At 68.5% G+C, this 57,409-nt stretch carries 53 protein-coding genes (2 of these 53 only partly in view); 20 read left to right on the forward strand and 33 right to left on the reverse strand.

What is annotated here, in order from left to right; translation table 11 throughout:
- On the reverse strand, positions 1–632 hold the 5' portion of the coding sequence (gene dnaG / locus B840_RS08900) for a DNA primase (protein WP_042621855.1). It extends 1,276 nt beyond the left edge of the window; 632 of the gene's 1,908 nt are visible here — the first part of the coding sequence; it begins with the start codon at positions 630–632; the stop codon falls past the left edge of the window.
- A gap of 63 nt (positions 633–695) precedes the next feature.
- Here dnaG and B840_RS14060 point away from each other — a divergent pair, with 63 nt between their 5' ends.
- On the forward strand, positions 696–1,211 hold the full coding sequence (locus tag B840_RS14060; RefSeq protein WP_425304731.1) for a ribonuclease domain-containing protein: 516 nt from the start codon (positions 696–698) through the stop codon (positions 1,209–1,211).
- 282 nt (positions 1,212–1,493) lie between these two features.
- Positions 1,494–2,033, forward strand: coding sequence for a hypothetical protein (locus B840_RS08910; RefSeq protein ID WP_042621856.1), 540 nt, complete (start codon positions 1,494–1,496; stop codon positions 2,031–2,033).
- A 95-nt stretch (positions 2,034–2,128) separates the two neighbouring features.
- Here the strand turns inward: B840_RS08910 and B840_RS08915 are convergent, their stop codons facing one another.
- Together B840_RS08915 and B840_RS08920 are read right to left on the reverse strand one after the other, a co-directional pair.
- Positions 2,129–2,461 carry an ArsR/SmtB family transcription factor gene (locus B840_RS08915; protein ID WP_042621857.1) on the reverse strand — a complete coding sequence of 111 codons (333 nt, stop codon included), beginning with the start codon at positions 2,459–2,461 and terminating at the stop codon, positions 2,129–2,131.
- The gene (locus tag B840_RS08920) at positions 2,458–3,669 is read right to left on the reverse strand and encodes an MFS transporter (protein WP_052491149.1); all 1,212 of its coding nucleotides are present in this window, start codon (positions 3,667–3,669) and stop codon (positions 2,458–2,460) included. The genes B840_RS08915 and B840_RS08920 overlap by 4 nt, the downstream gene beginning before the upstream one ends.
- 335 nt (positions 3,670–4,004) lie before the next feature.
- Here B840_RS08920 and B840_RS08925 point away from each other — a divergent pair, with 335 nt between their 5' ends.
- Complete coding sequence (locus B840_RS08925; protein WP_084602923.1) at positions 4,005–5,408, forward strand: plasmid pRiA4b ORF-3 family protein; 1,404 nt, start codon at positions 4,005–4,007, stop codon at positions 5,406–5,408.
- 147 nt (positions 5,409–5,555) lie between these two features.
- On the opposite strand, the gene B840_RS08930 is transcribed toward B840_RS08925, so the two are convergent.
- Positions 5,556–6,821, reverse strand: a complete 1,266-nt coding sequence (locus tag B840_RS08930; protein ID WP_042621858.1) for a deoxyguanosinetriphosphate triphosphohydrolase — start codon at positions 6,819–6,821, stop codon at positions 5,556–5,558.
- A 6-nt stretch (positions 6,822–6,827) separates the two neighbouring features.
- Entirely contained in the window at positions 6,828–7,496 is a 669-nt protein-coding gene (locus tag B840_RS08935; RefSeq protein WP_229676656.1) for a YdcF family protein, read from the reverse strand.
- A gap of 24 nt (positions 7,497–7,520) precedes the next feature.
- Between B840_RS08935 and B840_RS08940 the strand changes: the two genes are divergently transcribed.
- Together B840_RS08940 and B840_RS13520 are read left to right on the forward strand one after the other, a co-directional pair.
- Positions 7,521–9,557, forward strand: a complete 2,037-nt coding sequence (locus tag B840_RS08940; RefSeq protein WP_042621859.1) for a TPM domain-containing protein — start codon at positions 7,521–7,523, stop codon at positions 9,555–9,557.
- Between the two features lie 204 nt (positions 9,558–9,761).
- Positions 9,762–11,354 carry a hypothetical protein gene (locus tag B840_RS13520; RefSeq protein ID WP_156971884.1) on the forward strand — a complete coding sequence of 531 codons (1,593 nt, stop codon included), beginning with the start codon at positions 9,762–9,764 and terminating at the stop codon, positions 11,352–11,354.
- Between the two features lie 139 nt (positions 11,355–11,493).
- Here the strand turns inward: B840_RS13520 and B840_RS08950 are convergent, their stop codons facing one another.
- The 3 genes from B840_RS08950 to B840_RS08960 are packed head-to-tail and all read right to left on the reverse strand — an operon-like array spanning position 11,494 to position 13,841.
- Complete coding sequence (locus tag B840_RS08950; RefSeq protein ID WP_042621860.1) at positions 11,494–11,949, reverse strand: hypothetical protein; 456 nt, start codon at positions 11,947–11,949, stop codon at positions 11,494–11,496.
- A gap of 3 nt (positions 11,950–11,952) precedes the next feature.
- Positions 11,953–12,459 carry a hypothetical protein gene (locus B840_RS08955; protein WP_042621861.1) on the reverse strand — a complete coding sequence of 169 codons (507 nt, stop codon included), beginning with the start codon at positions 12,457–12,459 and terminating at the stop codon, positions 11,953–11,955.
- Between the two features lie 2 nt (positions 12,460–12,461).
- Positions 12,462–13,841 carry a glycine--tRNA ligase gene (locus B840_RS08960; RefSeq protein ID WP_042621862.1) on the reverse strand — a complete coding sequence of 460 codons (1,380 nt, stop codon included), beginning with the start codon at positions 13,839–13,841 and terminating at the stop codon, positions 12,462–12,464.
- Between the two features lie 306 nt (positions 13,842–14,147).
- On the opposite strand from B840_RS08960, the gene B840_RS13170 reads away from it, so the two are divergent.
- Both B840_RS13170 and B840_RS08970 read left to right on the forward strand, forming a co-directional pair.
- Complete coding sequence (locus B840_RS13170) at positions 14,148–14,627, forward strand: ArsR/SmtB family transcription factor (protein ID WP_084602927.1); 480 nt, start codon at positions 14,148–14,150, stop codon at positions 14,625–14,627.
- Between the two features lie 80 nt (positions 14,628–14,707).
- A complete protein-coding gene (locus B840_RS08970) occupies positions 14,708–15,127 on the forward strand; it encodes a Fur family transcriptional regulator (protein WP_042622669.1) in 420 nt (139 codons plus the stop codon).
- On the opposite strand, the gene B840_RS08975 is transcribed toward B840_RS08970, so the two are convergent.
- Genes B840_RS08975 through era form a run of 4 tightly spaced genes read right to left on the reverse strand, consistent with a single transcriptional unit; the run spans position 15,124 to position 18,678 of the window.
- Entirely contained in the window at positions 15,124–16,212 is a 1,089-nt protein-coding gene (locus B840_RS08975) for a VIT1/CCC1 transporter family protein (RefSeq protein ID WP_042621863.1), read from the reverse strand. The two genes, B840_RS08970 and B840_RS08975, sit on opposite strands and share 4 nt — an antisense overlap.
- Positions 16,213–16,226: 14 nt before the next feature.
- A complete protein-coding gene (locus B840_RS08980) occupies positions 16,227–16,985 on the reverse strand; it encodes an isoprenyl transferase (RefSeq protein ID WP_042621864.1) in 759 nt (252 codons plus the stop codon).
- 16 nt (positions 16,986–17,001) lie between these two features.
- Positions 17,002–17,751, reverse strand: coding sequence for a DNA repair protein RecO (recO, locus tag B840_RS08985; protein ID WP_042621865.1), 750 nt, complete (start codon positions 17,749–17,751; stop codon positions 17,002–17,004).
- Positions 17,752–17,757: 6 nt separating this feature from the next.
- Positions 17,758–18,678 carry a GTPase Era gene (era, locus tag B840_RS08990; RefSeq protein WP_042621866.1) on the reverse strand — a complete coding sequence of 307 codons (921 nt, stop codon included), beginning with the start codon at positions 18,676–18,678 and terminating at the stop codon, positions 17,758–17,760.
- Between the two features lie 345 nt (positions 18,679–19,023).
- On the opposite strand from era, the gene B840_RS08995 reads away from it, so the two are divergent.
- Positions 19,024–19,974, forward strand: coding sequence for a hypothetical protein (locus B840_RS08995; RefSeq protein ID WP_052491152.1), 951 nt, complete (start codon positions 19,024–19,026; stop codon positions 19,972–19,974).
- 127 nt (positions 19,975–20,101) lie between these two features.
- On the opposite strand, the gene pdxY is transcribed toward B840_RS08995, so the two are convergent.
- The 11 genes from pdxY to B840_RS09050 form a co-directional block, all read right to left on the reverse strand.
- Complete coding sequence (gene pdxY, locus B840_RS09000; protein ID WP_195826146.1) at positions 20,102–20,953, reverse strand: pyridoxal kinase PdxY; 852 nt, start codon at positions 20,951–20,953, stop codon at positions 20,102–20,104.
- 37 nt (positions 20,954–20,990) lie between these two features.
- Positions 20,991–22,319 carry a hemolysin family protein gene (locus tag B840_RS09005; protein ID WP_042621868.1) on the reverse strand — a complete coding sequence of 443 codons (1,329 nt, stop codon included), beginning with the start codon at positions 22,317–22,319 and terminating at the stop codon, positions 20,991–20,993.
- Positions 22,319–22,945 carry an rRNA maturation RNase YbeY gene (gene ybeY / locus B840_RS09010; RefSeq protein WP_042621869.1) on the reverse strand — a complete coding sequence of 209 codons (627 nt, stop codon included), beginning with the start codon at positions 22,943–22,945 and terminating at the stop codon, positions 22,319–22,321. The genes B840_RS09005 and ybeY overlap by 1 nt, the downstream gene beginning before the upstream one ends.
- Entirely contained in the window at positions 22,942–23,910 is a 969-nt protein-coding gene (locus tag B840_RS09015) for a PhoH family protein (protein WP_042621870.1), read from the reverse strand. The genes ybeY and B840_RS09015 overlap by 4 nt, the downstream gene beginning before the upstream one ends.
- Positions 23,911–23,953: 43 nt before the next feature.
- Positions 23,954–24,676: a 16S rRNA (uracil(1498)-N(3))-methyltransferase gene (locus B840_RS09020; protein WP_042621871.1), complete on the reverse strand. Its 723-nt coding sequence runs from the start codon at positions 24,674–24,676 to the stop codon at positions 23,954–23,956.
- Positions 24,673–25,809: a molecular chaperone DnaJ gene (gene dnaJ, locus B840_RS09025; RefSeq protein WP_042621872.1), complete on the reverse strand. Its 1,137-nt coding sequence runs from the start codon at positions 25,807–25,809 to the stop codon at positions 24,673–24,675. Before dnaJ ends, B840_RS09020 begins: the two co-directional genes overlap by 4 nt.
- Before the next feature lie 45 nt (positions 25,810–25,854).
- Positions 25,855–26,883 (reverse strand): heat-inducible transcriptional repressor HrcA, encoded by a 1,029-nt coding sequence (gene hrcA, locus B840_RS09030; protein WP_042621873.1) that lies wholly within the window; start codon positions 26,881–26,883, stop codon positions 25,855–25,857.
- Between the two features lie 71 nt (positions 26,884–26,954).
- A complete protein-coding gene (locus B840_RS09035; RefSeq protein ID WP_084602931.1) occupies positions 26,955–27,884 on the reverse strand; it encodes an AbiEi antitoxin N-terminal domain-containing protein in 930 nt (309 codons plus the stop codon).
- A 65-nt stretch (positions 27,885–27,949) separates the two neighbouring features.
- Positions 27,950–29,074, reverse strand: coding sequence for a radical SAM family heme chaperone HemW (gene hemW, locus B840_RS09040; protein WP_042621875.1), 1,125 nt, complete (start codon positions 29,072–29,074; stop codon positions 27,950–27,952).
- 10 nt (positions 29,075–29,084) lie between these two features.
- Entirely contained in the window at positions 29,085–29,759 is a 675-nt protein-coding gene (locus tag B840_RS09045; RefSeq protein WP_042621876.1) for a hypothetical protein, read from the reverse strand.
- 88 nt (positions 29,760–29,847) lie between these two features.
- The gene (locus tag B840_RS09050; RefSeq protein ID WP_042621877.1) at positions 29,848–31,677 is read right to left on the reverse strand and encodes an AMP-dependent synthetase/ligase; all 1,830 of its coding nucleotides are present in this window, start codon (positions 31,675–31,677) and stop codon (positions 29,848–29,850) included.
- A 142-nt stretch (positions 31,678–31,819) separates the two neighbouring features.
- Here B840_RS09050 and malQ point away from each other — a divergent pair, with 142 nt between their 5' ends.
- Positions 31,820–33,958, forward strand: a complete 2,139-nt coding sequence (malQ, locus tag B840_RS09055; protein ID WP_042621878.1) for a 4-alpha-glucanotransferase — start codon at positions 31,820–31,822, stop codon at positions 33,956–33,958.
- A 160-nt stretch (positions 33,959–34,118) separates the two neighbouring features.
- On the opposite strand, the gene B840_RS13525 is transcribed toward malQ, so the two are convergent.
- Genes B840_RS13525 through B840_RS09065 form a run of 3 tightly spaced genes read right to left on the reverse strand, consistent with a single transcriptional unit; the run spans position 34,119 to position 36,523 of the window.
- Positions 34,119–34,259: a hypothetical protein gene (locus tag B840_RS13525; RefSeq protein ID WP_042621879.1), complete on the reverse strand. Its 141-nt coding sequence runs from the start codon at positions 34,257–34,259 to the stop codon at positions 34,119–34,121.
- Positions 34,260–34,304: 45 nt separating this feature from the next.
- Positions 34,305–34,478, reverse strand: a complete 174-nt coding sequence (locus tag B840_RS13530; protein ID WP_156971885.1) for a hypothetical protein — start codon at positions 34,476–34,478, stop codon at positions 34,305–34,307.
- Positions 34,475–36,523, reverse strand: a complete 2,049-nt coding sequence (locus tag B840_RS09065) for a M3 family metallopeptidase (protein WP_188656958.1) — start codon at positions 36,521–36,523, stop codon at positions 34,475–34,477. Before B840_RS09065 ends, B840_RS13530 begins: the two co-directional genes overlap by 4 nt.
- Between B840_RS09065 and B840_RS09070 the strand changes: the two genes are divergently transcribed.
- Positions 36,522–37,823 carry a carboxylesterase family protein gene (locus B840_RS09070; RefSeq protein WP_042622671.1) on the forward strand — a complete coding sequence of 434 codons (1,302 nt, stop codon included), beginning with the start codon at positions 36,522–36,524 and terminating at the stop codon, positions 37,821–37,823. The genes B840_RS09065 and B840_RS09070 overlap by 2 nt on opposite strands.
- Positions 37,824–37,835: 12 nt before the next feature.
- Positions 37,836–39,041, forward strand: a complete 1,206-nt coding sequence (locus B840_RS09075; RefSeq protein ID WP_042621881.1) for a hypothetical protein — start codon at positions 37,836–37,838, stop codon at positions 39,039–39,041.
- A gap of 6 nt (positions 39,042–39,047) precedes the next feature.
- Here B840_RS09075 and idi read toward each other — a convergent pair whose 3' ends face one another.
- The 4 genes from idi to B840_RS09095 form a co-directional block, all read right to left on the reverse strand.
- Positions 39,048–39,605, reverse strand: coding sequence for an isopentenyl-diphosphate Delta-isomerase (idi, locus tag B840_RS09080; RefSeq protein ID WP_042621882.1), 558 nt, complete (start codon positions 39,603–39,605; stop codon positions 39,048–39,050).
- A gap of 30 nt (positions 39,606–39,635) precedes the next feature.
- Positions 39,636–41,243 carry a hypothetical protein gene (locus tag B840_RS09085; RefSeq protein ID WP_156971886.1) on the reverse strand — a complete coding sequence of 536 codons (1,608 nt, stop codon included), beginning with the start codon at positions 41,241–41,243 and terminating at the stop codon, positions 39,636–39,638.
- An 88-nt stretch (positions 41,244–41,331) separates the two neighbouring features.
- On the reverse strand, positions 41,332–41,934 hold the full coding sequence (locus tag B840_RS13175) for a DUF3558 domain-containing protein (RefSeq protein WP_084602934.1): 603 nt from the start codon (positions 41,932–41,934) through the stop codon (positions 41,332–41,334).
- Between the two features lie 113 nt (positions 41,935–42,047).
- Positions 42,048–42,578, reverse strand: a complete 531-nt coding sequence (locus B840_RS09095) for a hypothetical protein (RefSeq protein WP_052491154.1) — start codon at positions 42,576–42,578, stop codon at positions 42,048–42,050.
- Positions 42,579–42,785: 207 nt separating this feature from the next.
- Here B840_RS09095 and B840_RS09100 point away from each other — a divergent pair, with 207 nt between their 5' ends.
- From B840_RS09100 to B840_RS09120, 5 genes are all read left to right on the forward strand, one after another.
- Positions 42,786–44,669 (forward strand): ABC transporter ATP-binding protein, encoded by a 1,884-nt coding sequence (locus B840_RS09100; RefSeq protein WP_042621884.1) that lies wholly within the window; start codon positions 42,786–42,788, stop codon positions 44,667–44,669.
- Between the two features lie 10 nt (positions 44,670–44,679).
- Positions 44,680–45,819: a MalY/PatB family protein gene (locus B840_RS09105; protein ID WP_042622674.1), complete on the forward strand. Its 1,140-nt coding sequence runs from the start codon at positions 44,680–44,682 to the stop codon at positions 45,817–45,819.
- A 168-nt stretch (positions 45,820–45,987) separates the two neighbouring features.
- A complete protein-coding gene (treS, locus tag B840_RS09110; RefSeq protein WP_042622675.1) occupies positions 45,988–47,790 on the forward strand; it encodes a maltose alpha-D-glucosyltransferase in 1,803 nt (600 codons plus the stop codon).
- A gap of 2 nt (positions 47,791–47,792) precedes the next feature.
- The gene (locus tag B840_RS09115; RefSeq protein ID WP_042621885.1) at positions 47,793–48,947 is read left to right on the forward strand and encodes a maltokinase N-terminal cap-like domain-containing protein; all 1,155 of its coding nucleotides are present in this window, start codon (positions 47,793–47,795) and stop codon (positions 48,945–48,947) included.
- A 58-nt stretch (positions 48,948–49,005) separates the two neighbouring features.
- The gene (locus B840_RS09120; protein ID WP_042622676.1) at positions 49,006–50,031 is read left to right on the forward strand and encodes an LLM class flavin-dependent oxidoreductase; all 1,026 of its coding nucleotides are present in this window, start codon (positions 49,006–49,008) and stop codon (positions 50,029–50,031) included.
- A gap of 119 nt (positions 50,032–50,150) precedes the next feature.
- Here the strand turns inward: B840_RS09120 and B840_RS09125 are convergent, their stop codons facing one another.
- Genes B840_RS09125 through B840_RS09135 form a run of 3 tightly spaced genes read right to left on the reverse strand, consistent with a single transcriptional unit; the run spans position 50,151 to position 53,480 of the window.
- Positions 50,151–51,983: a BCCT family transporter gene (locus tag B840_RS09125; protein WP_042621886.1), complete on the reverse strand. Its 1,833-nt coding sequence runs from the start codon at positions 51,981–51,983 to the stop codon at positions 50,151–50,153.
- Between the two features lie 50 nt (positions 51,984–52,033).
- Positions 52,034–52,552 carry a hypothetical protein gene (locus B840_RS09130; RefSeq protein ID WP_042621887.1) on the reverse strand — a complete coding sequence of 173 codons (519 nt, stop codon included), beginning with the start codon at positions 52,550–52,552 and terminating at the stop codon, positions 52,034–52,036.
- Between the two features lie 13 nt (positions 52,553–52,565).
- Positions 52,566–53,480 carry an AEC family transporter gene (locus B840_RS09135; RefSeq protein WP_042621888.1) on the reverse strand — a complete coding sequence of 305 codons (915 nt, stop codon included), beginning with the start codon at positions 53,478–53,480 and terminating at the stop codon, positions 52,566–52,568.
- A 64-nt stretch (positions 53,481–53,544) separates the two neighbouring features.
- On the opposite strand from B840_RS09135, the gene B840_RS09140 reads away from it, so the two are divergent.
- The 4 genes in view from B840_RS09140 to B840_RS09155 are tightly spaced (each overlapping or abutting the next) and all read left to right on the forward strand, a layout consistent with a single transcriptional unit that may run on beyond the window.
- A complete protein-coding gene (locus B840_RS09140; RefSeq protein ID WP_042621889.1) occupies positions 53,545–55,062 on the forward strand; it encodes an ABC transporter substrate-binding protein in 1,518 nt (505 codons plus the stop codon).
- A complete protein-coding gene (locus tag B840_RS09145) occupies positions 55,062–56,009 on the forward strand; it encodes an ABC transporter permease (protein WP_042622677.1) in 948 nt (315 codons plus the stop codon). The genes B840_RS09140 and B840_RS09145 overlap by 1 nt, the downstream gene beginning before the upstream one ends.
- Positions 56,006–56,821, forward strand: coding sequence for an ABC transporter permease (locus B840_RS09150; protein WP_042621890.1), 816 nt, complete (start codon positions 56,006–56,008; stop codon positions 56,819–56,821). The genes B840_RS09145 and B840_RS09150 overlap by 4 nt, the downstream gene beginning before the upstream one ends.
- A protein-coding gene (locus B840_RS09155; RefSeq protein WP_042621891.1) for an ATP-binding cassette domain-containing protein crosses the window boundary here: on the forward strand, positions 56,818–57,409 show its beginning. It continues 839 nt past the right edge of the window; 592 of the gene's 1,431 nt are visible here — the first part of the coding sequence; the start codon lies at positions 56,818–56,820; the stop codon falls past the right edge of the window. The genes B840_RS09150 and B840_RS09155 overlap by 4 nt, the downstream gene beginning before the upstream one ends.

A 57,409-nucleotide genomic window follows, 5' to 3' on the forward strand; every position in this document is an offset into this window, starting at 1 on the left:
TTGATCGGCCACAGCAGGCGGCGGTGGAAGCGGTCGATCGGACCGCGGCGACCCATGGTGGACAGGCCGGCGGCCTCGAGCTCCTTGAAGTCGAAGCCCTTGCGCAGCAGGTGCTTGGTCAGCGTGTCCCAGCCCTCCGGGGCGTAGCCGCACTCGAAGGCGTAGATGTGCTCCTGCGAGAAACCACGGTCCAGCAGGAACTCCCGCGCGGTCTGGGCCTGCGGGGTCTCCAGCTGCTCCCGGTAGAACTGATGCGCCGCCTTGTTGGCGTCGATGAGCCGCTTGCGGGTGCCGGGCTTCTCGTCGCGCGCGCCCGTGGTGCCGCCCTGGTAGTTGATGGTGTAGCCGATGGTCTGCGCGACGGACTCGACGGCTTCCGGGAAGGAGATGTGCTCCATCTCCATGAGGAACGTGAACACGTCCCCGCCCTTGCCGGAGGAGAAGCAGTGGAAGTAACCGCGGTTCGGGCGCACGTGGAAGGACGGGGTGCGCTCATCCTTGAAGGGGCTCAGCCCCTTGAGCGAGTCATGCCCGCCCGGCTTGAGCTGGACGTACTCGCCGACGATCTCTTCGATCGGCGCGCGCTCACGGATTGCCTGAACGTCAGAATCCGGAATACGTCCCTTAGCCATGAATTCAGGGTACCTGCGGGGTCAAATGCGCGTTCAGGGTGCTTGTTTGGGATGATGTCAGGCATGGCTGCCCCGAAGAAGAAGTCCGTGTTCGCTGTGCTCGCTGCCGCTTTGCTGGTGGGAATTGGTGGTTGGGTTGGGGTGGATCTGACGGGTGGGGGTTCGGGAGGTGCGGGTGATTCCGGGGCCTCCGGGGCCTCCGGGGCCTCCGGGGCGGGGTCTTCGGAGGTTTCGGGGTTTGTTTCGGGCTCGTCGGATGAGGTGGGTGCCTCCGGGCTGGAGGTCTGCCCCGTGGACACCCTGCCCGGTGAGGCGGACCCGGTCATCGAGGACATCCTCTCCGGCGGCCCCTACGTCTACCCGGGCGAGGACGGCGGGCACTTCGGCAACTACGAGGACGTCCTGCCCGACGAGCGCAACTCCTACTACCGCAGCTACACCGTGGACACCCCGGGCCTGAACCACCGCGGCGCCAAGCGCATCGTAGTGGGCGGCGGCACGGAGGAGGACCCGGAGGTCTGGTACTACTCCGACGACCACTACGAGTCGTTCTGTGAGATTCCGGATGCGGAGGATTAGAGCCGGGATTGAGCAGAAAGGGGACCTTTCTTGAGCCCGTTCCCCCTCCATCGGAGAAATCGCCAGGATGCAGATTCCGTGTATCTCCACCGGCTGGCAGTAATGGTGAAAGCGTGTCCGTCGGCGCCTGCAGCATCGTCATTAATGTCCGACTTTTTCCACATCACTCCCTAAAATGGTTATGATGGAAAGTGTTGCCAATCCGGGCTGCCAAATGGCAGCCCGCAGGTGGAACGCTTTTTCAACCCGGATATCCGGGCCGCAGATTCAGAAAGGTTCTCCATGAAGACCCGTAAACTCACCGCCGGTATCGCCGCTATCGCCATTTCCTTCGCAGCATTTTCCGCTCCGCAGGCCATCGCCGCCGAGCCGGGCACCGAGCCCGTCACCGAGGAAGAAATCAAGGAGGGCCTGAAGGAGATCTCTTTTGAGTCCCATGACGGCTCCTACATTCTCCCCGGCGAGACCCTCACCCTGACGGCCGACTCCGTCGGCGAGGGCATCGAGATCCGCAACGCCTACATCGAGACTGCGCCGGGCCACACCAGCGCCCAGTGGGACGTGAAGCGGAGCGTCAACGAGGACGGTCTGCCCGTCCTGGAGATCACCGCCCCGGCGGCACCCGAAGAGCAGACCGGCACCGTCCAGGAGTACGGCGAGTACACCGTCCACGTCCGTACCTCCAACTGGAACAGCTACCTTTTCACCATCAATTTCGCGGAGGAGCGCCCGGCCGAGACGGCCCCGGTTTCTTCGATTGAGCTCTCCAGCAAGATCGACTTCAAGGAGCTCGTCGGCAAGTTCACCGGCTCCAGCAAGTAGCGTCATCTGCTCCCCGAGCTGGTCTGCGCCCCGTCACTGATCCCGGTGACGGGGCGCCGTCCTTCCCGGACAGGCCTGGATTCTCAGAGCCGGGCTCAGCCGTGCTCCGGTTCCCCCGTCCTTAGGTGATCCGCCCGGTTGAGGGTCTCCACCACCAGTCGCGCGACGTGGCCGTCGGCGATCCGGTAGAGCACGTTCCGGCCCTCTTTGCGGGAGTACACCAGCCCGCCAAGGCGGAGTTTCGCCAGATGCTGACTGACCACCGTGCGACTCGCGCCCGTGAGGGAGACGAGCTGGGTGACGTTGAACTCGGCGTCGATAAGCAGGAAGAGCAGCTGCAGGCGGGTAGGTTCGGCCAGCAGTTTGAGGGCGTCGGCGGCCTCGGTGAAAAGGGCCTCGTCGGGGACGAGATTGTGTTCGAGGCTCATACGGACTCCTTGGGCCAGGTGAGGGTTGCCATGACGGTACCCAGCACCGCGAGTACCGCCAGGGCTGCGGTGGCCGCCCAGAGGCCGGCGCTGTCGCCGATCCAGCCGGCGACGGGGTAGGTGATCAGGTAGCAGGCGTGGCTGAGTGAGAACTGGGCGGCGAAGACATAGGAGAGGTCCTCCTCGCTGGCGTTGGCGCGGACGATGCGGCCGATGGGGGTCTGCATCGCCGAGAGCGCGAAGCCCAGCAGAAGCCAGGTGAACGCGATGAGCGCGTAGCCCGACGCGGGCACGATCAGCAGGAGGATGAGGCAGGCCGCGCCCAGCACAGCGGCGGGGAGCATGACCGCACGGTCGGTGACCTTCTCCAGCAGCCCGGGCACGGCGGCGGCCACCACCATGGAGCCCAGGCCGAAGATCGCCAGAGTCCAGGCCAGGGCAGACTCCCCCATCCCCAGCTCGGAGCGGACGATGACCACGGTGTTGACCATAACCATCGCCATGGGCGCGGCCACCGCAAGGTTCAGCCACAGCAGGGCACGGAGCGGGCGTTCGCGCAGCATGATCCGGATGCCGCGCTGGGTGCGCTCGATGAAGCCGGTGCGGTGGGTGGGAGTCTCGGGTTTCCGGGGAAGCGGGGTGGCGACCACCAGCACCGCGGAGGCGAGGAAACCGACGACAGTGCCCAGGAAGAGGTTGGTGTAACTCATCACCGCGAGCATGGCCGCTGCCAGGACCGGGCTGGCTATCTGCTCCAGGTCATAGGCCAGGCGGGAGAGCGAGAGCGCGCGGGTGTAGTCCTCCTCTTCGGGCAGGATGCGCGGGATGACCGCCTGGAACGTCGGTGTGAAGGTGGCGCTGGCGGCCTGGAGCAGGCCGATGGCCAGGTAAAGCTGCCACTCTGCGGCGATGAACGGCAGGGTCAGCGCCACGGCGCCGCGGACGAGGTTGGCGCCGACCAGCACCGGCCGGGGGTTCCAGTTGGCGGCCAGGGCAGTGACCACAGGTGAGAGCAGCACGTAGATGAGGATCTTGATGGTCAGCGCGTTGGCCAGGATGCGGCCGGCGCTGCCCCCGGCTATGTCGAAGGCCAGCAGCCCCAGCGCCACGGTGAGCAGTCCCGTGCCCACCAGCGCCACCACCTGGGCGGAGAAGAGGTGCAGGTAGGTCCGGTTGCGGAGTGGGGTGAGCAGGGCTGTGGGGGCCATGGCTTCATTCTATGACATGTGCGCACATGTGCACTTGATTGTGGGAGTTGTCTCGGGGAGAACCTGCGATGAGGACCCTGCGCTCAGCACCGGGATCGGGCTAGAACCCGCGAGGAGTCCGGGGATCGGGCTCGTCGCGGGGTCCTCCTCGCAGGGTTCGGGTGGCGGGGTGCATGAAAGGAGAACCCCGCAACCACCCCCTGGTATCACGCTGAACCCCGAAAGGAGCGCTGTGTGAGGACCTCTTGCGGGGTCCTCCTTTCAGGGTGGGGCACGGACCCTTGCAATGGTGCCCAAATAATTCTCCACCGCCGCAGATGTGATCTGATACAGGCATGCCTTCTCACCATCCGGCACCGACGTCCGACGAAAACTTCTACTGGCCTGAGCAGGCATTGATGCCTGAGGTCCTCGACCCGCCCGTGTCTCCGCGCGGTTTCCAGGTTCGACTGTCCCTCGACGAAACCAAGCCGCCGGTCTGGCGTCGCCTCATCGTCCCGGGTGACATGACCCTGGACCAGTTCCACGCTGTCGTCCAGGAGACGATGGGCTGGTACGACTGCCACCTGCACCAGTTCTGGGTGGGAACCAACCGGGACCGCCGTGAGTTTCTCACCGGCTGGGATCTCTCGGAAGGCGAGGAAGGCATTGCGGAAAGCGATGTGCGGCTTGATCAGGTGTTGAGACAGAAGGGCGACAAGCTGCGCTACGACTACGATTTCGGCGACGGCTGGCGCCACACGATCCTCGTGGAGGAGGTGCTGGAGGAAGAGATGTCTGGCCCCTCGTGCACCGCCGGACGGAGAGCCTGCCCACCCGAGGACTGCGGCGGCGTGTACGGCTACGAAGAAATTGTCCGCTGGGTGGAGGCCGGCCGGCCCGCAGCCTTCGAATCCGACTCCGTCGAACCGGAGATCATGGCGCAGTGGCTGGAGGAGGACTGGGACCCGAACCACTTCGACGCCGCGGACATCAATGAACGCCTCGCGCTGCTCGAAAGATCCCCCCTGTCCCTCAACCCAGAGCTCGCAGAGTTGGTCAGTGGGGTCGGTTTCGGCCAGGAGGGAATGATTGACAGTCTCCTCCTGCATCCAGGCTGGTACCAGGAGACGGTGGAACCCGACTCCGACACCATCCGCCGGATGGTCGAGCCGTTCCACCAGACGCTCACCTTCCTGGGGAAGGAAGGCGTGGAACTGACCGCCCAGGGCTACCTGAAACCGGCGGCTGTCCGCGAGATCGCGGAGATCACCGGGGTGGCGTCCTGGTGGATCGGCAAGCTCAACCGCGAATCGCAGACGTATCCGGTCAGCGCGCTGCACGAATCCCTCAAGCAGTTGAAGCTCGCCCGGAAATACCGCGGCAGACTGCTCCCAACCAAAAAAGGGTTGCTGGCCTCGGAGGACCCGAATCTCATCTGGCAGGCAGCCGTCGACGCCCTGCCGCTGGGAACGTCCAAGTTCGACCGCCACGCCGGCTGGCTGACACTTCTCACCGTCGGGGCCGATGCCCCCGTCGAGCTGTGGCACACGCTCCTGGCGAATCTCCTGAGCAGCGTCGGCTGGTCCGCGGACGGGCACCCACTGAAATTCTGGGAGGTCAGCAACCCGACGCTTGAGATTCTGACCCTCCTGGCCGACGGGTTACGCAGAGCCGATGGGGAGCCATCCCAGGAACAACTGGCGGCTGTCGCGGTCCTGGCGCGGGCCGCAGTAAGAGGCGCTCCCGCCTCGCTCTGAAAGGAGAGCCTGCGATGAGGACTCTGCGCTCAGCCCCGGAATCACGCCGGAACCCCGCGAGGAGTCCGGGGATCGGGCTCCTCGCGGGGTCCTCGTCGCAGGGTTCGGGTGGTGGCGGGCCCGCAGTCAGGGCCAACCACCCCTCCCCTACCCCAGGAAAGGCGTGAGGGCGGCCGAGTGCTTGGCCAGGCGTTCCAGGCGGGACTCGGTCATGGAGGCGATCTGGTCGATGACCACGCGCTGGCGCCCGGCATCTGACTCGGCCTCGTTCCACCACTGGCGGTACATCGGGTCGAGCGAACCCGGCGCGCCGGCGGTGAGGTAGTCGAAGACCCGGAAAACGCGTTCGCGCTGACGGTCCTGGCGGGCGATGTGCACCGGCGCGTCCATGACGTAGAGCACGGCGATGGTCTTGAGCAGGGTCACCTCGGCCTGGGCCTGCGGCGGGATGATCAGGTTGCCGTGCTGGCGGCCGAGTGTGCCCTGCGCGCAGGTGGCGTCGATGGTGGTGCCCACATAGCGGCCGACCAGTTCGGAGGTCAGGCGCTTGAGGCCCGCGTAGCCGCGCAGGGAGTGGTCGAAGTCGGCGGCGTGGTGGACGACGTTGAGCTCGCGGAGGGAGCCGGCGGCGTCGAGAAGCTCTTCGGGGGTGCCGCCGAAGGCGCGGGCGCCCTTCTCCGCCAGCGCGGCGAGTTCGACGAGGTCCCACAGGACGCGGAGGGTGATGCGGCCGGAGACGATGCCGTCCTCGACGTCGTGGACCGAATAGGCGATGTCGTCAGACCAGTCCATGGTCTGCGCCTCCATCGAGGGGCGCTGGTCGGTGTGGCCTGCGCGGAGCCAGGCGAGGATGTGCGCGTCCTCGTCGTAACAGCCGTACTTGGCGTTGACGGTGCCGTCCGGGTTGGTGCGGGTGCGCGGGTACTTGCAGGCGGCGTCGAGCGCGGCGCGGGTGAGGTTGAGGCCGAAGCTCTCCCCCGCCGGGGAGACGGTCTTCGGCTCCAGCCGGCTGAGGATGCGCAGGGTCTGGGCGTTGCCCTCGAAGCCGCCGCAGTCGGCGGCGACCTCGTTGAGCGCGACCTCCCCGTTGTGGCCGTAGGGCGGGTGGCCGATGTCGTGGGTGAGGCCGGCCATCTCGCACAGGTCCGGGTCCAGGCCCAGACCGGTGCCGATGCCGCGGGCGATCTGCGCGACCTCCAGGGAGTGGGTCAGGCGGGTGCGCGGGGTGTCTCCGTCGCGGGGACCCACGACCTGGGTCTTGTCGGCCAGCCTGCGCAGCGCGGCGGAATGCAGGACCCGGGCGCGATCGCGGCCGAAGTCGCCCCGGTGGTCGGGGGTCGACTCGTCGAACTCGCTGCCCTTCGGGCCCTCATGGTGCCGGCGTTCGATGTCGGCGGCGGTGTATGCGTACATGTGTCCTCAGTCCAGCTTGTCGGCAGCCAGCTTCTCGTGGCGGGCCCGGCGCGAGGGGCGCAGACCGGCCTGCAGCCCGCGCAACAACTCCTCCAGCCTATCCGCGTTCCCCCGCCCGAAGGCGCGGGACACATCGACGACCATCAGCCCGCCCGCCTCATGGGACAGGGTGAGCCACCACGATTTCCCCGGGAAACGCGTGGGGGAGGTCCGCGTGGGGCTGGCGAGAGCGTCGATCCCGGCCTGGCGGGCGAGGAGCTCGGCGCGCAGGGCGTGGTGGGGGTCGGTGACGATGAGGGTCGTGCCGGGGTCGTGGTGCCTGGTCAGCGCGGCGTAGGAGCCGCGGGTGTCATTGCCTTCGGGGATCTCGGTGACGGCCTCTTCCGGAACGCCGCGGCTGATGAGGTACTCGCTGCCCGCGTGGGCCTCGGTGAACCGGTCTCCGGGCATCCTTCCGCCGAGGGTGTAGATGTGTTCCGCGCGGCCCCCGCGCCACAACAGCAGCGCGTGGTCGAGGCGCGCGGCGAACTGCTTCGAGGGGCGGCCGTCGTACTGCGCGGTGCCCGGCACCACCAGACTTCGGCGCGGGGCGGGGAGTCGGCGATGCCGGAGGGCGTGGAGGAGGATCCGGGCGGGGCCGGACATCAGCGCGGGAAAGAGGAGGTACAACTTCACGGCTTCGACGGTAGTCTTGGCGGCATGAAACAAACGCTCCCCCGCCCGAAGACCCTGGCCGCCGCCGCCGCGATCTCGGCGGCCTTCCTCGTCGGAGGCGCGCCATTGGCGATGGGGCTCGACAGCACCACCCAGGCGCAGACCGCCGTCGCCGGCACCATCGCGCCCGAGCGGCTATCTGCGCCGGTGACCGACCACTCGGGCGTGCTCGACGCCGCGCAGAGCAATGACCTGACGGAGAAGATCCAGCAGTACAAGATCGACGGCCAGAAGTCGATCTTCGTGGTGTTCCTGCCCAGCTTCGGCGGCATGAGCCCAGAGGCCTGGACGGAGCAGTCCGTGGCGCTCAACGGCGCCGGCAACACCGCCGTCGTCGCGATGGCCACGGAAGACCGCCAGTTCGGCATATACGGCGGCGACGACTGGCAGCAGTCCGAACTGGACGACATGTACGACGCCGCCTTCCCCCAGCTGGTGGAGAGCAACTGGTTCGGTGCGGCCGACGCGGCCATCGACGCCGCCGCCGGTTCCGGCGAGATGTCCGGCGAGTCCTTCGCCTGGCTCGGCGGCGGAGCGGCAGCCGCGGTGGCCGCGGGCGGCGGCATCTGGGCGTATTCGCGCCGCAAGCGCAAGGAAACCTCGGCGGCCGTGCTGGAGGATTCCCGCGACATCGACCCCCGCGACACCGGCCGGCTGGCCAAGCTGCCGATGGAGACCCTCGAGCAGCTGGCGCACGACGAACTCGTCTCCACCGACGAATCCATCCGCCGCGGCCGGGAGGAACTGGACCTGGCCATCGCCGAATTCGGCCCCGAGCGCACCCGCTCCTTCACCCGCGCGATGAACCACTCCACCACCACGCTGCAGAAGGCCTTCGCCACCCAGCAGCGACTCAATGACGCCATCCCCGAGTCCGAGGCCGAGCGGCGCGCCATGCTCGTGGAGATCGTCTCCTCCTGCGGACAGGCCGACGACGCCCTGGAGGCCGAGGCCGCCAGCTTCGCCGACATGCGCAACCTGCTGGCTACCGCCGACCGCAAGATCGACGAGCTGACCCGCCGCACCGTCGACGTGCGCACCCGCCTCCCCCAGGCCACCTCCACGCTGGAGGGCCTGCAGGAGCGCTACTCCCCCGAGGTGCTGGCCTCCATTGCCGACAACATCACGTTGGCCACCGCCGCCCTCGACGAGGCCGAGAAGTCCCTGGCCGCCGCCCGCGAGCTGGAGTCGCTGCCCGCCGGCGAGCAGGGCGGACTGGTCGAGGCCATCCGCCACTCCGAGCACGCCATCGAACGCGCCGACCACATGCTCTCCAGCATCGAACGCGCCGACGAGAACATCGCCACCGCCCGGTCCGGCATCGACGACCTCATCGCCGAGGTCGAGGGTGAAATCCGGGAGGCCGGCGACCTCAAGCGCCGCGGGGTTTCTGAAGGAGCACGGGCCGACTGGGCCGCCCTCGACGGTGTGGTCGGCCGGGCCATCACCACCCTGGAACAGTCCCGCGACCTGAAGACCAACGACCCGCTCGGCGCGTACACCCTGCTCTCCGACATCGACGCCGAGCTGGACCAGCAGCTGGACACCGTCCGCGAGACCACCGCCGACCAGTCCCGCCAGCTGCAGCTCCTGGACCACCAGCTCCAGGCCGCCAACTCCACCATCCAGGCCGCCGAGGACCTCATCGCCTCCCGCGGCCGGGTGGTCCAGTCCCAGGCCCGCACCTACCTGGCCGACGCCAAGCGACTGCAGGCCCAGGCCATCCAGCTGCGCACCTCCGACACCCGCACCGCCATCGAGGCGGCCCGGCAGGCGGCGGTGGCGGCCAAGCGGGCCTCCCGCCAGGCCCAGGCCGACGTGGACGACTACCAGCGCCGCCAGTTCCAGGGCCGCGGTGGCCGCGGCGGGTCCAACATGGGCGGCATCGTCACCGGCATCCTCATCAACGAGATCCTCTCCGGCGGTGGCCGGGGTGGCGGCTTCGGCGGAGGGTTCGGAGGCGGCTTTGGTGGTGGAGGCTTCGGCGGAGGCGGCGGAGGGTTCCGGGGCGGGTCTTTCTAACCTGCCAGGGCTGACCGACGGAAAGTATTGCGCGGCAGCCCCTCCTCCCTGCCTGGTCGAAATCAGGGGGAGGAGAGGAGGGGGCCCGGGGTCGAGAGCAGTGGTGAACTCCTCCGGGTGATCTCGACCAGGCGGGCAGGCCACCCTACCCCAGCGCCTGGCGACCCACCTGCCAGATAGTTTCGGCGGCGATAGCATGGCCTCATGGAGGCCCAACCGGAACGAAGTTCTCAACGCCAGCGTCAGGCCGTGGTGCTCATTCACGGCATAGGCGATCAACGGCCGATGGACACGTTGCGTGCGTTCATGGCGGGGATCGGTGTGCCGCAGTTCTACAGCAAGCCCCACCGCTACTCCGACAACTTTGAGCTGCGGCGCTTCTCCAGCTACGGGTCCCATCCGCGGCCGGAGACCGACTTCTTCGAGTTCTACTGGGCCCACCACTTCCCTGCCGGGCGACTGTTGGCCACGCTGCGGTGGCTGTTCGTGGACATCCTCTTCCGGCGCCGGTTCTGGGGCCATCAGCCGCCGCTGCGCAAGCCGATCGGCATCTTTCAGGTTGCTGTGACGGTTCTGGCGCTCATCCTCCTCATCGCTGTGGCGGACTCGCTGGGGCTCGACGTCGGGCTCGCCGCGAGCACCGCCGCGCTGTTCGGCCGGATACTCACGGTGGTTGCCGTCCTGGCCGTGCTGGTCGTGCTGCTCGCCGGCGGATTCCTGACCAGGTCGCTGGCTGACGCCAGGTTTTACCTCTCCCGTTCCCCCGGCAGCCTCAAGGCGCGCAACGAGATCCGGGCCGAGGGTCTTGCCCTGCTACATGCGCTGCACGATGCCGGGACCTACCAGCGTATCGTGATTGTCGGCCACAGCCTCGGCTCGGTGATCGGCCTCGATCTGCTGCGCCTGGCCTGGGATGAACTGCGCCATCCTGACCCGGCCCTGGCCGATGCGCCCACGGATGAATACCCGACCACGCTGGCCGAGAACTTCGAGGCGGTGGTCGACGCACTTCCCCTGAATCCGGATGCGGAGGACATCGCGGAGTGGCAGCATGCCCAGCACGAACTGTGGGTCGAGTCCCGGCACCGGGGGATGCGCTGGCTGGTCACGGACTTCATCACGCTGGGTTCGCCCCTGGCGCACGCGGACTTCCTGCTCTCCCGGTCCAACGCCAGGTTCCAGGAGCGCAAGGCACAACGTGAATACCCGGAATGCCCGCCGATCGATGATCGCGGCGGGGTGTTCTACAGCCGCCGGTACACCGTGGAGGACGGGTGGTACACCCTGCGGGAGTCGCCCCGTAACGCCCTGGTGGCCCATCACGGTGCCCCGTTCGCGGTCACCCGCTGGTCGAACGCGTATTTTCCCCGGTGGTTATTCTTCGGCGACCTAGTGGGTGGCCCGCTGGCGCCGAAGTTCGGGCGGGGGATCCGGGACGTCGCCGTCCGGGCGCAGTCCCTCCGGAGGCGGTCTCTCCGGGACATCTTCCCCTGGGCGCACTCCCACTACTGGCGGCTGGATCCCGAGGCCGCTGCCGTCAACGAACTGGAGCAGGCGGCGCTCCGGCTGGAGAAGAATGCTGCCCATCAGAAGGTTGAGCTGCTCCGGCAGGAGATCCTGGACCGGAAGGAGTCCATCCAGCCGCGACGCAGGGAGCTGGACCAGTCTAGTGGCACCCGGGTGGCGTACCGGGCCCTGGTAGACTTCCTGACACTGAACAACCAGAAGGCGGCCAAGGATTATCCCCCACCGCCGGGACCGCGGCTGCGCCGGCCGGTGCCGTTCCCGGATCTGTAACGGCGCCGGGGCCGGGTCGGGGCCTGGCCAGGGTACACCCTGCAAAGATGGCTGTACCCGGTGCACCTGCACCGGGTGTAACCAGGTTGGCCGGGGATAACCCCCTGCCAGGCGACCAGACGCAGCCCGCCCCCGGCACCTACATCCGCGGCCTGCGCACCGGCGAGTCGACGAGGACGCAGCCCCAGGATAAGAAGACGGCGTCGATAAGCGGGAGGTCGGACCAGGCCGCACCGGGGTGCACCTCAACGCGGCCGCTGATCAGCGGGCGGATGTGGGCGACGATGTCGCCGTCCGCGTCGAGGATGTGACGTTCCTTGCGCCAGACGGAGGTGCGCCGCAGGGTGTATGTCCGGCCGTCGCAGTCGGAGTCGAGGCAGCCGACTGTCAAGCCGTTCTGGGACATGGTGAACACGCGGCCGTCGCCGGTGGTGGCGCGGGCGCGGAACCGGTAGGGGCCGGGCTCGGACTCGATGAGCATGCGTTCGGAGTCGAAAAAGATGACGTCCGAACGGACCCTGGCCACGGTGTCGCGCCGGGTGTCGAAGAGCTCGTTGCCCACCCAGACCCAGTAGTCGGTGCCCGCGTGCTCCATGGGCTAGAAGATGAACGCCAGGATCGCGATGACGGACATGACGGCCAGCGTGCCGATGAGCACCAGCGAGGAGCGGCCGAGGCGGGACTCCAGCACCATGCGGGCCAGCCAGCTCAGGCCGGCGACATCCTCGACGGGCAGGTCGGTCTCGCCCTCGAACTCTAGGATCGCCTTGCGCACGCCGTTGCCGCCGCCGGAGAACTGGGCGATCTTGCTGCCCTGCTCGTCCTCGACGATCCAGTTGGTGGAGGACTCGTTGATGAAGGTGAAGGTGCGCTCGCCCAGGGTGGCGCGGATGTTCTTGGCGCGGCCGAAGTTGGCCGGCGCGTCGAGTACCCGACCGTCCGGGAGGGTGGCCTTCGCACCCTTCTCCTTGTCGAAGTGCAGGCCCCAGACCTGGCCGTCCACGGAGGCGTCCTCCCCGGTGAAGCGGCCGAGTACGGTGGGCCCGTCCTCGGCGAGGAGGACGGGGGCGTCCGTGTCGGTGCGGTCCCAGCTGGTGTAATGCACGGTTAGCAGCCGATCAGGCGCTGCGCCAGGTAGCCCTGCAGCTCATCCAGCGGCACGCGCTCCTGCTCCATGGTGTCGCGCTCGCGGACGGTGACGGCGTTGTCCTCGAGGGTGTCGAAGTCCACGGTCACGCAGAACGGGGTGCCGATCTCGTCCTGGCGGCGGTAACGGCGGCCGATGGCGCCGGAGGTGTCGTAGTCGATGTTCCAGAGCTTGCGCAGGTCGGCGGCGATCTTCTCGGCCGGGCCGGCCAGCTCCGGCTTCTTCGACAGCGGCAGGACGGCGACCTTCACCGGGGACAGACGGCGGTCGAGCTTGAGCACGACGCGCTTATCCACCCCGCCCTTGGAGTTGGGCGCCTCATCCTCGGTGTAGGCGTCGACGAGGAAGGCCATGAAGGCGCGGCCCAGGCCGGCGGCCGGCTCGATGACGAAGGGGATCCACCGCTCGTTGGCCTCCTGGTCGAAGTAGGACAGATCCTCACCGGAGCCCTCGGAGTGCACGCGCAGGTCGTAGTCGGTGCGGTTGGCGATGCCCTCCAGCTCGCCCCACTTGGTGCCCGCGAAGTTGTAGGCGTACTCGACGTCGACCGTGCGCTTGGAGTAGTGGGACAGCTTCTCCTTGGGGTGCTCGTAGAGGCGCAGGTTGTCGGGGCTGATGCCCAGGTCGATGTACCACTGCAGGCGGTCGTCGATCCACTTCTGGTGCCATTCCTCGTCCTCGCCCGGCTTGACGAAGAACTCCATCTCCATCTGCTCGAACTCGCGGGTGCGGAAGATGAAGTTGCCCGGGGTGATCTCGTTGCGGAAGGACTTGCCGATGTTGGCGATGCCGAACGGCGGCTTCATGCGCGCGGAGGTCATGACGTTCTTGAAGTTGATGAAGATGCCCTGCGCGGTCTCCGGGCGGAGGTAGTGCAGGCCCTCCTCGTCGTCGACGGGGCCCAGGAAGGTCTTGAGCAGGCCGGAGAAGGCCTTCGGCTCGGTCCAGTTGCCCGGCTGGCCGGTCTCCGGGTCATTGATGTCGGCGAGGCCGTTGGCCGGCGGGTGGCCGTGCTTCTCCTCGTAGGCCTCGAGCAGGTGGTCGGCGCGGTAGCGCTTGTGCGTGTGCAGCGATTCGACCAGCGGGTCGGTGAAGACCTCGACGTGGCCGGAGGTGACCCACACCTGGCGCGGCTGGATGATGGAGGTGTCCACGCCGACGACGTCGGGGCGGGAGGTGACCATGTGGCGCCACCACTGGCGCTTGATGTTCTCCTTGAGCTCGACACCGAGCGGGCCGTAGTCCCATGCGGAGCGCGAACCTCCGTAGATGTCGCCGGCCTGGTAGACGAGGCCGCGGCGCTTGCACAGGTTGACTACGGTATCGATGACGGACGCCATGTGGCTTCAGACTCCTCTGGTAGGGGGCAAGTCGAGTTGATTGAGGAAGAGTCTAGCCGTCCCGGGTTCCCGGGGCTGGCGGGGGGTTGAGGGGCCCGAAACGGGGTACCTGTATTTCCTCAGGCAGCGTCTTATTTTTCTCTCAACGCTTAAATGTCTAAACTGGAAATACCCCCGGTTCCGTCGCGAACTCAGCACGTGGCGACACGAACGGAACCCCCGAGGCGCACGACCTTCTCCATCAATGGTCTAGATCACTCTCAGACCACAGAATCTGGTCCACATGTCGAATAGATCTGAGTTGCAATGAATAACCTTTCGGAGACCGATCTGGCAGCCGCCGAGTCCATCATCGGCGCTCTCGATTCCCGCCTGCGGGTCCAGATCATCGCGCGTCTGTCCACCCGCGACCACTTCGTCCACGAGCTCGTCACCGGTCTCGGCAAATCCCAGCCGCTGATCAGCCAGCACCTCCGCGTGCTCAAACGCGCCGGCATCGTCGACTCCCAGCGCCGGGGCCGCGAGGTCATCTACCGCCTCGTGCTCCCCGAGGCTTCCGAGCTTATCGACGCCGCCGTCAACCTCGGCCGCCACGCCCGCGCCCGGCAGGAGTCCCGCCTCCACGCCGACGTCATCCAGATCGGGCCGCGTGACCAACCCCGCGGCTCAGGCACCGAGGAGGACCCCGTGGCGCAGCTCGCCCACGCACCCGCCGCCGCGGCCTACGACGTCGCCCCGGAGACCATCCCCGCACCGGCCCCCGTCCCGCCTGCCCCCCACAACTGACAGGGCCTGCCCGAGGCGGGGTTTATGTGGATAATGGGACGCGTCCCCCACGTCCCGATCCTCACAGGAAGAGGATGGCCATGCCACCCTTGTCGTCCGGTGCGCCGAAGCTCGGCGCACGCAACACCCGTCAACGCACTGCGGTGATCAACGTCCTCTCCGAGATCGACACCTTCGCCTCGGCCAAGGAGATCCACCGCGAGCTGGAGGGCCGGGAGATGCAGGTCGGACTGACCACGGTCTACCGCACCCTGCAGTCGCTGGCCGAGCTCCACGCCGTCGACGTCCTGCACATGGCCTCCGGCGAGACCCTCTACCGCCAGTGCGTCTCCCCGCACCACCACCACCACCTGGTGTGCACGAAGTGCGGCCGCACCGAGGAGATCGACGGCGGACCCGTCGAAGCCTGGGCGCAGGCTGTGGCGAAGCAGAACAACTTCCAGCTCACGGGCCACGACGCCGAGATCTACGGCGTCTGCGCCAGGTGCTCGGCCGCCTAACCCACCGCGGTCCCGAAGGCCATGCCCAGCAGGTACGTGATCGCTGCGGCGCCCAGCCCGATCGTCAGCTGACGGATCGCCCTGGTCCACGGCGGCTTGCCGGAAAGTACGCCCACCACGCCGCCGGTGAACATCAACGCCACCGAGACCAGCGCCAGCGCGATGGCCGCGCCCAGCACTGGGGACGCCCCGAAGAGGAACGGGACGATCGGGATGAGCGCGCCGCCCGCGAAGAAGAGGAAACTCGATCCCGCGGCGGTCCACGGCGACCCGACGACCTCACTCGGGCTGTCCCAGGTGTCGATCCCGCCGGGGCTGTCCTCGCGTTCCAGGCCGATCGCCTGCTCCAGCGCCATCCGGGAGAACTCCGCCTGCGCCTTGCCGGCGGCCTCCTTCTCCCCCATCCCCCGGGCCCGGTAGACCAGGGCGAGCTCGTTGGCGTTGACGTCCAGCGCGGGCAGCAGCGTGTGCGCCTTGGGGTGCGGGGTGGAGGCCTCGAGCAGCTCCTTCTGCGAGCTGACCGAGACGTACTCCCCCGCCGCCATGGACAACGCGCCCGCCAGCAGGCCGGAGACGCCCGTGAGCAAGATCAGGTTCGAGGACACGCCCGAACCCATGATGCCGACCACCAGCGCCAGGTTGGACACCAGACCGTCGTTGGCGCCGAACACCGCGGCCCGGAAGCTGCCCGACATCCGCTCCCGGCCCCGCGCCGCCAGCCCGCGCACGACCTCCGCGTGGATCCGCTCGTCGGCGGCGATCTGCGAGGACGCGTCCTCGTCCTTGACATAGGGGTTGCGGGACTCCGCCGTCTGCATGAGCGCCAGGGTGAACACCGAGCCGAAACGCCTCGCCATGAACCCCATGAAGCGGGTGTTCAGGTCGGGCTGGCGCGGGAAACCGACGTACTCCCCCAGCTTCTCGCGCCAGAACGCCTCGTGGCGGGCCTCGGAATCGGCCAGCGCCAGGAGGATCTCGCGTTCCTCTCCGTGCTTCTTCCGGGCGAGCTCACGGTAGAGCGCGGCCTCGGCGCGCTCGTTGGCCAGGTAACGACGCCACCGGTTGATCTGTGCTCTGGTAGGCACTGTTCTCCTCTGAACTAACTCTTGGTACCACCAAAACGGCGGTCACGTGAAGCGTACTCCAGGACGGCGTCGAAAAGATCCTGGGGAGTGAAGTCCGGGAACAGTTTCTCCTGGTAGACCATCTCCGCGTACGCCGAATGCCACGGCAGGAAATTCGACGTCCGCTTCTCCCCCGAGGGCCGCAGGAACAGATCGACGTCCGGCATGTCCGGCTCGTCGAGGAACTGCGCGAAAGTCCTCTCCGTGATCTGCTCCGGACGCAGCTGCCCGGCGGCGGCGCGGCGGGCGACCTCCCGGGCGGCGTCGACAAGCTCGGCCCGGCCGCCGTAGTTCACGCACATGGCCAGGGTCATGCGCGTGTTGTCCCGCGTCAGCTCCTCGGCCGTCTCCAGCTCCTTGATCACGGTGCGCCACAGCCGCGGGCGGCGGCCCACCCAGCGGACCCGCACGCCCTTCTCGTTGAGCACGTCCCGCTGACGGCGCAGCACATCCCGGTTGAAGCCCATGAGGAAACGCACCTCATCCGTGGACCGGCGCCAGTTCTCCGTGGAGAAGGCGTAGGCCGACAGGTACGGCACGCCGAGCGCCAGGCAGGCGTCGACGACATCCATGAGCACCGCCTCGCCCCGCTTGTGGCCCTCCGTGCGCTTGAGGCCGCGCTCCTGCGCCCACCGGCCGTTGCCGTCCATCACCAGGGCGATATGGCGCGGAATGAACTGGGCTGGGATGTCGGGCGGGGTGAGTGCTGCGGCGTTGTCGTTCACGCAGACCATTGTGCCACCCGGCCTCTCAGGTCTGGTCCATCACGCCCAGGCTGGTGACCTTCTGCTCCAGGTGCCACTGCAGATGCGCCCTGGTCATCCGGTGCGCGACGGCGCTGAGGTGCTGCCCCTCCCCCGATTCCACCGCCTCCAGGGCCGCCGGCCAGTGCGCGTGCGCCAGCAGCCACATCAGGTGCAGCGCCTCCTCCGGCACCTCCGCCGACCCCGGCGGCCGGCACCTCACGCACGCCGCCCCGCCCACCGCGGGATGAAACGCGTGGTGCGGACCGGGAGCCTGGCACTGCGCGCAGTCGAAGAGGCTCGGCGCCCAGCCCGCATGCGCCATCGCCTGCAGGAGGAACGCGTCCAGGACCACGGTCGGGTGCTCCGTCGTCTGCATCCGCGCGAGCGTCTCCGCCAGATGGTCGAAGAGCCACGGGTCGCCGTCGTGCGCGGTGCCCGCCAGCCGCTCAGCCGATTCCAGCGCGGCGCAGGCGGCGGTGTAGCGCCCGTAGTCGTCGATGATGCCCGAGCCGAAATAGGCCACCGTGTCCGCCCCCGTGATCGACTCCAGATTGCGCCCCGGATACAGCTGCACGTCCACGTCCACGAACAGCTGCAGGCGCGAGCCGAACCTGCTCTTGGAGCGCCGCACCCCCTTCGCGACGCCCCGTTTCACCCCGTTCCCCCGCGTCAACAGGACGATGATGCGGTCGGCCTCGCCGAAGTCGTAGGTCCGCACCACCAGGGCCCGGTCCCGGTACGACTCCTTACGCATGGCCAGCTAGAAGCCCAACCGGCCCAGGGACTTCGGGTCCGACTGCCAGTCCTTGAGCACCTTGATGCGCAGATCCAGGTACACGTTGCGCCCCATCAGTTTGATGATCTCCTGGCGGGAATTGTGGATGATCCGGCCCAGACGGCGTCCGTCCTTGCCCCTGATGATCGACTTCTGCCCCTCGCGCTCCACGTAGATGATCGCGTGGACGTCCAGGCAGTCCGGCCGATCCCCGCTGGGCAGGATCTCGTCGACCTCGACGGCCACCGAGTGCGGCAGCTCATCCTTCAGGCCCTCGAGCGCGGCCTCGCGGATCAGCTCCGAGATACGGGTGTTGTTGTCGTCGTCCGTCACATGGTCGTCCGGGTAGAACTTCGGGCCCTCGGGCAGCAGAGACGCCATGACGTCGATGAGCACGTCGACCTGCGTCCCCTCCTCCGCGGACACCGGAACCACCTCAGCATCGCCGCCCAGCAGCTCATGCAGGGCCATCAGCTGCGCCCCGACCTGGTCCTTGGACACCTTGTCCAGCTTGGTCACGATGCCCAGGATCGGCGTGTTCGGCACCACCTTGCGCACGTTCTCCAGGATCCACCGGTCGCCCGGCCCGATCTTCTCGTCCGCCGGGACAGTGAAACCGATGAGGTCCACATCCGCGTAGGTGTCCTTGACGATCTCGTTGAGCCGCTCGCCCAGCAGCGTCCGCGGCTTATGCAGACCGGGCGTGTCCACCACGATGATCTGCGCATCCGCGCGGTGCACAATGCCGCGGATCGGGTGACGGGTGGTCTCCGGCTGGTTCGCCGTGATCGCGATCTTCTCGCCCACCAGCGCATTGGTGAGCGTCGACTTACCCGTGTTCGGGCGGCCGACAAAGCTGACGAAGCCGGAGCGGAAGCCCTCCGGGGTGTCCGTGAAACTGCTGATGTGTGACTCCTAGGTCGGTGTTTTAGTTTCATGGTAGTCCTGCGCGGGGCGATGCCCAAAGGTTTCGCTCCCGCGCCGCCACCTTCCTCCCGGCGGATCCCGCGAGGAGGACTCCGCGATGACCCCGCACTCCCGGTCGAACCCCGCGAGGAGTCGGGGACAACGGGTCCTCGCGGAGTCCTCCTCGCAGGGTCTGGGCTGGGGCAACCACCGCTACCCCGCAACGCCCCCGGTCTGCAGGCACACCGGGCGCCGTCTGTGGACAACCGCATGCCATCCACAGGCACGGGCGCCCCGGATCCTTCCGAGCTTCCACCGAACCCGGGACGACGGGACACTGAACCCATGGAGAACTGGCCCAGAAAATTCGAACTCATTGAAATCAGGAAGAAATCACACACGGACCAGGAATTCTGGGCTGACCAGGGGCGGTACTACCATCTGACGGCGGAGATCGCCGTCGCCCGGGAGAAGTTCGACGGGCTCGAGTCCTGGGAGCGCAGCCTCGCCTTATGCACGTCTGTGGGGTTGACCGTGGACCGCGCGGTAGTCGCCGGACGGGCCGCCGCGCAGTTGTGGGGCATCAAGGTTCTCACCTGGGACCGCACCGTAGAACTCATGCACACCGACGGAAAACAGGCCGGCGCAGCAGGGACGTGGCCACCCAACGTCCACCACCGACGTTGCAACCTGCGCAGCGACGAAGTCCACGAGGAACATGGTCTCCGGGTCACCCTGGCCACCCGGACGCTACGCGACATCGCCGCCCACCATGGTGTCCTGGAAGGCCTGGTGGCCATTGACAACGCGCGGTCACAATGGCCGCACCTGACCGAGGAGTACCTGCGCAAGGAACTGGTGGAGGGGGCGCGCTTCAACGGTATCGGCAACGTCCGGGAGGCCATAGCCCTGTCAGTGCCGAATGCGGCAAGCCCACTAGAGACGAAAGCACGGTACCTGATCGTCACCTCCGAGCTTCCCGGTGTCAGGACGATCGAGACGCAGGCCCAGATCAGTCGCGGACCTGACGCCGGGCACTTCGACGTGGACCTGCTCATCAACGGCTGGCTGGTCATTGAGTTGGACGGTCGCTTCAAACTGGACGGGACCACCTTCGGGAAGACGGACGCGGCACTCAGGGCGGAACGCAACCGGGAGGTCTTCATCCAGAACACCGGCAGGCGTTTCATCCGGGCCGGCTGGGAGCATCTGGAACCTCAGTCCGACGGGGAGATCCCGCTTCTCACCATGATTGCCGATGCCTTGCGCACCCACATCGTCCCCGCCGCCTCCTGACCCCGGAGACACCCCGCGATCAGGAACCTGCGTGCACTGCACTGCCACGGCTGAACCCCGCGATGAGTCCCAGAACAGGCCTCGTCGCGGGGTCCTCTTCGCGGGGTGTGGCCTCGAGCAGCCTGACCTACCGCACCTGCTCCACCGCGAACTGCATGCGCGGGTTGGCGTAGGCGTCCTGGGATTCCACGAGCAGCAGCTCGCGGGAGTCGGCCTGGTAGGTGTTCTCCACGAGGTCGAAGACGGAGGAGGCGGTGCGGGCCAGGGCGTCGGCGGCGTCACCGGTGGAGACGTAGTGGCCGGTGAACAGGGCGGCGGTGACGTCGCCGGAGCCGTTGCGCTTGAAGGGCAGGTAGGGGGTCTTCACCAGCCAGGCGCCGGAGTCGTTGACGGCGAGCATCTCGATGGTGCCCTCCTCACGCTCGGGGCGCTCGAGGGAGGTGACCAGGACGGTGGAGGGCCCCATGTCGCGGGCGGCGTCGACGGCGTCGAGGGTGGAGGCGAGGTCGGAGGCGTCGCGGCCGGTGAGGAAGCCCAGCTCGAACTGGTTGGGGGTGATGATGTCGGACACGGGCACGACGCGGTCGCGCAGCAGCGGCGGGATGGAGTCCCCGACGTGGCAGCCGGACTTCGCGTTGCCCATGACCGGGTCGCAGGCGTACACGGCGTTGGGGTTGGCGGCCTTGACGCGGGCGACGGCGTCGATGATCACGTCGGCGATGTCGGAGCCGCCCTGGTAGCCGGAGAGGACGGCGTCGACGCGCGAGAGGGCGCCGCGTTCCTCAATGCCTTTGATGACCTCGGCGACGTCCGCTGCCGGGATCATCGGGCCGCGCCAGGCGCCGTAGCCGGTGTGGTTGGAGTAGTTGACGGTGTACACCGGCCACACCTCGTGGCCCAGGCGCTGGAGCGGGAAGACGGCGGCGGAGTTGCCGACATGGCCGTAGGCCACGGAGGACTGAATGGAGAGGATGTTCACCCGGATAATCATGCCCTCCGACTGTCTCCCAGAGCAATCAGCCCTCTTCGTCGGTCTGGCCCGCTTCGGGGAGCACCTCCACCAGCACGGAGCGCACGCGCACGCGGCCGCGGCGGTCCCGGCCGCCCTCGGCGGTCAGCCGCAGGCCGGAGGTTTCCACGGTGGAACCGGGCAAGGGGACGCGGCCGATCTCGAAGCCGATGAGGCCGGCGACGGATTCGACCTGTTCGCCGATCTCCTCGGAGAAGTCGATGTCGATGTCGAGGTCCTCGTGGATCTCGTCGGCGAGGTCCTCCAGGGAGAGGCGGGAGACGACCCGGTAGGAGCGGTCGTCGATACGCTCGACGGGGGCGATCTCGCTGACGTCGTACTCGTCGGCGATCTCACCGACGATCTCCTCGAGGATGTCCTCCAGGGTGATCAGGCCAGCGATGCCGCCGTACTCGTCGACGAGCATGGCCATGTGGGTGTGGTCGCGCTGCATCTCGTGGAGCAGCTCGTCGAGGTTCTTGGACTCGGGCACGAAGGTCGCGGGGCGCATGACCTCGGCGACGGAGACGGAGGAGCCGCCGTCGGTGAGGTGGTAGGTGTGCCGGACGAGGTCCTTGATGTAGACGATGCCGACGATGTCGTCGATGTTCTCCCCGACGACGGGCACCCGCGAGTGGCCGGAGCGCACGCACAGGGTGGTGGCCTGGCCGGCGTGCTTGTCCGCTTCGATCCAGATCATCTCGGTGCGCGGCACCATGACCTGGCGGGCGGTGGTGGAGGCCAGGTCGAAGACGGACTGGATCATGCGGCGCTCCTCCACCTCCACGATGCCGTGCTCCTGGGCGATGTCGACCATCTCCCGCAGCTCGACCTCGGTGGCGTAGGGGCCGTGGCGGAAACCGGCGCCCGGGGCGATGAGGTTGCCCACCCAGATGAGCAGGCGCGAGACCGGGCCGAGCACGAACGCCACGGACTGCAGCACGATGCCCGAGCGCAGTGAGATGGAGTAGGGGTTCTTGCGGCCCATGGTGCGGGCGAACACGCCGATGACGGCGTAGCTGATCACCGTCACCGCGACAATCGCCAGGGTGATGGCCCACAGGTCGGAGGCGATGTACTCCCGGGCCAGGGCGGCGGCGAAGACGGCGGCGGTGGCGTCGAGGAGCGTCTTCAGCAGGATGAGCAGGTTGATGTGGTCGGCGCGCCGGTCCAGCACCTCCAGCAGCGGGCGGGCCCCGGCGACGTCGTCCTTGACCATGGCCTCCACCCGCGCCCGCGAGATGGAGCTGACCGCCGACTCGACGGTGCCCAGCAGGCCGGACAGGGCCAGGGCGAGGACGGTGACCGTGCCCAGCCAGACGACGTCGATGTCCATTACTTGTCTCCGGTGGGCTTCCGGGCGGGTTCACCGATCGCGGGCAATCCGCCGCCCGGCACGATCTCGTCGAGGGCCTGGCGGTCGGCGGCCGAGGGGAACGCTTGCGCGCCGGCGGGCTTGGGCTGGTAGGTGATACCGCGCTTCTTGACGTCGTCGTACCAGTCCGCCAGCAGCTCATTCTGCAGGGCGAACATCTCCTTTTCCTCGGCGGGCGTGGCATGGTCGTAGCCCAGCAGGTGCAGGCACCCGTGGACGGTGAGCAGCGCCAGCTCGTGGTCGAGGCCGTGGCCGGCGGCGAGCGCCTGCTTCGCGGCGAACTCCGGGCACAGCACGATGTCGCCGAGCAGCGCCGGGCCGGGCTGTTTGGAGTCGGGGCGCCCGCCCAGGGCGGAGCCGGACCCGGGGGTGAGCTCGTCCATGGGGAAGGTCATCACGTCGGTGGCGCCCTCCAGGTCGAGCCAGCGTACGTGCAGGTCGGTGATGGTAGCCAGGTCCACGATGTGGATGGACGCCTCCGCGTCGGGGTGGATGTCCATCTCGCCGAGGGCGAAGGAGGCGACGTCGATGAGCATCTCCTCGTTCACGCCCTCGTGGCCGGATTCGTTGAAGACCTCGATGCTCATTGCTGGATGTTCTCCTCGTAGGAGTCGTAGGCGTCGACGATGCGGCCGACGAGCGAGTGGCGGACGACGTCCTTGCTGGACAGTTCCGCGAAGTGGATGCCCTCCACCCCGCGGAGGATGTGGCGCACCAGGCGCAGGCCGGACTTCTGGCCGGTGGGCAGGTCGACCTGGGTGATGTCGCCGGTGACCACCATCTTCGAGCCGAAGCCCAGGCGGGTGAGGAACATCTTCATCTGCGCGGGGGTGGTGTTCTGCGCCTCGTCGAGGATGACGAAGGCGTCGTTGAGCGTGCGGCCGCGCATGTAGGCCAGGGGTGCGACCTCGATGACGCCGGCCTCCATGAGCTTGGGGATCATCTCCGGGTCGAGCATGTCCCGCAGCGCGTCGTAGAGCGGGCGCAGGTACGGGTCGATCTTGTCGCTGAGGGTGCCGGGCAGGAAGCCGAGCTTCTCTCCGGCCTCCACCGCCGGGCGGGTGAGGATGATGCGGCTGACCTGCTTCGACTGCAACGCCTGCACCGCCTTCGCCACCGCCAGGTAGGTCTTGCCGGAGCCGGCGGGGCCGATGCCGAAGATGACGGTGTGGTCGTCGATCGCGTCGACGTACTCCTTCTGCCCCAGCGTCTTCGGGCGGATGGTGCGCCCGCGCCGGGAGACGATGTCGCTGGCCAGCACCTCGGAGACCGACTGCGGCGCCTCCACCGTGACGATCGAGACGGCCTGCTTCACCGAATCCGGCGAAATGACGTGCCCACGGCGCGCGATCGACTCGATTTCCTCGATCACCTTCACGGCGCGCGCGACCTCGTGGTCGGGGCCGGTGACCCGGATGACGTGCCCGCGGGCGTGGAAGTCCGCGTCGATCAGGTTGTCCAGGACCCGCAGGTTCTCGTCGTTGATGCCGAGCACCGCCTGGGCGTGGGCCGAGTCGACCTCGACTTTCCTCGTGATGACCTCAGATGTCACGGACTCCGGCGCCTGCTTTCTTGTCGTGATGTTTGATGGAACTCTACCAGCGCCCGGTGAGCACGCCGATGGCCGACAGCGCCACCATCGCGGCGCTCGCGGTGCGCAGCACCTCCGGCCCCAGCCGCACGGCCCGGGCGCCCGCATCCGTCAGGCGTTGCAGCTCCGCCGGGCCGATGCCGCCCTCGGGTCCGACGATGAGCACGATCTCATCCGCATCCAGGTCGATCTCGCGCAGCGGGACGGCGGAATCCTCGTGCAGGACCAGCGCCGTCTTGCCCGCGATGAGCTCCGCGAGCTGCGCCGTGGTCACCGGCTCGTGGATCTGCGGGATGCGCGTGCGCCGGGACTGCTTCGCCGCGGCGAGTGCCGTAGCCTCCCACTTCGCCACACCCTTCGCAGCCTTCGGGCCGGCCCACCTGGCCACGCACCGCTCCGCCTGCCAGGGCACGATCGCATCCGCCCCGGCCTGCGTGGCCAGGTCGACGGCCAGCTCGGAGCGCTCCGCCTTCGGCAACGCCTGCACCACCGTCACCGCCGGCCGCGGCTGCTTGTCGACGCCCCCTTCCTCCACCTCCCCGCTCAACTCGTCCTTGCCGCGCGTGGCGGTGACGAGGACGCGGGCGAAGGAACCGAGGCCGTCGATGAGCATGATGCGCTCGCCGGCCTGGATGCGTTTCACGGACACCGCATGGCGGCCCTCCGCGCCGTCGAGGACGACCGGGCCGTCGAAGGGGCCGGGATGGACGAAGACGGGAAGGCTCATCGGTTGCGGAACTTACCCCGCAGGCGGGAGAAGAACCCGGACTCCTCGCCGTCGTGGTCGACGCTGGTGACCTCGGAGCGGTGCTCGCGGATCTGCTCCAGCAGCTCGCGGGTCTTGTCGTCCAGCTCGGTCGGGACGGTGACGGTGACGTGCGCGATGAGGTCGCCGCGGCCCTCGGTGCGCAGGCGCGGCATGCCCTGCCCGGCCAGCCGGATCTGCGCGTTCGGCTGGGTGCCGGCCGGGATGTCGAGGGTCAGGGTCTTGCCCGCCAGATCCTCGACGTCCGCCTGCGCGCCCAGCGCAGCGTCGACCGACGGGACGGAGACGTTCAGGTGCAGGTTGTCGCCGTCGCGCTGGAACACCTTGTGCGGCAGCGTGGAGATCTCCACGTAGAGGTCGCCCGCCGGGCCGCCGCCGTGGCCGACCTCGCCCTGGCCCGCCATGCGGATGCGCATGCCGTTGTTGATGCCCGCCGGCACGTTGACCACCAGGTCGCGGCGCTTCTTCACGCGGCCGCCGCCCGAGCAGCGGGTGCAGGGATCCTTGATGATCTCGCCGTAACCGTCGCAGACCGGGCACGGGCGCGAGGTCATGATGTTGCCCAGGAAGGAACGCTGCACCTCCTGCACCTCGCCGGAACCGTGGCACTCGCCGCAGGTCACCGGCTTGGCCTTGGACTCCGAACCGGAGCCCTCGCAGTGGTCGCACAGCACGGCTGTATCCACCGTGATGTCCTTCTTCACGCCCGCGTAGGCCTCCGCCAGGGTGATCGCGGTGCGCAGCAGGGCGTCGTTGCCCGGCTGGACGCGCGAACGCGGGCCGCGGGAACCACCCGCGCCGCCGCCGAAGAAGGCCTCGAAGATGTCCCCGAAACCGCCGCCCCCGCCGAAGCCCTGGCCCGGCATGCCGCCGCCCTGCTCCATCGGGTCCCCGCCCATGTCGACGATGCGGCGCTTCTCCGGGTCGGTGAGCACCTCGTGCGCCACCGACGCCTCCCGGAACTTCTCCGCCGCCTCCTCGGAGGGGTTGACGTCAGGGTGGTACTTCCTGGCCAGCTTGCGGTACGCCTTCTTGATGTCGGCATCCGTCGCAGCCTTGTCGACGCCCAGAATTCCGTAATAGTCACGTGCCACGATGAGAGAGACTTCCTTTGTCAGCTAATCAGAATCGAATGAATTTTACTCGCCAGCCAGAACGCGGCTGACATAGCGTGCAACGGCCGAGACCTTGGAGATTGTTCCCGGATAGTCCATGAACGTCGGCCCCACCACGCCCAGCCCGCCGAGCGTGTGCCCGTCCGAACCGTAACCTGTGGCGACGACCGAGGCATCATGCAGATCCTCGTCCTCGTTCTCCCCGCCGATGAGCACGCTCACGTTACCCAGGTCCGGCACGTTCGCCAACAACTTCAGGACCGTGACCTGCTCCTCCAGCGCCTCTATGACACTGGGCAGACCCGTCGGGAAATCCCGCGCCATACGTGTCAGGTTCGACGTGCCCGCCAGGATCAGCCGGTCCGTCGGCTGCTCCACCAGCGTCTCGATCAGCCGCGTCGCGCTCCTGACCACCGCGTTCCGGATCTCCGGCGGCGGGTCCGCCGCCAGCTCCACGAGACTCGTCGATCCCTCCGTCAGGGTCCTGCCCACCAGCGCGCCGTTGAGCAGGTCGCGCAGGAGATGGCCCCCGTCGGCGTCGATGAGCTCGTCGAGCTCCACGTTGCGCTGATCCACCCGGCCGGAATCCGTGATCAGCACCAGCAGCAGCCGCGTCGGACCGAGCGACACCACCTCCACGTGCTTCACGCGCGACATCTTCAGATTCGGCAGCTGCACCACCGCCGCCTGACGGGTCAGCTGGGCGAGCAGCTGGACCGAACGACGCAGCACGTCCTCCAGATCCACGCCCTCCTCCAGGAACCGGATGATCGCCCGGCGCTCCGGCGCCGACAACGGCTTCAGGTCATGAATGTGATCCACGAACTGGCGGTAGCCCTTCTCCGTGGGGATCCGGCCCGAGCTCGCGTGCTGCTGCACGATGTAGCCCTCCGACTCGAGCACCGCCATGTCGTTGCGGATCGTCGCACTCGACACATTCAGCCGGTGCCGCTCCAGCAGCGCCTTCGAACCCACCGGTTCCTGGGAGGCGATGTAATCCGCCACGATCGCCTGCAGAACCTCCTGCCGGCGCATCTCCGTCGAACCAGCCATCTGGCACTCACCTCCCTCGGTTGCTAGTTCTGACAGTGTAACCCCGTTTACCCCCGCTGCCATACCCCGGCTCAGTCCGGCTGCTCATACATGCGGTGCCAATGCCAGACCGGGCCACAGGGCTGCGCCCGACCGCGGATCACCGCCTCGATCTGTGCCACGACCTCATTCAGATGCATGTCAATGCAGGAATCCGAGTACGTCAGATGCGTGTATCCCCTGATCACGGCGTCGTTGGCCTTCCAGTAGTCCCGGACCATCACCCCACGGCCCCTGTGGTACTCGTACCCGTTCATCTCCACTATGACCTTCGACTTCTCGTGTACCCCGTCCCGCCGGTAATCTCCCACCTTCTTGTTCTGCTCCATCACGATCCCCTGCGCCCGCAGCGCCCGGAACAGCACCCGCTCCGTATCCGAGTCCCCGCCCACTGCTGCTTTATCCACCAGGACGCGCATGCCGGCCGGAACCCGTTCATAGGCGGCCAGGGCCTTCTTCAACCGGTCACGCCCGTCCCTGCCCTCGTACTCGCCCTCCAGGTACGTCACCGCCTCCAACTGCCTGTTCCTCGGCATGTCCATCGCCGTGCGCAACGGGTCGGCGATCCGGATCCCGTCCAGGAGTTCCGTGGTGCCCGACCGCCCCCGGATCAACCGGAGGTACCCGCTCCCCCGCCGGGACCGGTCCCGTGCCACCAGCGCGGTCGCCGGCACGTAGATGGACCGGTTCCTGCGGAGCTCCCAGGCCGTCCGTCCCGTGAACACGAGGTGCGGCCGTGCGCGCTGGAGTGCCCTGAGCAGGAGCTCACCTTCAGGACGACGGGTCGTGTACACGCCCCGATCCACGCGGTGCAGCTTCCCCTCCCGGATCAGTTTCTGGATCTTCTTCGCGTGCACGCCCCGGGCGCGCAGGTCTGCCGTGGTGAGTATCTCCCCCATGTGAACCCCTTTCCACCACAGTTGGACTGCCGGAGGGGGTGCAAGGTTCCCGCGGGGCGGCATTTCGTACCCCCGCAAGGACCCGCCCGCACCCGCGACGAGGACTTAAGGGGGTACGAACCGGAAGGTCAGGCCTCCTCGGCGACGAGGATGTCGGTGATGATGCCGTCGGCGAGCAGCCGGCCGGCGTCGGTGAGCGCGATCCGGTCGCCGACGTGCCGCAGGAGGCCGCCCGCGACATGCTTCTCGACGACCGCGTGGCCCTCCGGCGCGATCCAGCCCGCCGGGATGCCGTCGCGCAGGCGCAGGCCGAGCATGAGTTTCTCGGTGTGGCGATCGGCGTCGCTGAGCAGCTCCTCCCCGGCGATCGGCAGCTCGCCGGCGGCCAGGACGGAGGCGTAGCGGGCGGGGTGTTTGACGTTGTGGAAGCGGCGGTTGCCCAGGTGGGAGTGGGCGCCGGGGCCGGCCCCCCACCAGTCGCCGTCGCGCCAGTAGATCTCGTTGTGGCGGCACTCGCCGCCGGGCCTGGCCCAGTTGGAGACCTCGTACCAGTCGAAGCCGGACTCCTCGAGGCGGGAGGAGATGATCTCGTAGCGGTCGGCGTAGACGTCCTCGTCGGGTGCGGGCAGTTCGCCGCGGCGGACCTTGCGGGCCATGGCGGTGCCGTCCTCGACGATGAGCGAGTAGGCGGAGACGTGGTCGACGTCCGCGGAGAGGACGGCGTCGAGGGTGCGGCGGACGTCGTCGTCAGTCTCGGTGGGCGTGCCGTAGATCATGTCCAGGTTGACGTGGTCGAAGCCAGCGGCACGGGCCTCGCGTGCGGCGTCGACGGCGCGGCCGGGGGTGTGGGTGCGGTCGAGGACGCGCAGCACCGAGGACGAGGCGGACTGCATCCCGAGGGAGACGCGGGTGAAGCCGGCCTCCAGCAGCCCGGAGAAGAACTCCGGCGAGACGGACTCGGGGTTGGATTCGGTGGTGACCTCGGCGCCGGGGGCCAGGCCGAAGGAGTCGCGGACCATGTCGAGCACGCGGGTCAGGCCGGCGGCACCGAGCAGGGAGGGGGTGCCGCCGCCGATGAAGACGGTGTCGGCGGGGCGGCCCTGGGGCGCGGCGAGAGCGAGCTCGCGGCCCAGGGCATCCAGGTAGGAGGCGGGCGAGGCGGAGGTGCCGAGCTCGCCGGGGGTGTAGGTGTTGAAGTCGCAGTAGCCGCAACGGGTGGAACAGAAAGGAACGTGGACGTAGACGCCGAACATCTACGCCACGTTAGCTGGCCGCACCCCGCTGGGCACGTTTGGCGGAGACGCGGGCGACGACGGCGTCGATACGCGCACGCTCGGCGAGGAACTCCGGGGTGTGGTTTCCGCGCATCCCGCGGGCGTAGGAGGGGTGGGCGTCGGCGACGGTGTGCAGCCAGCCTTCGACGGTCGCGTTGACGTGCGTGCCCACGCGGGCGTAAAGGTGCGGGAGGCTGACGGCGTCGAGGTTGCCGGCGACGAGCTTGGTCTGGTCGAGGACCCAGGCGACCAGTTCCCCGAGGTGCTCGACGACGAGTTCGGTGCGGGCGTTCAGCGCCTCGGAAAGGCCGGTGACGTTGACCGGGGAGGTGAGGGGGAAGAGCTCGTCGAGGGAGGGGGCGTCGAGAAGCTCGGGTTCGATGAGCTTCGCGCCGGCCGCAGCGGTGGCGGAGAGAATCCCCGCGCGGACGCCGCTGGTCAGCGCCTGACGCAGGCCGAGCAACTCGCCGACGATCTGGCGGGAGTCCCGGCGGGCGTCGGAGAGGATCTCCTCGAACTCGGCGAGGCAGTCGTGCGTGAGTTCGGAATCCCAGTCGCGGACCGCCTCGAGGAGGTGCTCGATGTACTCGGCGACCTCGTCGCCGATGTTGTAGATCTCCTGGGTGAGCTCGCGGTGGCGAAGCTCGGCGGCGATCTTCTGCATCGTGGGCTACCCCCTATCCGTCGACGTTGTTGGCATGACTTTAAGCCACGCGCACCGGCGGGCCGGGCAGACTCGCCGGGGGACGCTGTCAGCGCTTGTACAGGTGGTTGATAGCGTCCGCATAGCGCTGGGCGACGACATTGCGCTTGACCTTCATCGTCGGGGTGAGTTCGTTCTCCTCCTCGGTGAGATCCCGGTCGAGGATGAAGAACTTCTTGATGCCCTCCGTCTGGGAGACGGTGGCGTTGACGGTGTTCACGGCGTCCTGGATCTCGGCGCGCAGGGCGGGGTCGGTGGCCAGCTCCGCGACGGACTTGTTCTCCGGGATGTTGTGGTTGAGCTTCCAGCGCAGCAGCGCGTCCTCGTCGAGGGTGACCAGCAGGCCGACGAAGGGTTTGCCGTCGCCGACGATCATCGCCTGGGAGATCAGGGGGTGGGCGCGCAGCGAATCCTCCATGGGGCCGGGCGAGATGTTCTTGCCGCCGGCGGTGACGATGAGGTCCTTCTTGCGGCCCGTGATGACCAGGTGCCCGGTGTCGAGGAGTTCACCGAGGTCGCCGGTGTTGTACCAGCCGTCCTCCATGGACTCGGCGGTGGCCGCCTCGTTGTTCCAGTAGCCGTCGAAGAGGATGGGGCCCTTGACCAGGATCTCACCGGCGTCGTTGATGCGGACGGTCACGCCGCCCATCGGGCGTCCGACGGTGCCGATCTTCTGGTCCTCGAAGTCCACGGCGGCGGCCGCGGCGGTCTCGGTGAGCCCGTAGCCCTCGTAGATGGGGATGCCGATGCCGCGGAAGAAGTGCAGCAGGTCGTGGCTCATGGCGGAGCCGCCGGTGATGCAGTACTTCACCGAGTCGCCGACCGCGGCGCGGATCTTGGAGTAGACGAGCTTGTCGTAGAGCTTCCGCTTCGCGACGAGCGCCCGCGACGGCCCCTCCGGAGCGTCCAGCGCGCGGGAGTACTCCACGGCGGTCTTCTCCGCCCGCGCGAAGATCCTGGCCTTGAGCGGACCGCCGTCGGCGGCGTTGCTCGCGGCGGAGTTGCGCACCTTCTCGAAGACGCGCGGCACACCGAGAATGAGGTTCGGGCGGGAGCGGGCGAACTCCACGGACAGGGTGGAGAAGTCCGACCAGTGGTTCTGCGTCGCGCCGCCGACGACCAGGGCGAGGGACACGGCGCGGGCCAGGACGTGCGCGAGCGGCAGGAAGGTCAGCGCCCGGGTGCCCGGGTGGGCGATGCCGCCGACCGGGTGGGAGAGGATGGCGCGGACCTCGGCCAGCCAGTTGCGGTGGGTCAGCCGGCAACCCTTCGGTCGGCCGGTGGTGCCGGAGGTGTAGACAAGGGAGGCCAGGGAGTCGGTGTCGGTGCCGGCGATGCGGGCGTCGACCTCCGCCGGGTCGATCTCCCGCCCCTCGAACTTGAGGGTGGCGATCGCCGAGGAGTTGATCTCCAGGACCCTCCGCAGCTGCGAGGGGGAACCCTGCAGCCCCGGGGTGCCGTCCTCCCGCAGGACGAGGTGCGAGATGAGCTCCGTGTGGTCGCGGGTCTCGGTGACCGCCAGCACCGCACCGGAGTCCTCGATGATCCACTGCATCTGCGACAGCGACGACGAGGGGTACACCGGGACGCTCACCGCGCCGGCGGCCCAGATGGCGAAGTCGAGCAGGGACCACTCGTAGCGGGTCGCGGAGATCAACGCCACCCGGTCGCCGGGCTGCACGCCGGAGGCGATCAGGCCGCGAGCCACGTCGTAGACCTCCGCGACGAACTCCTCGGACGTGACGCTGACCCACTCGTAATTGGCGGGGCGCGTGAACATCACGCCGTGCGGGTAGCGCCGCGCGGTGTCGATCATGGCGGTCAGGCACGTCTCGCCGGGGGCGATGTCGTATTCGGCGGGGCTGTGGAACTCCTGCACGGTGGGTGCGTCCTCTCGCGTCGGGGCGTGGTGTTGCGTTTCTCACAACGCTACCCCTGGGAACCCGGTTTATGGGGCGGAGGTTTCTGCCACGCGCGGGGAGTACCAGCGAAACACTCACCGGGGTGGCAGGATGTCCGGTGTGACTAACCAGGACGTGCTGAGAGAACTCGCGGACGCCCACGGCGTCGCCACGCGCTACACCGCCAGCGACGGCGAGGAGATCATCGTCACCGAGGACACGCTGCTGACAACGCTGCGCGCCCTCGGCGTGACGCTTTCCGACGCCCCCGACGCCGAAGAACTCGCCGCCGTGCTCGCCGCGCACCGCGAGGCAGAGTCGGTCCGGCCGCTGCCGGCGAGCGTGGTGGCGGTGTCCGGCGACGCCCGGACCTTCAACGTCCACGTGCACCACGGCGCACCCGCCGACGTGCGCATCATCCTCGAGGACGGCTCCACCCGCGAGGCCCGCCAGGAGGAGAACTGGAACCCGCCGGTCACCGTCGACGGCCAGGAGTGGGGCGAGGCGACCTTCCGCCTCCCGGACGACCTTCCCCTGGGCTGGCACACCATCGAGCTGCACTCCGGCGAGACCCGCCACGAATGCGCCCTGATCATCACCCCGGACCGCCTGTCCACCACCGACGTGTTCGTCAACGAGCCGGCCACCGGCGTCATGGCGCAGATGTACTCCGTGCGCTCGCGTAACTCCTGGGGCATCGGCGACTTCCACGACATGGGCCTGCTCGCCGAGGTGCTGGCCAAGGAAGCCGGCGCCGACTTCCTCCTGGTCAACCCCATGCACGCCGCGGAGCCCTTCCCCCCGGCCGAGGACTCGCCCTACCTGCCGACCACCCGCCGCTTCATCAACCCCATCTACCTGCGCATCGAGGACATCCCCGAGCTGTCCCAGCTGGACGAGGCGACGCGTGCCGACGTCCTCGAGCTCGGCGAGGAGCTCAGCGAGATCAACCGCACCAGCGGCTACATCGAGCGCAACCCCATCTACCAGGCGAAACTCGACGTCCTGCACGAGATGCACAGTCGCGGCCGCACCCCCGAGCGGGAGGCCGAGTTCCGCGCCTACATCGAGCGCGAGGGCCAGGGCCTCGTCGACTTCGCCGCCTGGTGCGCCCAGCGCGAGATCGAGCAGATCCACGCCCCCCGCGCCCACGCGATCATCCCGCCGATCAACGACCTGATCAACTTCTACATGTGGCTGCAGTTCCTCTGCGACGAGCAGCTCGCCGCCGCCCAGGCCCGCGCCACCGCCGCCGGCATGAAGATCGGCATCATGGCAGACCTCGCGGTCGGCGTCCACCCCGGCGGCGCCGACGCCCACAACCTCGAACCCTGGCTCGCCCCCGACGTGTCCGTGGGCGCCCCGCCGGACAACTACAACCAGCAGGGCCAGGACTGGTCCCAGCCGCCGTGGCACCCGGCCCGCCTGGCGGAGGCCGGCTACCGCCCCTGGCGCAACCTCCTCTCGACCGTGCTGCGCCACTCCGGCGGCATCCGCGTCGACCACATCCTCGGCCTGTTCCGGCTCTTCGTCATGCCCCGCATGCAGCACCCGAGCACCGGCACCTACGTGCGTTTCGACCACGAGGCACTCGTCGGCATCCTCGCCCTGGAGGCCGAACGCGCCGGCGCCGTCGTCGTCGGCGAGGACCTGGGCACCTTCGAATCCTGGGTCCAGGACGTCCTGGCCGCCAAAGGCGTGATGGGCACCTCGATCCTGTGGTTCGAGGGCTCCCCCACCGTCGAAGGCCCGCGCCTGCAGAACGAGTACCGTCAGCTGGCCCTGAGCTCCGTGACCACCCACGACCTCCCCCCGACCGCGGCCTTCCTCGCCGGCGAGCACATCACGCTGCGCGAACGGCTGGGTCTGTTCACCCGGGACGTCGCGGTGGAGGACGCCGAGGACCTGGAATGGCAGGCCGAGGTTCTCGACCGCATCCGCGAAACCGGCTGCTTCGAGGGCACCGAACTCGCCGACACCCGGTTCGAGGGCCTGGCCCGCGACGAGCGCGGCGACACCCACGAACTCATGGTGGGCATCCACCGCTTCATCGCCGGCACCCCCTCCGCGTTGAACTGCATCTCGCTGGTGGACATGGTCGGCGACGTCCGCTCCCAGAACCAGCCCGGCACCAACAGCGACCAGTACCCCAACTGGTGCGTCCCGCTCTGCGACGGGGAGGGCAACCCCGTCCTCATCGAGGACCTGGCCGACGTGGAGCTGTTCCACCGCATCGCGGAGGCCAGCAAGCGCGGGTAGGCGGGCAGCTCCCCTGCCCCTGAGTTACACCCCGCGAGGAGGACCACGCGAGGACCCCCGGTGACGGCGCAGACCCCGCGAGGAGTGCCGCTCACGGGCTCCTCGCGGGGTCGTCCTCGCAGGGTCCTCCTCGCGGAGTCCGTGCCAGCCGGGCAGCCGCTCAGATCATGCTGATCAGCCAGGCCACCACCACGATGGCCAGCAGGATCCACAGCGACTGGGTGACACGCGACTGCGGGTACTTCCGTTTGGCCTTGGGCAGCTTCTGGTCCTGCTTGCGCAGTTCCTCGGGGTTGGCCATGTGGCACGCTCCTGGTTCGGGTGAATCGACGACTGGGAAGTCAGCTTAGTCGTCGGTGCGGTCGGCACCGGCTGTGGCCTGCCAGGTGCGCTCGGTGACGAGGAAGAGGGCGTCGATAAGCCGGACGAGGGCGACCGCCGCGACGAGGGCCAACGGCACTGCGATGGCCATCACCAGGGGCACCTGGAGCCACAGGGGCGCGGTGAGGATCACGTTCATGACGTGCCCAGCGCCACGCCCGCGAGGCCGCGGCGGCGCAGCAGCGGGGCGACGTCCTTGTCGCGGCCGCGCAGGGCCCGGAAGGCGTCGGCGTAGTCGAGGGAGGCCCCGCGGGAGAGGATGTGGCTGCGGAACTGCTCGCCCGCCTCCCGCAGATCGGGGGCCTGGGCGAACCAGTCGAAGCCGTCGGCGTCGAGGGCCTCCGCCCACAGGTAGGAGTAGTAGCCGGCGGAGTAGCCGCCGCCGAAGATGTGGTTGAAGTAGGTGGAGCGGTAGCGGGGGGCGAGCTCGTCGACGATGAGGCCGGCTTCCTCGAGGGCATCCTGCTCGAAGCGTTCGATGTCCGATACCGCGGCCGCCTGCTCCGGGGTCAGGGAGTGCCAGGCGAGGTCGATGATCGCGGCGGCGAGGTACTCGGAGGTGGCGAAGCCCTGGCCGAACTGGCGGGAGGCGGTGACGGCGTCGAGAAGTGAGGCCGGGATGGTCTCCCCCGTGTCGACGTGGCGGGCGTAGTTGCGCACGACCGAGGGGTCGAAGGCCCAGTTCTCGTTGATCTGGGAGGGGAATTCCACCCAGTCGCGGGGGACGTTGGTGCCGGCCAGGGTGGGGTAACGCACGTCGGAGAGCAGGCCGTGGAGGGCGTGGCCGAACTCGTGGAAGAGGGTGGTCACCTGGTCGACGGTCAGCAGCGGCTGGGAGCCGTCGACGGGGTGGGTGATGCTCATGACGTTGACCACCACCGGGCGGGTGCCCAGCAGGCGGGACTGGCGGACGAAGGAGGTCATCCACGCGCCGCCGCGCTTGGAGGGCCGCGCCCGGTAGTCGGTGAGCAGCAGTCCGAGGCCTTCGCCGTCGGTGTCGAGCACCTCCCAGACGTCCACGCCCTCGGCGTAGCCGTGCAGGTCCCCGCGGGGGATGACGGTGATGCCGTAGAGGAGGTGGGCGGCGTGGAAGACGCCGTCGACGAGCACGCGGTCGAGCGGGAAGTACTTCGACAGCTCCTCCTCGTCGAGGGAGTAGTCGCGCTCGCGGACCTTCGCCTGCCAGTAGGGCCAGTCGGCGGCCGCGAGGTCCTCGCCGGCGAGTTCGCCGGCCAGTTTGCGTTCGGCGTCGGCGTTGGCGGCGGCGGCCGGCGCGAGGTCGAAGAGCAGGGAGCGGGCTGCTCCGGCGGTGCCGGCGGTCTCCTCGGCGATGACGTAGTCGGCGTGGGTGCCGTAGCCCAGGAGCCGGGCGCGCTCGGCACGCAGGCGCACCTGTTCCATCAGGTTGGCGCGGTTGGATTCGACGCCGCGGCGCTGGGAGGCCTCGTAGAGGGCGGCCCGCGCCTCGGGGTTGGTCAGGACCAGCTGGTCCGACTGGACGGTGGGAAGTTCGACGGGGATCAGCCACCCCTCCTTACCCGCTTCCTCCGCGGCGGCCTTCGCGGAGGCGATGCGGGAATCGGACAATCCGGCCAACGCAGCGGGGTCGTCGAAAAGCACGGCGAGCTCCCGGGTGTCGGCGAGCAGGCTGCGGCCGAACTGCTCCGAGAGGGTGCTCAGGCGCTGGTTGATCTCGGCGAGGCGGGCCTTGCCGGCGGCGTCCAGGTCGGCGCCGCGGCGGGTGAAACGGCGCAGCAGCAGCTCGTGGAGGCGGGCGGATTCGGCGTCGTCGGGCACGGGGACGTCGAGAAGCCGCTGGTAGAGCGCCCCGTACTGGTAGATGGCGTCCGAATGCGCGGACAGGCGCGGCACGATCTCCGAGATCGCGGCGTCCATCTCCTCGGTGGAGTCGGTGCCCTGCAGGTTGAACAGCCAGGCGGTGACGCGGTCGAGCGCCGCACCGGAGGACTCGAGGGCCTCGACGGTGTCCTCCCACGTCGGGGCCCCGGGGCGGGCGGTGATGGCGGCGATCTCGGCCCGCTGCTCCGCCAGGGCGACGTCGACGGCCTCGACGGCGTGCTCGAGGCGGATCGCCCGGAAGTCGGGCAGCTGGTACGGCAGGGGAGAGGGGGCGAGCAAGGGGTTCGAGGTCATGCCTGTCGATGGTAGTAGCGTGGACGCCATGACTGACCACGAGCGGGTGACCGTCACCTGCGCCGCAGGAAAAATCACGGGCCGCAGCGACGGGGAGATCGCCCGTTTCCACTCGATCCCCTACTCCGTCATCCCCGGCCCCTTCGAGGATGCGCGGCGCCTCCCGCGCGAACAGCTTTCGCTTATCGACGCCACCGTCCACCGCCCCGACACCGTCGCCCTGTCGGTCGTCGCCCCGGCGGGCGCCAGGGAGCTGGCGGACCTGCCGGTGGTGGTCTACATCCACGGCGGGCGTTTCGAGTACGGCACCCACGGCGACCGCCGGGCCGACGGCGCCCCGAACGCCCGCGACGGCATCGTCACCGTGCACGTCGGATACCGCGTGAAGCTCGAGGGCTTCGCCCGCTTCCACGACGACGAACCGAACCACTACCGCGGCATCGACGACTGCCAGCTCGGCCTGGAATGGGTGCAGCGCAACATCGAGGCCTTCGGCGGCGACCCCACCAACGTCACCCTCGTCGGCCAGTCCGCCGGCGCGACCGTCGCGCTGTGGCTCGCCCGCCGGGACCATTACCGCGGCGCTTTCCGGCGCATCATCGCCATGTCGCCGTGCTTCCCCCGGCAGAGCTTCGAGCAGCGCAAGGGATCGCTGCGGATGGTGCTGGGCAAACCGGTGACGCGGGTGTCCCTGAGCAGGTTGGCGGCGGAGAAGCCCGAGGTCCTGGCCCGCGCCTACGACCGGTTCCGCACCATCCACGGCCTCGACATGGCGCTGGGGCCGGCCGGATTCGACGGCGCCGAACTCACCGAGCTGCCGATCCTGCTCACCTCCACCCGCGACGAGCACTACGACATGCCCGCCGGCCGGGCCGTCGACGCGAAAGGGCTCGGCCCGGCGATGGTCCGGCTCCTCGCCCGCCGCATGGGGGTGCGCGGATCGGTGGCGTCGTACCTGCGTTCGGTCCTGGAGCTGGATCCGGAGCGCCCGATGGGCCGCCTCATCGGGGATTCCGCGAACCGGCGCTGGGTCTCCCAGGCCGCCGAGGAGGCGCCGGGGCCGGTGTGGCTGGCGGAGTTCGTCGCCGGCCCGCGCCCGGCCCTGCACTGCGCGGAGATCCCCCACCTCTTCGGGTTGGCCCCGGAGGCGCAAACGGATGCCGGCCGTGAGCTATTTGTGGGATTCGTCCGCGGAAACGCCCCCGACTGGGCCGCGCACGATCCGGCAACCGGGCGAAAGACCCAAGTACTCAACATCGCAAACAATGACGTAATCTTGATGGAAGATACGCTGAAAATGGTCCGGGAGGCATTCTCGCCCGCCCGATGAAAGGACCGCATAGTGGAGAGTCCAGAGGAACCGCCCTCGACAGGGCAGCCCGGGCCGGAGCAGGCCCGGCCGCGGGACGGATCCCCGGATCCCGCCGAACTCACCGTGGTCGTCTCCACCCCCGTTCCGGGCGGCAGCCACGTCCTCATGACCTCGGGCCGGCCGGGCGACGAATCTCTGCACCAGTTCTTCTTCGACGACACGGGGATGCGGCCCCTGGACGGCCTCGCCGAGAAATTCGGGGCGGCGCTGGCACAGGGCAGGACCCTGGGCGCCGGCACCCTCCTGGGCACGGTACTGACCGGGCTGAGCTGCCGGGCGGGGATAGAAACCGCAGACCACATCGAGATGAGCCTCGTCGACGAGGACGGCACCGAACGCTACCGCTTCAGCAGCTACCGCCGGGTCTGGCCGACCAACGCCTCCGACCTGGAGATGCTCAGCAACCTCATCGGGCCACACGCCCCCGAACTCGTGGGACGCATCGAGGTGGAGGTCCACGGCCGGCACTACATCCTGGGCACCTGCCGCCGGACCCCCTCCGGCCCCACCGGCCACGACCTGACCGCCGCGCGCATCGCGGCCCAGTACTTCTCCCACGAGGACTCAGTTGAGGTCGGGCAGACCATCCGTTACGTCCACGACGCCCTCCTCCTGGCGTTCCCCCACCGGTGGGTGCCCGCCGAGGTCATCGGCCGGCACCTGGAGGAACGCCTCGACGGTTTCCTGCCCCGGATTCCCGGCCTGGCCGCCCACGCCCCCTGGATCCGCGAGAGCTACCGCAGCATCACCGGCGAGATGCTCGTCCAACGCATCCACGGCAACCTCACGGCCACATGCATCTGGCACCAGAAAAACCGCTGCATCGTCGGCGGCTGGCAGGGTGATGTCCGGCTCCGCCACCGGGAACATACCTCCATGAGATCCCCGCTCCACGACCTGGCCACTCTGCAGAGCTCCATCTTCTCGGCCTGCAATTACGAACTCTCCTGGTTCACCAAGACGATGAGCTCCTTCTTCGAAGGCTACGGCGAACCCACACCCACGCACGCCATATGTCTTTTCATCCTGGACACCGCGTGCCAGGAGACCCTCGACCTCCCCGGTGCCCCCGACCACGGCGGCAGGAACCTCGGGGACTTCCTCACCTGGTTCCGGGAGACCTTCGTGCCCCACTTCGCAGAGATGCCGCTCTCCACGTTCCACCGCCGGGCGTAGCCGCGGCTAGCTCCCGAGGAGTGCGTCCCGCAGGCGCTGCTCCGCCAGCTCCTCCACCAGCCAGGGGCTGAAGGCGAAGGGGGTGGCGTCGACCGCCGCGATCACGGCGGCCGGGTCCGCCCACACCAGGGAGTCGATCTCCTCCGCCACCGGGGCAGGCTGCCCGCCGCGGTTCAACCGGGCGACGTAGACGGGGCAGAACTCGTTTTCCACGATGCCGCTGGAATCCACCGCACGGTAGCGGAACTCCGGCAGCACCGCGACGATGTCGGTGACATCGCCCTCCGCGAAACCGAGTTCCTCGACGCTGCGCCGGAGGACCGCCTTCTCGTTGCTCTCCCCCGGGCCGGGATGCCCGCAGAAACTGTTGGTCCACACACCCGGCCACGCCTTCTTGCCCAGCGCCCGGCGGGTCAGCAGCAGCCGACCCTCCTCATCGAGCAGATAACAGGAGAAGGCGAAATGCAGCGGAGTGTCCCGGGTGTGGATCGTGGCCTTCGGCGCGGTACCGATGGCCTGCCCCTGCTCGTCGGCCAGGACCACCAGTTCAACGTCGTGATTCATGCCCCAAACCCTACCTGGAATGCACCGTGCTCAGCCCCGGGCCCACGCCCCGATCACACCCGGCACCACCGGCTTGCTCTCACCGAGCAGCGCCGCCACGTTGTCGTCCTCCTCGACCGCCGACGTCACCGTCCGCACCTTCGCAGGCTTCGACTGCCCCTGCCCCGCCATCGGCGCACCCATCATCGGCATCATCCCGCGGCCAGCCGGCGCGCCCGTGCTTCTCGACGCCGCCCCCTGCCCCGCCCCCGCTGTCATCGGCACCCCGGCCGGCTGCCGCGCTACTCCCCCGGCACCAGCCCCGTTGCCCGCCACCGCCGAACCCGCAGTGCCCGCAATGCCCGACGCACGGCCGCCGCCTGGGCCGCTGCCCGCGCCCCACCCGTTGGCGATCCCGCCGACCCTGCCCGACCGGGCACCGGCCGCCGCCGCACCACCACCCGGCGCGCCAGCCGGCGGGGTCCCGGAACCGAAGGACAACGGACCCCGCGCGGCACCGGCTGCTGTGGTGACGGCATTGCCGATGTTGCCCAGCCCGCCCACGGGCACCGGCCCGCCCAGGACCTGGCCGGTGCCGGCAGCGGAGGCTCCGCCCGCACCGAGCGGCGCCGCCCCCATCGATCCGACCCCCGGAGGGGCAGTCAACGTCCCCGCCGAAGCCGCCGCTGTGCCCAGCTCCCCCGCCTGCACGATTTCCCCGCCGTGTACTCCGGCCAGGCTGTCGACGCCGGCCTGCACCGTCCCGAAGTCGCCCGCGCCCATCGCCCGCTGCACCGATGTCAGTGCGTCCAGGGCCGCCCCCGGTGCCCGGTGTCCGCTGGCGTCGTGCTTCGAACCCTTGCCCGCCACGTCGTCCATCCCCAGGGCGATGGCCCCGCCGCCATCCGCCGCCGGATCCATCACCATGAGATTGCGGATCGGCGGGATACCCGTCGCCACCGACGGCATGTACATCGCCGGGAAGGACTGCAGGAAGGACTGTTCCGCAGCCATCCGCTGCACCGGGTCCACAATCGCGGCCAGCGCGGTGCGGGTGAAGTTCACCTTCAGGGCACCGTCCTGTTTGATCGCCGAGAGCCGCTCCACCGAGGAGCCCATGATCCGCGAGTTCTGCGCGAAGGTGTCTCCGGCGCGGGCGACCTGCGCGATCTTGTCGATCGCCGCCTCGATCACCTCTCCCCTGTTGCTCCCCGCCAGATCCTGCGCCACCGCATCCAGACTCTGCGCGATAGCCGCGGTTTCCGCAGACAAGGAATGCCACAGCCTGGAGGCTGCGACGCACTCCGCGATTCTGGTCGCCGAGAAATCCGCCGACAGCTGTTCGATCGACAACGCGGGCAGCACCATCGGCGGCATGAAGCTGAAGTTCTCGAACCTGGGCCGCGGGCGCGACGGGAAACTCACCCCGTCCGCGCCGACACTTCCCCCTTCATCAGCGAGGTCCATCCCCCGCGCCACGAAAGCATTCTGCCCGGTCAGCGCCTGATAGCTCGCAGCCAGCGCCCCGCTCAGCCACTCCACCTGCTCCGCGTAGGACTGAAGCACCGTGATCGCGGAACCCGCCCCGCCGTTGATGACGCCGCCGTGGCCCCCGCCGAGTTGGTCCAGGCCCGAGACGCCGGAGAAGCTGCCGTTCAAACTCGTCAGGCTCGCTTCGTAGACTGCATTGCGGGCATTTGCACCGATTGACTGTAGCTTCTCGACTCCCCCGAGAATAGAACTATGGTCAATGAGAATCTCCACTGTCTTCCCCCAAAAGTTGATGGATCATTTCTAGCTTTTGCACGGCCTGAGAGCAGAGACTCTCGCGGCCTTGTGTCGAAAGAGTTTCCATGTAATGAACGACGAAGCGTCCTCGAGTGGTGTGTACTGCAGCGCTGCATTCATCTGGCGCTCCGGTCCCCATGTGATGGAGATAGACATCCGGAACAGCAGATTCAGCGGCGGGCGAAATAAAGAGCTTCCTCTCCAAAATGCGGCTTCTTGGAATTTTGTCACCTGCTAGCGCGAAGAAGCCACGGATTTCTGGATCAAGTGATTCGAAAGAGCAACTCTCCGACTTCCCCTGATCACTGAATGGCGTCCCGACAGGCTCCCCCAAGCCAGCGGCCGCGCGGACCTCCGGCGGGATCTCGGTGCACGGGTTGAAGACCTCGAAGTCGCCCTCGGGGTCGAAGTCCCCCAGCTCGAGTGGTTGCGCCGCGGGCTCGACGGGGACGGAGGTCGCCGACGAGGGGGACGACGTGACGTCGATAAGCGGGGCGGCCGGTGAGCAGGCGGTGAGCGCCAGCGCCGCGAGGACGATGGACAGGAGTCGGCGGGCGGGCATGGGGTCCCCTCGTGTGGTGGTCGAGGGTGCGGGGAATCTCCGCACCCGACACACTTAGACTCCGGAAAGCGCCCGCCGGTTCCCGGGACCGCGAATTTTCTTCGGGCGGGGTGTCAGTAGTTGAGGTTGCCCTCGAAGATGACGTTGCCCACGCGCAGTTCCGCGTCCCAGAGGTTGCCGGGGCTAACCTCGAAGGCGTACTGGATGTTCGCGGAGGCGCCCGCCCCGAGCGGGAGGTCCAGGCCCAGGGACCGTTCGGTCTCGTCGTCGGCGATGGGGGTGGCGTCGACCATGGTGCCGCCGCCGGAGTTGTAGGTCAGCTTCGGCTCGGGAAGGTCGTCGGGCGAGAGGGGTTCGTCGTTGAGGTTGCGCACCAGGACGGTGACCACGCTGCCGCTGTACTGTCCGGAACGCACACCCTGGTAGCTCCACTCGACGTTGAGCCCGGGGTCGGTGGTGGCGCCGCGCAGACGATCCGCCACCTTCGGCTCGACCTGGCGCGCTTCAGCCACGGGAGTCTCCGAGGTGGTGACCTCGATGGACTCCGCTACGCTCTGCCCGTCACCGTCGCTGCCGCAGGCGGTGACCAGCAGCGCAGTGGCGAGGATTAGGGTGGAGCTGATGCCCGGGCGGTATCGTCTCACGGTGCCTCCGTTGTGTTCCGGCCTAGGATGTCACGGGAAATGTCCCCGACTATCCCACAGTCTAACCAGCGCCCGAGGCCGTGAGCGCAGATCTCCGCATGTCGGCGCGTTGATCTTTCACCGCGGCCCCCACCCGGGGCCGCACCTTCGCCGGCCGGCGACCTCCGTCGCGGCCGGACAACTCAAGAACACGGAAAGTCCCCCACGTTGAACTCTCTAGCACGTATCCTCCGGAGCGCCTCCGCCCTGTGGCCGTACTACCTCGGCGTGGTGCTCATCTCCACGGCCGCCGCCGCACTCGGGCTGGTCTCGCCCTTCATCCTGCGCGAGGCCACCAACACGATCGTGGCCACCCTGCAGGGCGACAACACCGTCGCCGACGTGACCACCACCCTGCTGCTGCTGGCGGTCGGCCTGCTGGTCGCCGACCTGGCGAACACCGTCATGCACAACATCGGCGGCTACATCGGCGACGTCATGGCCATGCGGATGCGGCAGATCCTGTCGACCCGCTACTACGCGAAGCTGCTGGCGCTGCCGCAGCGGTATTTCGACAACCAGGTCACCGGAACCGTCATCGCCCGGCTGGACCGTTCCATCACCTCGATCACGCAGTTCCTGCAGTCCTTCTCCAACAGCTTCTTCCCCATGCTGATCCAGGTGGTCGCGGTCCTGGCGATCACCGCCTGGTACTACTGGCCGTTGACGGTCCTGCTGGCCCTGCTCTTCCCCATCTACATGTGGCTGACCACGCTGACCTCAAAGCGCTGGCAGAAGCTGGAGGGGCAGAAGAACGAGCAGATCGACGTGGCCAACGGCCGTTTCGCCGAGGTCATCGGCCAGGTGAAGGTGGTCAAGTCCTTCGTCTCCGAGGTGCGCGAACTCAACGACTTCGGCACACGCTACGGCCGGACGGTGGAGATCACCCGGCCGCAGTCCCGCTGGTGGCACACGATGGACACCGCCCGCGGCGCGGCGCTCAACGTCATCTTCTTCGGCATCTACCTGGTGCTGTTCTTCCGCACCATCAACGGCTATTTCACGCTCGGCGACATGGTCATGCTCATCCAGCTGGTGAACATGGCCAAGCAGCCGGTGTTCATGATGAGCTGGATCGTCGACGCCGCGCAGCGCGCCATCGCCGGATCGAAGGACTACTTCAAGGTCATGGAGGAGGAGTTCGAGCCCACCGCCAACGCCGGGCTCGTGGCCGCCACCGAGGCCTCCGGCGTACCGGTGCTCGACCTCACCCCGACCTCGCCGGTCGTCCCGGTCCCGGGCTCCCCGGTCATCGAGTTCGACGGCGTGTCCTTTGAGTACCTCCCCGGCGAACCTGTCATCCGCGACGTCACTTTCCAGGCGGCGGAGGGCGAGACCATCGCCCTGGTCGGCGAGTCCGGCGGAGGCAAGTCCACCCTGGTCAACCTGCTGCTCGGCCTGTACCGCGTGTCCGACGGTCACCTGCGGGTGTGCGGCCGCGACGTCACCGACCTGTCCGCCGCGGAGTTGCGCGCCAGCGTGGGCGTGGTGTTCCAGGAGGCGTCGCTGTTCTCCGGCACCATCCGCGAGAACATCGCCTACGGCCGCCCCGACGCCACCGACGAGGAGGTGTTCGAGGTCGCCCGCCGCGCCAACGCGCACGACTTCATCGTCCGCTTCCCCCAGGGTTACGACACCGTCATCGGCGAGCGAGGGCTGCGCCTGTCGGGCGGCCAGAAGCAGCGCGTCGCCGTCGCGCGCGCCATGCTCAAAGACGCGCCGGTGCTGCTTCTCGACGAAGCCACCTCCGCCCTCGACACCAAGTCCGAGCGCGCTGTCCAGGCGGGCCTGGACGAGCTGATGAAGAACCGCACGACGGTGATCATCGCGCACCGGCTGTCGACGATCGCGGGCGTCGACAAGATCATCACCCTGCACGAGGGCGTCGTCGACGAGATCGGCTCCCCCGACGAGCTCGCCGCCTCCGGGGGCATCTACGCGGAACTCCTCCAGCTCACCGCATCCTCCTCGGCGGCCGACCGGGCGCGCCTGAAGAGGTACGGGTTCGTCGTCGACGGTGCCGGGGAGCAGGAGGAGTCCGAACAGGACTAACGTGGTCGCCATGCAGTTTCCCACCCTCGATCAGCTCAAAGACCGCCGCACCCGTAAATGGACCGTCTACGGGGACGACGTCCTGCCCCTGTGGATCGCGGAAAGCGACTTCTTCACCTGCGCCCCCGTGAAGCAGGCGATCATGGACGCCATCGAGCGCGAGTCCTTCGGCTACACCCCCGCCACCTCCGACCTGCCCGAGGCGTTGGCCGACTTCTACGGCGAGCGCTACGGCTGGCGGCCCGACCCACAGATGGTGGTCGCGGTGCCGGATGTGGTCCGCGGCCTCGCGCTGGCCATCGAACACATGACCCGCCCCGACTCGGCGGTGGTCGTGCCGGTGCCCGCGTACCCGCCCTTCCTGGAGCTGCCGGAGACCGTGCGCCGCGAGCTCGTGCCCGTCGACGCCTACGGGGGCATCGACCTCGGCGACGTCGAGAAGGCTTTCGCCGCTGGCGCCGGCTCCATCCTCCTGTGCTCGCCGAACAACCCCCTGGGCTACACGCTCTCCCGCGAGTACCTGGTCGAGCTGTGCGACCTGGCCGAGCGTTACGACGCCCGCGTCCTCGTCGACGAGATCCACGCCCCCCTCGTCTTCGACGGGCAGCACGTCGTGGCCGCGGGCGTCAGCGACGCCGCCGCCCGGGTGTGCATCACCGTCACCGCCACCTCCAAGGCGTGGAACATCGCCGGCCTGAAGTGCGCGCAGATGTTCTTCACCAACCCGGAGGACCTGGACGTGTGGAACCGGATGACCGGCGTGGCCAAGGACGGCGTCTCCACCCTCGGCATCTGGGCCGCCATCGCCTGCTACCGCGAGGGCGGGGACTTCCTCGACCGGCAGGTCGACTACCTGCGCGCCAACCGCGACTGGCTGGTCGCCGAGCTGCCCGAGCGCGTGCCCGGCCTGAAGGTGAGCAACCCGGAGGCCACCTACCTGATGTGGCTGGACTTCTCCGGCACCGCCATCGGGCACCTCGAGCGCCCCGCCATCTGGCTGCGCGAGAACGCCAAGGTGGCCTTCAACGACGGGCTGCACTTCGGCCCCGGCGGCCTGCACCACGCCCGGTTGAACTTCGGCACCTCCCGGGAGATCCTCGAGGAGGCCTGCGACCGCCTGGAGAAGGCCTTCACGGGTGTGGCGGGCTGAGAAGCGCGGGATCGCCCTCCGCTGTCCTGCGGCGCCCTGCACCGTCCCGGTCAATTCCCTACCCTGGGATCCATGACCGATGACCGACACGACGATCCGACCATCGACACTCTTCCCGGCGAGGGTGCCTCAGATTCGACGACCGGCCCCCAGGGCCCCGGCCTGTCCATGGGCCCGTTGGACACCCTCCCCGAGCCGGAGCCGCTCCACTACCAGCCGCCGGACCTGCCCCGCGAGCGCCCGCAGACCGACGCCGAGGGCTACATCCTCGAGCACGAGTCCACGGAGTACCCCGTCCCCACCCCGGCTCCCGGCGAAGCCCCCTGGGAACGTCCCGAACCGGAGTGGTACAAGACGGCCGTCTTCTACGAGGTCCTGGTGCGCGCCTTCTACGACCCGGAGGGCCGCGGCGCCGGCACCTTCCGCGGCCTGACGGAGAAGCTCGACTACCTGGAGTGGCTGGGGATCGACTGCCTGTGGCTGCCGCCCTTCTACGATTCACCGCTGAAGGACGGCGGCTACGACATCCGCAACTTCCGCGAGGTGCTGCCGGAGTTCGGCACCGTGGGGGACTTCGTCGAGCTCATGGACCAGGCCCACAAGCGCGGCATCCGCGTCATTTCCGACCTGGTGATGAACCACACCTCCGACCAGCACATCTGGTTCCAGGAGTCCCGCCGTGACCCGGAGGGGCCCTACGGCGACTTCTACGTGTGGAGCGACGACGACACCAAGTACTCCGACGCCCGCATCATCTTCATCGACACCGAGGAATCCAACTGGACCTGGGACCCGGTGCGCAAGCAGTTCTACTGGCACCGCTTCTTCAGCCACCAGCCCGACCTCAACTACGACCACCCGCCGGTACGCGCCGCGATGCTCGACGTCATGCGCTTCTGGCTCGATCTCGGCCTGGACGGCTTCCGCCTGGACGCCGTGCCCTACCTCTACGAGCGGGAGGGCACCAACTGCGAGAACCTCGCCGAGACGCACGAGTTCCTCAAGCAGGTCCGCGGCGTGATCGAGGACGAGTACCCGGGGCGCGTCCTGCTGGCCGAGGCGAACCAGATGCCCGAGGACGTGGTCGAGTACTTCGGCGAGTCCGAGGTCGGCGACGAGTGCCACATGGCCTTCCATTTCCCCGTCATGCCGCGCATCTTCATGGGCGTGCACAAGCAGTCGCGCACGCCGATCTCCGAGATCCTGGTGGACACCCCGGAGATCCCGTCGTCCGCACAGTGGGGCATCTTCCTGCGCAACCACGACGAGCTGACCCTCGAGATGGTCACCGACGAGGAACGCGCCTACATGTACAAGCACTTCGCCCGCGACCCGCGGATGCGCGCGAACGTGGGCATCCGCCGCCGCCTCGCGCCGCTGGTGGGCAGCGACCGCAACAAGCTGGAGCTGCTCCACGGGCTGCTGCTCTCCCTGCCGGGTTCCCCGGTGTTGTACTACGGCGACGAGATCGGCATGGGCGACAACATCTGGCTCTACGACCGCGACGGCGTGCGCACCCCGATGCAGTGGTCCAACGACCGCAACGGCGGTTTCTCGAAGGCGGACCCGGAGCGCCTCTACCTGCCGGCGATCCAGAACGACCAGTACGGCTACCAGACGATCAACGTGGAGAACCAGATGAAGCGGGACAACTCCCTGCTCCAGTGGATCCGCAGCCAGATTCATGTGCGCCAGCAGTACAAGGCGTTCGGCTTGGGCACGTACCGCGAGATCGACTCGGAGAACGAGACCGTGCTGACGTTCCTGCGCGCGTACCGCCACGAGACGGTCCTGTGCGTGAACAACCTCTCGGACCGCCCGCAGGCGGTGTCGCTGGACCTCTCCGAGTTCGTCGGGACCGTCCCCCGCGAGCTCTCGGGCGGCGAGCCCTTCCCGGAGATCCGCAAATACCCGTGGGTGGTCATGCTTCCCCCGCACGGCTACTACTGGTTCGACCTGTCCGGGGAGTGATCATGGATCTGGCACGCATGCTTCTCGACGCCCGCTTCTATGGCGCGAAATCCGACCCCATCGAGGACGTGGAGATCGTCCGGGAGGTCTCCGTCGACGACTCGGACGAGGCCCGCCTGCTCATCCTCCGCGTCGCCCACGGCGGCAGACACTCGCTCTACCAGGTGCTTGTTGACGCCACCGGCGACGACATCCTCGCCACCTCCCCGGAGCTCTACCTCGGGGCGGTGGCGGGGGGCGTCGGCACGCGGCACGGCGAGGACCTGCCCACCGGCGCCGCGCGGGCGGTCGGGGGCGAGCAGTCCAACACCTCGCTCATCGTCGGCGACCGCATGCTCAAGGTGTTCCGCCGGCTGGAGGCGGGCGAGAACCCGGACGTGGAGCTGCTCTCCCGCATCCCGGACTGCCCCAACGTCGCCCCGGTGCGCGGCTGGGTGACCGCGGAGATCGACGGCACCGACCACACCCTGGCAATGGTGCAGGACTTCGTCCCCGACGCCGACGACGGATGGCGCTTCGCCCTCGGTTTCTCCGCCCTCGACGCCCCCTTCGGCGCGGAAGCCTCCCTGCTGGGCGAGGCGACCCGCGCGGTCCACGAGGCGTTGGCGCAGGCCCTGCCGACGGAGTCAGTGGGTCTCAGCGAGCTGGCGGCGAAGCTGACCAGGCAGCTCGACGAACTGGTCGAACGCGCCCCCGTCCTGGCGGAGTACGCGGACGACGCCCGGGCCGTCTATGCGGCGTTGGACGGCGGGGACACCCGCGTCCAGCGCGTCCACGGCGACCTGCACCTGGGCCAGGTGCTGCGCACCCCGGACACGTACATCCTCATCGACTTCGAGGGTGAACCCGCCCGCCCCCTGGCCGACCGCAGGATGCCTGATTCCCCGCTGCGCGACGTCGCCGGGATCCTGCGCTCCCTCGACTACGCCGCGCACTTCCCCGCCCACTCCGGCGGCGCGGGCTCCGAGGATCCGGCGTCCTGGGCGCAGGCGGCCGCGGAGGCCTTCCTCGAGGGCTACGGGATCGCCCCCGGTCCCCTGCTGGACGCGTACGTGCTGGACAAGGCCCTCTACGAGGTCGTCTACGAATCCGACAACCGCCCCGAATGGGTGGACATCCCCCTGGCGGCAGTGCGCCGCATCCTGGGGCGCGAATAGTCGGGTCTTCCGTAGGGTGGGGGTCACCGACAACCCCCACCCGAAAGGTGACCTGACCTTGAGTGCCCCGAAGCCCCCGCTCTCCCTCATCGATTTCTGCCACATCTACCCGGGTGAAACAGCGCGCGAGTCCATGGCCCGCTCCGTGACCCTGGCGCAGCGGGCGGAGGAGCTCGGGTACTCGCGCATCTGGTACTCCGAGCACCACAACATGAAGCACATCGCCTCCTCCGCCCCGGCGGTGCTCATCGCCCACATCGGCGCGAAGACCGAGAAGATCCGCCTGGGCTCGGGCGGCGTCATGTTGCCCAACCACTCCCCCTACGTGGTGGCGGAGCAGTTCGGCACCCTCGGGGAGCTCTACCCCGACCGCATCGATCTCGGCCTGGGCCGCGCCCCCGGCACGGACATGAACACCCTCGGGCGGGCGCTGCGCCGCGACGCCAACGCCGCCGACCACTTCCCGCAGGACGTCATGGAGCTCGAGGGGTACCTGGCCGGCCGCTCCCGCATCCCGGGTGTGGAAGCCATCCCCGGCGCCGGCACCAACGTCCCGCTCTACGTCCTGGGTTCCTCGCTGTACGGCGCGACCCTGGCCGCCCAGCTGGGCCTGCCGTATTCCTTCGCCTCGCACTTCGCGCCCACCCACCTGGAGCACGCCGTGTCGACCTACCGGGAGAACTTCCAGCCCTCCGAGAAGCTCGCCGAGCCCTACGTCATCGCCGCCGTCAACGTCACCGCCGCCGACACCCACGAGGACGCGGTGCGCCAGCTCCAGGGGGTCTACCGCGAGCGGGTGCGTTCCATGGCCGGGCGCGGCCGTTTCCTCACCGACGAGCAGCTCGACGGGATCATCGAGTCCCACCACGGGCGCCAGATCATCGACATGCTCCGCTACACCGCCGTGGGCACCCGGGACCAGATCAGCGGCTACCTGGAGGACTTCACCAGGACCGCCCAGGCCGACGAGCTGATGATCTCCCTGCAGGCCACCTCCCAGGAGGAGGCGATGCGCGGCATGGACATCCTCGCCGAGGCGTGGGAGCTGGATCCGGCGCACACCGCCGGGGCGCCGGGGGCATAGGGGGCTGGGGGCGCTCGCATGTAGGTCTCCCCACGTATCTCGCCGGATGGTGGCGGTGCCGGGGCACCTCCACCCGCGGGATACGTGGGGAGACCTAACGCGGAAGAGCTAGACCGGAACTACCTCCACTCATCCTCAGAGCGGGGGCGGGTCTGCTCAACGATCTTGAAGCGGGACTCCATGGCCTCCGCCTCGTCCGGGTCGTCGGTCATGTCGCCGACCACCCCCAGATCGCCGCCGATGACCACGTTGCCGGGGATGACGATGTTGCCTTCGTCGTCGTGCTCGAGGATCGGGACGGGCAGGGGGTTGCCCTCCTCGTCGTAGCCGGGGGCGGGGCGGGACTCGTAGGCCTCGAGCTTCTCCGCGGTGTCCGTCTTCTCCCACTGGCGGGTGCGGATCTGCTGGTGGGCGGCCGAGTCGTCGACCATACCCTTGACCAGCGAGTACATCATGACGAAGTGCATGAGGAAGAAGGGGAAGGCCACGATGATCACCACCTCCTGCAGGGTGGCGATGCCCGACTCCGGGGAGATCAGCAGCAGGGATCCCGCGACGGCGCCGATGGCAATGGCCCAGCCGATGCGGTAGTAGGTCGGGGTCTTGTCCTCCTCGCCGGTGGCGAACATGTCGTTGACCAGGGCGGCGGAGTCGATGGAGGTGACGAAGAAGATGACGATCACCACGATCGCCAGGATCGAGCTGGCCATGGTCCAGGGGTAGGCCTCGAGCAGTCCGAACAGCGCCTGCGGGACGTCACCGTCCTCGACGACAGGCTGGGTGAGCACACCCGGGTCCGCGAGTTCCACCTCGACGCCGGCCCGGCCGAAGGTGGCGAACCAGATGATGCCGAAGATGGTGGGCAGCGCCAGGACACCGGCGATGAACTCACGGACGGTACGGCCCTTGGAGATCCGGGCGACGAACATGCCCACGTAGGGCGACCAGCAGATGGTCCACGCCCAGTAGAACATCGTCCAGCTGCCCTGCCAGCCGGGATTGTTGTCGAAGGAGTCCGACCAGAACATCACTTCGGGCAGGCCGGTGGCGTAGATGCCGAAGGACTCCACGATGAACTTCAGCAGCGTCAGGGTCGGCCCGGTGGCCAGGATGAACACCATGAGCAGCACGGCCAGGGCGATGTTGATGTTGGAGAGCACCTTGATGCCCTTGTCCAGTCCGACACCAACCGAGATCGCCGCCAGACCGGTGATGGCCAGGATGATCAGCAGCTGCACCCAGCTGACCATGGGCACGTCGAACATCTTCTGCAGGCCGGCGTTGATCTGTAGCACGCCCAGGCCCACGGACACGGCGATGCCGAAGGTGGTGCCCACGATGGCGAGGATGTCGATGAGTTTGCCGGGCCAGGCGTAGATCTTCCCGCCCAGCAGGGGCGCGAAGATCGACGACAGGCGCGGGGGCAGCTTGCGCTTGTAGATGAAGTAGCCCAGGGCCAGACCGGGCAGGACCATGATCACCCACATGTGGATGCCGAAGTGGTAGTAGGTGAACACGAAGGCCTGGTCGATGGCCGCCTGGGACATGGACTGTTCGTTGGCCATCGGCACGTTGTAGGCGTGGTTGATGGGCTCGGCCACTCCCCAGAACATCAGGACCGCGCCGACGCCGCCGGCGAAGATCATGGCGAACCAGGCGGGGAGGGAATACTGGGGGTCATCATCGTCGTCGCCCAGCTTGAGCCGGCCGTAGCGGGAGACGAACACACCGATGAGGAAGATGAACACCAGGGACACGCCCCCGATGTACATCCAACCGAAGTTGGTCATCAGTCCGCCGGAGATGGTGGTGAAGGCCCGGCGGGCGGTGTCGCCGAGCATGATCGTCACGATGACGAACACGGTGATGAAGCCGGCGGAGCCGAGGAAGATACCCGGGTCGGATTTCAGCCCGAGGAAAGCTCGCTCTCGTGTTGTTGGTCCGGATGACATTAAAGTTACCTATCGTCGTCTGCGGGTGAACGCAGATGAGGTTACCCGGATCACAGCGTGCCGAGCTTATCGACGCCCACCTCCGGGACCCGCGCCCGGATCATATCGACCAGTTCGAAGGGCTGTGGTTCGGCGCCCGCCGGGAAGCGGACGGTGTAGGGCGCGACAGCCGTCGCGTCCCCGGTCACCCGTTCCTTCACGTGTGCGGGCAGCAGGACCAGGAAGGTCCCGCGGCCGGGCAGCGAGTAGAGCTGCAGGTTGGCCAGTTGGGCCACCGGGAAGGTCACCCCGGTTCGGGGGAGGTGGACGCGGTCGTCGACAAGCAGGACCGGCCGGGAGCGGCGCCACAGCACAACCACGAGCATGACCAGGGCGATGAGCATGCCCGCCGCCGGGGCGACGGCGCCGACGTAGAACAACGTCGACAGAGCGGGTTCCTCCTGCTGCGCCGCCGAGACCACGAGGCCGGCGAAGATCGGCGCCATGACCGCGAGGAACACCACGCCGACAGCCACGGCCCGGCTGGCGGCCAGGTGGCGGGGCGAGGACCGCAGTCTGATGGTGTCCATGTTGGCGGTGATGTTACCCCGGGCCCAGGAGGATAGTGACGACGACAAGCACCGGGAAAGACACCAATGTGGACACCACCCCGGTGTCTCTGGCCAGTGTCTCGTTGGTGCGGAAACGCAGGGCGTAGGTGAGCACATTCTGGGCCGTGGGCAGCGCGCCGAGCACCACGAGGGTGAACAGGGCCGGGCCGCTGAGCCCGAAGGCGTGGAACGCGAGCAGCCCGGCGATGACGGGGTGGGCCACGTTCTTGAGCAGCACCACCAGGGCGACGTCCCCGGTGAGCGACACCTTGGAGCCGACCAGGGACATCCCGAACACCATCAGCGCCAGCGGCACGGACGCGCCGGCCAGCAGCGACACGGGCTGGCTGAGGATCACCGGCACCGGGATCCGCAGGAACCCGATCAGCAGGCCCGCGAGGGCGGCCAGGAGCATCGGGTTGCGGAACGCCAGGACAACGTTGCGCAGCAGGTTCGACTGTTTCGAGTCATGGAGTATGTCGAGCGTCGTCAGGGTGACCGGCGCGTAGAAGGCGACCTGGAAGAGGATGACGGGAATGACGGCGGCGGCGTCGTCGAGAATGTAGACCGCCAGCGGCACGCCCAGGTTCCCGGCGTTGGCGTAGGAGGAGGCCAGCATGCCGATGAGGCTGTCCGGCGCGTTCGAGCCGCGCAGCCGCAGGAGCAGAAAACCCGCAAACCCCGCGATAAGCGCCGAGAACGCGATGACCAGGAAATTCGCCGAGAAGATCTCCCGGGGGTCGGTGTCCAGGAGAATGTCGAAGAGCAGCGCCGGGGTGGCCACCAGGTAGACCAGGTTGGCCAGGGCGCGGCGCGCGCCGGGGCCGAGGGCGTCCGTGCGGCCGAGGAGATACCCCACCGCGATGACGACCACGACCACACCGAATCCGGTGAGTACCTCGATCACGAGGGGTCATCGTATCCGGTCGTTTCAATTGTCTGCACCCCCTGGCCCGGCTAGCCTTTGAATCATGTTCCTCCGCCGGCGGTGGCCCGCCACCCTGCTCACCGTCCTGGCGGCGATCACCCTCACCGCCTGCTCGGCCGGCTCCACCGCCACGCAGGTCGGCCGCGTCGCCGGGCAGAATTCCGTGGTCGTGGGCGCCACGGGGGTGCCGGCCTCCCTCGACTTCACCACCACCGGCGGCGCCGCCATCCCGCAGGCGCTCATGGGCAACATCTATGAAGGCCTCGTGCGTATCGACGCCGCCGGGGACATCGTCCCCCTCCTCGCCACCTCGTGGGAGGTCTCCGGGGACGCCACCGAGTACACCTTCCGGCTGCGGGAGGGCGTGACCTTCTCCGACGGCTCCCCCTTCAACGCCGAATCGGCGAAGTTCAGCATCGGCTACGTCCAGGAGTCGTGGTCCAACGGTCTCAAGGCGCAGATGGACGTGGTGGAGTCGGTGGAGGTTCTCGACGAGTACACGCTGAAGGTCGTGCTTGAACACCCCTCGCAGCGGTGGTTGTGGTCGATGGGCACGCTGACGGGGGCGATGATGTCGCCGACGGGCGTCGATAAGCTCGCGACCACCCCGGTGGGCACGGGTCCCTACGAGCTGCGGCGTTTTTCCGTCGGCGAGTCCGTCTCCTTCTCCGTGCGCGGGGACTACTGGGGCGATCCCGCCAACCAGAACGCGGCGATCCGCTACTTCTCCGACGCCACCTCCGCCGTCAACGCGCTGCGCTCCGGGGACATCGACGTGGTGTGGGCGATGCAGGCCCCCGAACTGCTGGACACCCTGCCCGGGGACTACGACGTGAAGGTGGGCACCACCAACGGCGAGGTGCTCGTCTCCATGAACAACAACCGCGCCCCCTTCGACGATCCCCGCGTCCGCCGGGCGGTGGCCCACGCCGTGGACCGCCGGGCCGCCAACCAGGTGGTCTGGGAGGGCCTGGCCGCCGACACCGGCGGCGCCCCCGTCCCGCCGACCGACCCCTGGTTCACCGGGGAGGACTTCGCCCCCTTCGACCCCGGGCTGGCGCGCGAACTGCTCGCCGACGCCGGGTTCGGCCCGGACAACCGCCCGGAGATCACCGTCTCCGTGCCCTCGCTCCCCTACGCGCAGAACATCTCGGAGCTGGTCTACTCGCAGCTGCGCGACGTCGGCTTCGACGTGCGGCTGAACACCGTGGAGTTCCCGGCCGTGTGGCTGGCGGAGGTGATGTCGGCGAAGAACTACGACATGTCGATCATCGCCCACGTGGAGGCGAGGGACATCCCCGCTCTCTTCGGCAACCCGGGCTACTACCTCGGCTACGACAACCAGTCCGTCCGCGACGACCTGCTCGCCGCCGACACCGCCGCCACCGCGGCGGAGCAGTCGGAGCACATGGAGCAGGCGGTGGCCACCATCATGTCGGAGGCCGGGGCGCTGACCGTGTTCAACCTGCCCAACATCGTCGTCACCGCGCCGGGCGTGACCGGCGTGAACCCCACGGTGGTCACCGACGCGCTCGAGCTGGCCGGAATGGAGAAGCAGTGATCGCCCGCACGATTCTCAGGCTGGGGTTGAGGTTCCTGCTCTCCCTGCTGCTGGCCTCGGCGGTGATCTTCCTGCTGCTGCGCGCCATCCCCGGCGACCCGGCGCGCGTGGCGCTCGGCGTCACGGCCACCGACGAGGCGGTCGCCCGGCTGGCCGAGCAGCTGGGCACGGACCGTCCGCTGGCTGTCCAGTACCTCGACTGGGTGGGCGGGTTGCTCACCGGCGACTTCGGCGTCTCGCTGTCCTCCCGGCAGGACATCACCGCCCTGGTGCTGGACCGGGCGCAGGTCTCGTTGATCCTGTGCGGCGTGGCGATGGTGCTCTCCCTGGCCGTCGCCGTGCCGATGGGGATGTGGGCGGCGCGGCACAGCGAGCGTGCCGACGGCATTGTCATCTCCGGGTTCTCGCAGGTCGGCATCGCCGTCCCCTCCTTTCTCGCCGGCATCCTGCTGGTAACCGTCTTCGCGGTGCACCTGGGCTGGGTGCCCGCCAACGGCTGGATCCCGCCGGGCGAGGACACCGGTGGTTTCCTGGCCCGGCTCATCCTGCCGGTCATCGCGCTCACACTGGTGCAGGCGGCGATCCTCACCCGCTACGTGCGCTCGTCGATCCTGGAGGTGATGGACCAGGACTTCATCCGGACGGCGAGGTCGACGGGGGCGTCGACAAGCGAGGCGCTGTGGCGCCACGGGCTGCGCAACGCCGCGCTGCCGGTGCTCACGGTGACCGGGTTGCAGCTGACGAGCCTGGTGGTCGGTGCGGTCGTCATCGAGCGGGTGTTCATGCTGCCCGGCCTGGGTTCGATGCTGCTGGATTCGGTGGCGCGGCGTGACCTGACGACGGTGCAGACCATCGTCATGCTGCTGGTCGTGTTCACCCTGACCGTCAACCTGCTGGTCGACCTGACCTACCGGATCGTCGACCCGCGGATCAGGAGGAGCGCATGAGAAGGCTTCCGGTGTCCGGCTGGATCGGCGCGTTCATCGTCGGCGCCACCGTGCTGATGGCGCTGGTCTCGCTGGTGTGGACCCCCTACGACCCGGTCCACGCGATGCCCTACGACCGGCTGCTCGGCTCCTCGCCGGAGCACCTCATGGGCACCGACCGCTACGGGCGCGACGTGTTCTCCCGCATCATGGCCGGCTCCCAGATCACGCTCTTCGTGGGGTTGGTGGCGGTGGGGATCTCCGCGCTCATCGGCGTGCCCTTCGGCATCCTCGCCGGCATGCGCCGCGGCCTCGCGGAGACCCTGATCATGCGCGGGGCGGACCTCATGCTGGCGTTTCCCGCCCTGCTCCTGGCGATCATCTCCGGAGCCGTGTTCGGCCCTTCCACGACGACCGCGATGGCGGCCATCGGCATCGCCGGCATCCCCGGTTTCGCTCGCGTGGCCCGCGCCGGCACCCTCCAGGTGATGACGCAGGACTACATCGCCTCCGCCCGCGTCTCCCGCGTGCCCGGCCTGATCGTCGCCGGGCGCCACGTCCTACCCAACATCGCCGGGGTGGTCATCGTCCAGGCCTCCGTCGCCTTCGCGCTGGCCATCCTCGCTGAGGCGGCCCTGAGCTTCCTCGGCCTGGGCACCTCCCCGCCCGACCCGTCCTGGGGCCGGATGCTGCAGTCCGCGCAAGCCTCCCTGGGTTCCGCCCCGCAGCTGGCGCTGTGGCCCGGGCTGGCCATCGCGGTCACCGTCCTCGGTTTCAACCTGCTCGGCGACGGCCTCCGCGACGTCCTCGACCCCCGAAGGAGCCGACGATGAACCCCGTCCTCGAAGTCAACGACCTCCGCGTCGGCGACCGCCTGCTCGACGGCATCAGCCTCACCGTGGGTCCCGGCGAACGCGTCGGCCTGATCGGGGAATCCGGTTCCGGCAAATCCCTGACGGCACTGTCCGTCATGGGCCTGCTCCCCCGCGGACTGGCGGCCGGAGGCTCCGTGAAGATCCTCGGGCAGGAGACCGTCGGGCTACCCGACCGGCGGATGCGCACCCTGCGCGGGAAGGTGGTGTCCATGGTGTTCCAGGAACCCATGACCGCACTGGATCCCTTGATGACCGTGGGCCGCCAGGTGGCCGAGGCCGCCGGGCGCCGCGACGTCGCCGACCTGTTCACCCAGGTCGCCCTCGACCCCGCACGGATGAACGCCTACCCGCACGAACTGTCGGGTGGCCAGCGCCAGCGCGTGCTCATCGCCATGGCGCTGGCCGGGGAGCCGGACCTGCTCCTCTGCGACGAACCCACCACCGCCCTCGACGTCACCGTGCAGGACCAGATCCTCGACCTGCTCGACGACCTGGTCGACCGCCTCGGGATCTCCCTGCTGTTCATCACCCACGACCTCGGCGTGA

The sequence above is a fragment of the Corynebacterium marinum DSM 44953 genome (assembly GCF_000835165.1).
Lineage (GTDB): Bacteria > Actinomycetota > Actinomycetes > Mycobacteriales > Mycobacteriaceae > Corynebacterium > Corynebacterium marinum.

Bases quoted from the DNA above. Each gene is read 5' to 3' on its own strand.
- B840_RS09140 (WP_042621889.1), top strand. From the start codon at position 53,545: ATGTTCCTCCGCCGGCGGTGGCCCGCCACCCTGCTCACCGTCCTGGCG.
- B840_RS13175 (WP_084602934.1), bottom strand. From the start codon at position 41,934: ATGCCCGCCCGCCGACTCCTGTCCATCGTCCTCGCGGCGCTGGCGCTC.
- B840_RS08950 (WP_042621860.1), bottom strand. From the start codon at position 11,949: ATGGAGCACGCGGGCACCGACTACTGGGTCTGGGTGGGCAACGAGCTC.
- B840_RS08970 (WP_042622669.1), top strand. From the start codon at position 14,708: ATGCCACCCTTGTCGTCCGGTGCGCCGAAGCTCGGCGCACGCAACACC.
- B840_RS09035 (WP_084602931.1), bottom strand. From the start codon at position 27,884: ATGCCGCCCCGCGGGAACCTTGCACCCCCTCCGGCAGTCCAACTGTGG.
- B840_RS08980 (WP_042621864.1), bottom strand. From the start codon at position 16,985: ATGGTCTGCGTGAACGACAACGCCGCAGCACTCACCCCGCCCGACATC.
- B840_RS13170 (WP_084602927.1), top strand. From the start codon at position 14,148: ATGAATAACCTTTCGGAGACCGATCTGGCAGCCGCCGAGTCCATCATC.
- B840_RS08960 (WP_042621862.1), bottom strand. From the start codon at position 13,841: ATGGCGTCCGTCATCGATACCGTAGTCAACCTGTGCAAGCGCCGCGGC.
- B840_RS09045 (WP_042621876.1), bottom strand. From the start codon at position 29,759: ATGCAGAAGATCGCCGCCGAGCTTCGCCACCGCGAGCTCACCCAGGAG.
- B840_RS08910 (WP_042621856.1), top strand. From the start codon at position 1,494: ATGAAGACCCGTAAACTCACCGCCGGTATCGCCGCTATCGCCATTTCC.
- B840_RS09070 (WP_042622671.1), top strand. From the start codon at position 36,522: ATGACTGACCACGAGCGGGTGACCGTCACCTGCGCCGCAGGAAAAATC.
- B840_RS09020 (WP_042621871.1), bottom strand. From the start codon at position 24,676: ATGAGCCTTCCCGTCTTCGTCCATCCCGGCCCCTTCGACGGCCCGGTC.
- B840_RS13530 (WP_156971885.1), bottom strand. From the start codon at position 34,478: ATGAACGTGATCCTCACCGCGCCCCTGTGGCTCCAGGTGCCCCTGGTG.
- B840_RS08920 (WP_052491149.1), bottom strand. From the start codon at position 3,669: ATGGCCCCCACAGCCCTGCTCACCCCACTCCGCAACCGGACCTACCTG.
- B840_RS09130 (WP_042621887.1), bottom strand. From the start codon at position 52,552: ATGGACACCATCAGACTGCGGTCCTCGCCCCGCCACCTGGCCGCCAGC.
- B840_RS08925 (WP_084602923.1), top strand. From the start codon at position 4,005: ATGCCTTCTCACCATCCGGCACCGACGTCCGACGAAAACTTCTACTGG.
- B840_RS09065 (WP_188656958.1), bottom strand. From the start codon at position 36,523: ATGGCGTCCACGCTACTACCATCGACAGGCATGACCTCGAACCCCTTG.
- B840_RS14060 (WP_425304731.1), top strand. From the start codon at position 696: ATGGCTGCCCCGAAGAAGAAGTCCGTGTTCGCTGTGCTCGCTGCCGCT.
- B840_RS09150 (WP_042621890.1), top strand. From the start codon at position 56,006: ATGAGAAGGCTTCCGGTGTCCGGCTGGATCGGCGCGTTCATCGTCGGC.
- treS (WP_042622675.1), top strand. From the start codon at position 45,988: ATGGGCCCGTTGGACACCCTCCCCGAGCCGGAGCCGCTCCACTACCAG.
- B840_RS09125 (WP_042621886.1), bottom strand. From the start codon at position 51,983: ATGTCATCCGGACCAACAACACGAGAGCGAGCTTTCCTCGGGCTGAAA.
- hemW (WP_042621875.1), bottom strand. From the start codon at position 29,074: ATGTTCGGCGTCTACGTCCACGTTCCTTTCTGTTCCACCCGTTGCGGC.
- B840_RS09105 (WP_042622674.1), top strand. From the start codon at position 44,680: ATGCAGTTTCCCACCCTCGATCAGCTCAAAGACCGCCGCACCCGTAAA.
- B840_RS13525 (WP_042621879.1), bottom strand. From the start codon at position 34,259: ATGGCCAACCCCGAGGAACTGCGCAAGCAGGACCAGAAGCTGCCCAAG.
- recO (WP_042621865.1), bottom strand. From the start codon at position 17,751: ATGCGTAAGGAGTCGTACCGGGACCGGGCCCTGGTGGTGCGGACCTAC.
- B840_RS09115 (WP_042621885.1), top strand. From the start codon at position 47,793: ATGGATCTGGCACGCATGCTTCTCGACGCCCGCTTCTATGGCGCGAAA.
- B840_RS09005 (WP_042621868.1), bottom strand. From the start codon at position 22,319: ATGGACATCGACGTCGTCTGGCTGGGCACGGTCACCGTCCTCGCCCTG.
- B840_RS08930 (WP_042621858.1), bottom strand. From the start codon at position 6,821: ATGTACGCATACACCGCCGCCGACATCGAACGCCGGCACCATGAGGGC.
- hrcA (WP_042621873.1), bottom strand. From the start codon at position 26,883: ATGGCTGGTTCGACGGAGATGCGCCGGCAGGAGGTTCTGCAGGCGATC.
- B840_RS08995 (WP_052491152.1), top strand. From the start codon at position 19,024: ATGGAGAACTGGCCCAGAAAATTCGAACTCATTGAAATCAGGAAGAAA.
- B840_RS08915 (WP_042621857.1), bottom strand. From the start codon at position 2,461: ATGAGCCTCGAACACAATCTCGTCCCCGACGAGGCCCTTTTCACCGAG.
- B840_RS08940 (WP_042621859.1), top strand. From the start codon at position 7,521: ATGAAACAAACGCTCCCCCGCCCGAAGACCCTGGCCGCCGCCGCCGCG.
- B840_RS13520 (WP_156971884.1), top strand. From the start codon at position 9,762: ATGGAGGCCCAACCGGAACGAAGTTCTCAACGCCAGCGTCAGGCCGTG.
- ybeY (WP_042621869.1), bottom strand. From the start codon at position 22,945: ATGAGCATCGAGGTCTTCAACGAATCCGGCCACGAGGGCGTGAACGAG.
- idi (WP_042621882.1), bottom strand. From the start codon at position 39,605: ATGAATCACGACGTTGAACTGGTGGTCCTGGCCGACGAGCAGGGGCAG.